Annotated in this window: 42 protein-coding genes and 1 rRNA gene (1 of these 43 running past the window's edge); 41 read left to right on the top strand and 2 right to left on the bottom strand. The window is 40.9% G+C overall.

Annotated elements, in window-relative coordinates; translation table 11 throughout:
- The 9 genes from G613_RS0101755 to G613_RS0101715 all read left to right on the top strand — a co-directional run.
- Positions 1–285: the final stretch of a hypothetical protein gene (locus tag G613_RS0101755; protein ID WP_029231011.1), read on the top strand. It extends 3,678 nt beyond the left edge of the window; the window shows 285 of its 3,963 coding nt (coding positions 3,679–3,963); its start codon lies beyond the left edge, outside the window; it ends in the stop codon at positions 283–285.
- Between the two features lie 158 nt (positions 286–443).
- Positions 444–1,892: an aminotransferase class I/II-fold pyridoxal phosphate-dependent enzyme gene (locus G613_RS0101750; RefSeq protein WP_029231010.1), complete on the top strand. Its 1,449-nt coding sequence runs from the start codon at positions 444–446 to the stop codon at positions 1,890–1,892.
- Positions 1,893–1,986: 94 nt separating this feature from the next.
- On the top strand, positions 1,987–3,255 hold the full coding sequence (locus tag G613_RS0101745) for a hypothetical protein (protein ID WP_029231009.1): 1,269 nt from the start codon (positions 1,987–1,989) through the stop codon (positions 3,253–3,255).
- Positions 3,256–3,329: 74 nt separating this feature from the next.
- Positions 3,330–4,193 carry a polyamine aminopropyltransferase gene (gene speE, locus G613_RS0101740; RefSeq protein ID WP_029231008.1) on the top strand — a complete coding sequence of 288 codons (864 nt, stop codon included), beginning with the start codon at positions 3,330–3,332 and terminating at the stop codon, positions 4,191–4,193.
- Between the two features lie 182 nt (positions 4,194–4,375).
- A complete protein-coding gene (locus G613_RS0101735) occupies positions 4,376–5,638 on the top strand; it encodes a saccharopine dehydrogenase family protein (protein WP_029231007.1) in 1,263 nt (420 codons plus the stop codon).
- 167 nt (positions 5,639–5,805) lie between these two features.
- The gene (locus G613_RS19620) at positions 5,806–7,200 is read left to right on the top strand and encodes a carboxynorspermidine decarboxylase (protein ID WP_029231006.1); all 1,395 of its coding nucleotides are present in this window, start codon (positions 5,806–5,808) and stop codon (positions 7,198–7,200) included.
- 28 nt (positions 7,201–7,228) lie between these two features.
- The gene (aguA, locus tag G613_RS0101725; protein ID WP_029231005.1) at positions 7,229–8,497 is read left to right on the top strand and encodes an agmatine deiminase; all 1,269 of its coding nucleotides are present in this window, start codon (positions 7,229–7,231) and stop codon (positions 8,495–8,497) included.
- 31 nt (positions 8,498–8,528) lie between these two features.
- Positions 8,529–9,428, top strand: coding sequence for an N-carbamoylputrescine amidase (aguB, locus tag G613_RS0101720; protein WP_029231004.1), 900 nt, complete (start codon positions 8,529–8,531; stop codon positions 9,426–9,428).
- A gap of 47 nt (positions 9,429–9,475) precedes the next feature.
- A complete protein-coding gene (locus tag G613_RS0101715) occupies positions 9,476–10,306 on the top strand; it encodes a hypothetical protein (RefSeq protein ID WP_155828012.1) in 831 nt (276 codons plus the stop codon).
- A 56-nt stretch (positions 10,307–10,362) separates the two neighbouring features.
- Here G613_RS0101715 and hslO read toward each other — a convergent pair whose 3' ends face one another.
- Positions 10,363–11,250, bottom strand: a complete 888-nt coding sequence (gene hslO, locus G613_RS0101710) for an Hsp33 family molecular chaperone HslO (RefSeq protein WP_029231002.1) — start codon at positions 11,248–11,250, stop codon at positions 10,363–10,365.
- Positions 11,251–11,622: 372 nt separating this feature from the next.
- On the opposite strand from hslO, the gene G613_RS18320 reads away from it, so the two are divergent.
- From G613_RS18320 to G613_RS0101680, 6 genes are all read left to right on the top strand, one after another.
- Positions 11,623–19,668 carry a rhamnogalacturonan lyase family protein gene (locus G613_RS18320; RefSeq protein WP_029231001.1) on the top strand — a complete coding sequence of 2,682 codons (8,046 nt, stop codon included), beginning with the start codon at positions 11,623–11,625 and terminating at the stop codon, positions 19,666–19,668.
- Between the two features lie 271 nt (positions 19,669–19,939).
- Positions 19,940–20,575 carry a redox-sensing transcriptional repressor Rex gene (locus tag G613_RS0101700; RefSeq protein ID WP_029231000.1) on the top strand — a complete coding sequence of 212 codons (636 nt, stop codon included), beginning with the start codon at positions 19,940–19,942 and terminating at the stop codon, positions 20,573–20,575.
- A gap of 23 nt (positions 20,576–20,598) precedes the next feature.
- A complete protein-coding gene (locus tag G613_RS0101695) occupies positions 20,599–21,258 on the top strand; it encodes a hypothetical protein (protein ID WP_029230999.1) in 660 nt (219 codons plus the stop codon).
- A 43-nt stretch (positions 21,259–21,301) separates the two neighbouring features.
- Positions 21,302–22,864 (top strand): bifunctional ADP-dependent NAD(P)H-hydrate dehydratase/NAD(P)H-hydrate epimerase, encoded by a 1,563-nt coding sequence (locus G613_RS0101690; protein ID WP_029230998.1) that lies wholly within the window; start codon positions 21,302–21,304, stop codon positions 22,862–22,864.
- Positions 22,865–22,881: 17 nt separating this feature from the next.
- A complete protein-coding gene (gene alr / locus G613_RS0101685; RefSeq protein ID WP_029230997.1) occupies positions 22,882–24,045 on the top strand; it encodes an alanine racemase in 1,164 nt (387 codons plus the stop codon).
- Positions 24,046–24,071: 26 nt separating this feature from the next.
- A complete protein-coding gene (locus G613_RS0101680; protein WP_029230996.1) occupies positions 24,072–25,802 on the top strand; it encodes an ABC transporter ATP-binding protein in 1,731 nt (576 codons plus the stop codon).
- Between the two features lie 49 nt (positions 25,803–25,851).
- Here the strand turns inward: G613_RS0101680 and G613_RS18315 are convergent, their stop codons facing one another.
- Positions 25,852–26,847 (bottom strand): hypothetical protein, encoded by a 996-nt coding sequence (locus tag G613_RS18315; protein WP_029230995.1) that lies wholly within the window; start codon positions 26,845–26,847, stop codon positions 25,852–25,854.
- A gap of 160 nt (positions 26,848–27,007) precedes the next feature.
- Between G613_RS18315 and G613_RS18310 the strand changes: the two genes are divergently transcribed.
- From G613_RS18310 to G613_RS0101545, 26 genes are all read left to right on the top strand, one after another.
- Positions 27,008–28,480: a RyR domain-containing protein gene (locus G613_RS18310; RefSeq protein ID WP_029230994.1), complete on the top strand. Its 1,473-nt coding sequence runs from the start codon at positions 27,008–27,010 to the stop codon at positions 28,478–28,480.
- A 75-nt stretch (positions 28,481–28,555) separates the two neighbouring features.
- Positions 28,556–29,923 (top strand): hemolysin family protein, encoded by a 1,368-nt coding sequence (locus G613_RS0101665; RefSeq protein ID WP_029230993.1) that lies wholly within the window; start codon positions 28,556–28,558, stop codon positions 29,921–29,923.
- A gap of 28 nt (positions 29,924–29,951) precedes the next feature.
- Positions 29,952–30,689, top strand: coding sequence for a YebC/PmpR family DNA-binding transcriptional regulator (locus G613_RS0101660; protein WP_029230992.1), 738 nt, complete (start codon positions 29,952–29,954; stop codon positions 30,687–30,689).
- Between the two features lie 97 nt (positions 30,690–30,786).
- On the top strand, positions 30,787–32,460 hold the full coding sequence (locus tag G613_RS0101655) for a hypothetical protein (RefSeq protein ID WP_029230991.1): 1,674 nt from the start codon (positions 30,787–30,789) through the stop codon (positions 32,458–32,460).
- Positions 32,461–32,505: 45 nt separating this feature from the next.
- On the top strand, positions 32,506–35,436 hold the full coding sequence (locus G613_RS0101650; protein ID WP_029230990.1) for an insulinase family protein: 2,931 nt from the start codon (positions 32,506–32,508) through the stop codon (positions 35,434–35,436).
- 26 nt (positions 35,437–35,462) lie between these two features.
- Positions 35,463–36,383, top strand: coding sequence for a DUF4349 domain-containing protein (locus G613_RS0101645; protein ID WP_029230989.1), 921 nt, complete (start codon positions 35,463–35,465; stop codon positions 36,381–36,383).
- 1 nt (position 36,384) lies between these two features.
- Complete coding sequence (gene era / locus G613_RS19770; RefSeq protein WP_029230988.1) at positions 36,385–37,476, top strand: GTPase Era; 1,092 nt, start codon at positions 36,385–36,387, stop codon at positions 37,474–37,476.
- A 42-nt stretch (positions 37,477–37,518) separates the two neighbouring features.
- Positions 37,519–38,172 (top strand): DNA repair protein RecO, encoded by a 654-nt coding sequence (gene recO, locus G613_RS0101635; protein WP_029230987.1) that lies wholly within the window; start codon positions 37,519–37,521, stop codon positions 38,170–38,172.
- A 65-nt stretch (positions 38,173–38,237) separates the two neighbouring features.
- Positions 38,238–38,867: a hypothetical protein gene (locus tag G613_RS0101630; RefSeq protein WP_029230986.1), complete on the top strand. Its 630-nt coding sequence runs from the start codon at positions 38,238–38,240 to the stop codon at positions 38,865–38,867.
- A 51-nt stretch (positions 38,868–38,918) separates the two neighbouring features.
- Entirely contained in the window at positions 38,919–40,328 is a 1,410-nt protein-coding gene (locus tag G613_RS0101625; RefSeq protein ID WP_029230985.1) for a glycine--tRNA ligase, read from the top strand.
- 71 nt (positions 40,329–40,399) lie between these two features.
- The gene (gene alaS / locus G613_RS0101620; protein WP_029230984.1) at positions 40,400–43,054 is read left to right on the top strand and encodes an alanine--tRNA ligase; all 2,655 of its coding nucleotides are present in this window, start codon (positions 40,400–40,402) and stop codon (positions 43,052–43,054) included.
- 146 nt (positions 43,055–43,200) lie between these two features.
- Positions 43,201–43,377: a 30S ribosomal protein S21 gene (gene rpsU, locus G613_RS0101615; protein ID WP_013280615.1), complete on the top strand. Its 177-nt coding sequence runs from the start codon at positions 43,201–43,203 to the stop codon at positions 43,375–43,377.
- Between the two features lie 126 nt (positions 43,378–43,503).
- Positions 43,504–44,352, top strand: a complete 849-nt coding sequence (locus G613_RS0101610; RefSeq protein ID WP_196805024.1) for a metallophosphoesterase — start codon at positions 43,504–43,506, stop codon at positions 44,350–44,352.
- Between the two features lie 16 nt (positions 44,353–44,368).
- Entirely contained in the window at positions 44,369–45,118 is a 750-nt protein-coding gene (locus tag G613_RS0101605) for a segregation and condensation protein A (RefSeq protein WP_029230982.1), read from the top strand.
- 1 nt (position 45,119) lies between these two features.
- A complete protein-coding gene (gene scpB / locus G613_RS0101600; RefSeq protein WP_029230981.1) occupies positions 45,120–45,689 on the top strand; it encodes an SMC-Scp complex subunit ScpB in 570 nt (189 codons plus the stop codon).
- Between the two features lie 236 nt (positions 45,690–45,925).
- On the top strand, positions 45,926–47,356 hold the full coding sequence (locus G613_RS0101595) for an acyl-CoA carboxylase subunit beta (RefSeq protein WP_029230980.1): 1,431 nt from the start codon (positions 45,926–45,928) through the stop codon (positions 47,354–47,356).
- 17 nt (positions 47,357–47,373) lie between these two features.
- Positions 47,374–48,201, top strand: coding sequence for an OadG family transporter subunit (locus G613_RS18305; RefSeq protein ID WP_196805023.1), 828 nt, complete (start codon positions 47,374–47,376; stop codon positions 48,199–48,201).
- A 50-nt stretch (positions 48,202–48,251) separates the two neighbouring features.
- Positions 48,252–48,611, top strand: a complete 360-nt coding sequence (locus G613_RS0101585; protein ID WP_029230978.1) for a biotin/lipoyl-containing protein — start codon at positions 48,252–48,254, stop codon at positions 48,609–48,611.
- A gap of 50 nt (positions 48,612–48,661) precedes the next feature.
- On the top strand, positions 48,662–49,804 hold the full coding sequence (locus tag G613_RS0101580; protein WP_029230977.1) for a sodium ion-translocating decarboxylase subunit beta: 1,143 nt from the start codon (positions 48,662–48,664) through the stop codon (positions 49,802–49,804).
- A gap of 36 nt (positions 49,805–49,840) precedes the next feature.
- Positions 49,841–51,253, top strand: coding sequence for an oxaloacetate decarboxylase subunit alpha (locus G613_RS0101575; protein ID WP_029230976.1), 1,413 nt, complete (start codon positions 49,841–49,843; stop codon positions 51,251–51,253).
- 82 nt (positions 51,254–51,335) lie between these two features.
- Positions 51,336–53,513 carry a glycogen debranching protein GlgX gene (gene glgX, locus G613_RS0101570; protein ID WP_029230975.1) on the top strand — a complete coding sequence of 726 codons (2,178 nt, stop codon included), beginning with the start codon at positions 51,336–51,338 and terminating at the stop codon, positions 53,511–53,513.
- A 76-nt stretch (positions 53,514–53,589) separates the two neighbouring features.
- Positions 53,590–54,129 (top strand): hypothetical protein, encoded by a 540-nt coding sequence (locus G613_RS0101565; protein WP_155828011.1) that lies wholly within the window; start codon positions 53,590–53,592, stop codon positions 54,127–54,129.
- 4 nt (positions 54,130–54,133) lie between these two features.
- The gene (locus G613_RS0101560; RefSeq protein ID WP_029230973.1) at positions 54,134–54,811 is read left to right on the top strand and encodes a response regulator transcription factor; all 678 of its coding nucleotides are present in this window, start codon (positions 54,134–54,136) and stop codon (positions 54,809–54,811) included.
- Between the two features lie 26 nt (positions 54,812–54,837).
- The gene (locus tag G613_RS0101555; RefSeq protein ID WP_029230972.1) at positions 54,838–56,346 is read left to right on the top strand and encodes a sensor histidine kinase; all 1,509 of its coding nucleotides are present in this window, start codon (positions 54,838–54,840) and stop codon (positions 56,344–56,346) included.
- Positions 56,347–56,366: 20 nt separating this feature from the next.
- Positions 56,367–57,278, top strand: coding sequence for a hypothetical protein (locus G613_RS0101550; protein ID WP_029230971.1), 912 nt, complete (start codon positions 56,367–56,369; stop codon positions 57,276–57,278).
- Positions 57,279–57,589: 311 nt separating this feature from the next.
- A 16S ribosomal RNA gene (locus G613_RS0101545) occupies positions 57,590–57,671 on the top strand; the annotation flags it as partial.

The following is a 57,671-nucleotide window of genomic DNA, read 5'->3' as shown; positions in this document are numbered from 1 at the left end:
GGAGGACTTCTTCCTAAATTGATCAATAAGCTGGCCAAGAATGTCTCCAAGAAAATCGAGGACAAGGAACAGCTCTTCTATGATGATAGTCAGGAGGATAAGACTCTGTTCAGGAAGGACAAGGATAATGCTTCTGAATCAGAAATATCAGAAAATGAAGTTCAGGCAAGCAGCGATACAGAACCTGACGCAGAAGTAAAAACAGAAACAGAAGCAGAACCGAAGGAGCCGAAAAGCACTAATAAGGCTTCAAGAAAAAAGAACAGAAAGAAAGCAAAAAAGTAAGAAAAAATACTAATTTTTTTGCTTTAATATTCTGTGATTATATAGTATGATTACCTTACTGTGTAATTAGATAATAAAAGGGGTAGCGTGTGATGAACACGCCACCTCTTTCCTTTGTGTTTATGAACAAACACGTTTATATTATGGAGGATAGGTAGTTGGATCTTACTAGGCAAAAGAAAGCCCCTGTTTATGAGGCTTTAGAGAGATTTAGAAAGCAGAGAGTAGTTCCTTTTGATGTCCCCGGACATAAGAGAGGAAGAGGAAACCCAGAGCTGGTGAGCTTTTTGGGAGACAGATGCGTAGGAATTGATGTTAATTCCATGAAGCCTCTTGATAATTTGTGCCATCCTGTTTCTGTAATCAAGGAAGCAGAGGAACTTATGGCGGATGCTTTTGGTGCGGCTCATGCATTTATGATGGTTAACGGCACAACAAGTGCAGTCCAGGCTATGGTTTTATCCCACGTCAAAATGGGAGAGAAGATCATTATGCCAAGGAACGTCCACAAGAGTGCCATCAACGCTCTGATTTTGTGCGGTGCCATTCCTGTTTATATTGATCCCAAGGTAGATACCAATCTTGGAATTCCGCTTGGAATGGAACTTGCCGATGTAAAAAGAGCTATAGAAGAGAATCCGGAAGCTAAGGCTATTCTTATTAACAATCCTTCTTACTACGGTATCTGTTCAAATCTTAAGGCTATTGTTGATCTGGCTCACGAGAATGGTATGAAGGCCCTTGTTGATGAGGCCCATGGTACACACCTTTATTTCGGACCTAATCTTCCACTTAATGCTATGGCTGCAGGTGCAGATATGGCAGCTATCAGTATGCATAAGTCCGGAGGAAGTCTTACACAGAGTTCAATTCTTTTGTGCGGACCGGATGCAAACATTGGTTATATCAGCAGAATTGTGAACCTTACTCAGACTACCAGCGCAAGCTACCTTCTTCTTGGAAGTCTTGATATTTCAAGGCGTAACCTTGCACTTAACGGAGCTGCCAGCTTTGAAAAGGTTACCAAGATGGCTCAGTATGCAAGAGAAGAAATCAATGATATCGGCGGCTACTATGCTTACGGTAATGAGCTTAAAAATGGCGGCAGCATCTACGATTTCGATGAGACCAAGCTTGTTGTAAACACAAGGAAGATTGGTCTTACCGGTATTGAGGTTTATGACCTTCTTAGAGACGAATACGACATTCAGATGGAGTTTGGAGATCTCTCTAATGTTATGGCATATATTTCAATTGGTGACAGACTTCAGGATATTGAGAGACTTGCAGGAGCTCTTGCTGATATCAGAAGACTCTATGCTAAGCCTGAGCAGAGCTTTTTCTCAGCTGAGTATGTGACACCTATTGTAAAGGCAACTCCTCAGGAAGCGTTCTATGCAGAAAAAGAATCTCTTCCTATTGACGAGACTGTAGGCAGAATCAGTGCTGAGTCAGTTATGTGCTATCCTCCGGGAATACCGATTTTGTCTCCGGGAGAGGTTATTACTGAAGAAATCCTTGATTATATTAAGACAGCAATGGCTAAGGGTTGCTCAATGCAGGGACCTGAGAGTGAGGATATTTCCGAACTGTTTGTTATCAAGTGATAGATATTTTTTTGAATATAATTCTTTGCAACTATAGGATGGAAGGATATGTCTTATAGGTGTAAAGAATAATATATTTTTTTGGGAGGTTATTATGAAAAGATCTTTTGTTAAAGGTGCAGCCTTTTTATGCGTAGGTGTACTGATGCTTACAGGGTGCGGCGCAAAGGAAACAAGTGATGCTCAGGTAGAAGCAGGAGAAGAGGTTGCTGCGCAGGCGTCTTCATCTGAGCCGGCAAGCCCTATCGATGAGGTCCCGTTTGACTACCTTGCAATGGATATTTATGAGTGCAGCTATGGCGATGAATTTGAAATGAGTAAGAACCTTCGCCAGGCTCTTTCTGATTATATTTTCATCAAGAATTTATGTAGCCCTTCTGAGTATACAGGAGAAGGATGGAAGAGTACTTTTTTACAGTGGTTTATTTCTAATGAGTGCGACGTAACCCTTTATGAGAGTAAGCTTATCAGCAAGGACGGATACAATTTTACCAAGGATCAGATTGAGTATATTCAGCATTCACTCACTGGTAAATATGTTTCTTTTGATGAGTATTTCGCAGATTCAGATACTTTGGACTGCTCTTATGTGCAGCCAATGGCGCCAACTTACACATTGGATATCACATCACAGGTTGATGATGGTGATGCTATTAACCTTGAGCTTAATGCTGTAAACAAATCTGGCAAAGAAATTCCTGTAATTGCCAAGCTCTACAAGAATCCTTACAGCTGCTACGACGGATATAGTATTGTTGAGCTTAGTATTAAGGGAGATATGGAATTTTCTGAAGAAGAAAAGACTATGGAGAATAACGGAAATACAGTTATTTATCCTGCATATAGTGTTCCTTCAGATTATCCTCAGCTTCAGGCTGCTTTTGACGAAGTGAATGGTGAGCTTGAGAAGATTGCAGGAGAAATCCTTGCTTCCGGAAACAGTCAGACCCTTAGTGGAATCGAATTCAGAAGGGATGAACTGGCTTTTGGTATTGAATTTGACTATGATTTAAACGGCAAATATACCATAAGTAAATTTAATATCGACACTCAGGAAGGTAAGCTCCTTACTCCATCTGATATTTTTGTGATGGATGATGCGTTTTATGATAAGGTCTTAGAAAAGGTTCTATCAGCTGCAGATGAATATGGCAAGGAGCTTAGCTATTCAGGAGACGAGCTAAGGAGTAAAATAAAAGAGTATCTTGAGTCGGATCCACGAGATTATGTTATGCTAATGAATGATAATGCAGACATTTTCTTTTATAATGGTGTTATTACAGATGAGAAAAATAACGTAACTATAAAGTTTGATTTTGACGAAGATGCAGACTCTTTCAAAAAGGACTTTAAGGTCAGATAATTGAGTTGTGTGTGATTGGAAGTTTAAGCCCATGCGACGGGGCGGCTTCTGATAAGGAGAATGATATGGCAGAGATGGATTATTGGTTTAGTGACATGCATACCGGAAACGTCAAGATAAGTATCAGACTTTCCAAACAACTCTTTTCCGGTACCAGTGAATTTCAGAGAATTGATGTGTTTGATTCTCCTGAGTTTGGCAAGTTTCTTGCTTCAGACGGTAATATCATCTTTTCCGAGAAAGACGAGTTTACCTATGATGAGATGATTGTTCATGTGCCTATGGCAGTTCATCCCAAGGTTCAAAGAGTCCTGGTTCTTGGTGGCGGTGATGGCGGTGTAGCAAGAGAGCTTTGCCACTACGATGAGATCAAGGTAATTGATGTGGTAGAACCTGACAATATGTTTGTGGATGTATGTAAACAATATTTCCCAGACAACGCTGTTGGACTTGAGGATGACAGAGTTCATATTTATTATCAGGACGGTCTTAAATATCTTCGTAAGTGCGAGGATATGTACGACCTTATCATCAATGATGCTACAGAACCTCTTGGACATGAGGCAGGTCTTTTTACCAAGGAGTTCTATGGAAGCTGTTACAAGGCTCTTCATGATGATGGAATCATGGTTTATCAGCATGGAAGCCCATTCTATGATGAGGATGAAGAGAGCTGCAGAGCTATGCACAGGAAGGCTTACAGAGTTTTCCCTGTGAACAGAGTTTACCAGGCTCACATTCCTACATGTCCTGCGGGATACTGGCTCTTTGGATTTGCCAGCAAGAAGTATCATCCCCTCAAGGATTTCAATCCTGACAGATGGGATGAGAGAGGAATCAAGACCTGGTACTATACAACACATCTTCACAAGGGCGCCTTCATGCTGCCTAAGTATGTTGAAGATTTGCTTCAGGAAGAAGAAGATATGTCTAGATAACATGGTCATAAGTGATTGCCAATGCAAGCTTGCTTGCGAATTGGCATATTACTTCATGACCTGAACAAGCATGAGGAAAAAGTGGGGTAGGGGCCCCATGATTTCCGAATGATTGTAGGATTGTGAGAGTGCGAAGCACGGAACAATCCGATGTTATATATAGTGAAGAAAAGGAGAAAAATATGGGAAGACTTTTAGTTATAGGTTGTGGCGGCGTTGCTCAGGTAGCTATTCAGAAATGTGCTCAGAACAGCGGCGTTTTCACAGAGATGTGCCTTGCATCAAGAACTGTATCTAAGTGTGATGCACTCAAGGATAAGCTTGAGAAGAACGGCACACCGGTTAAGATTACAACAGCAACAGTTAATGCTGATGATGTTAATGATGTGGTTAAGCTTATCAAGGAGTACCAGCCTGATGCAGTGCTGAATGTAGCACTTCCTTATCAGGATCTTACAATTATGGACGCTTGCCTTGAGTGCAAGGTTGACTATATTGACACTGCTAACTACGAGCCTGAGGATACAGATGAGCCTGTATGGCGTGCAGCATATGAGAAGAGATGCAAGGAGAAAGGCTTTACAGCTTATTTCGATTACAGCTATCAGTGGGCATACATGGATAAGTTCAAGGAGGCAGGAATCACAGGTCTTCTAGGAACCGGATTTGACCCCGGTGTAACTAGCGTATTTGTAGCTTACGCTAAGAAACACTATTTTGATGAAATCCATTCAGTCGACATTCTTGACTGTAACGGTGGTGATCATGGCTATGCTTTTGCAACAAACTTCAACCCTGAGATCAATCTTCGCGAAGTTAGTGCAAACGGCAGCTACTGGGAGGATGGCCACTGGATTGAGACCAAGCCTATGGAGATTAAGAGAGAGTATAATTTCCCTCAGGTAGGCCAGAAGGATATGTACCTTCTTCACCACGAGGAGATTGAGGCACTTGGCCGCAACTTCCCTGAGATTAAGAGAATACGTTTCTTCATGACCTTCGGTCAGAGCTATCTTGATCATATGAGATGTCTTGAAGATGTTGGAATGCTTTCAACAACTCCAATCAAGTTTGAAGGCCAGGATATTGTTCCTATTCAGTTCCTGAAGGCACTTCTTCCGGATCCTGCAAGCCTTGGCCCTAGAACAGTTGGAAAGACAAATATTGGATGTATCTTCCGTGGTATTAAGGATGGCAAGGAGAAGACTCTTTACATCTACAATGTATGTGACCACCAGGAATGCTACAAGGAACTTGGTAGCCAGGCTATCAGCTATACAACTGGTGTTCCAGCCATGATCGGTACAGCTCTTGTAATGAGCGGCAAGTGGAAGAAACCGGGCGTATTCACAACTGATGAGTTTGATCCGGATCCATACATGGAAATGCTTAATGAGTTTGGTCTTCCATGGGTTGTTGATGAGAATCCTGTTTTGGTAGACTAAAGAAAAATTCTAATATATATGATTTTTAAAGTTGTTACCCTTGCTACGGGTAACAACTTTTTTGTGGTCGTATATCATAATATCCTTACTAAAGAAAATATGTCGGTATTTATGGTAAAATGCAATAGTAGGGTTTTATAACATAAACTGTTTATGGAGGGAACCTGATGAATTTGAACGATATTAAAACTCCCGCATATGTTATAGATGAAAAGAAGCTTAGAGAGAACCTGGAGATTCTGGACAGAGTGCAGAAAGAATCCGGGGCTAAGATTCTTCTTGCGCAGAAGGCATATTCTGTATATCAGACATATCCTCTTATCGCAAAGTATCTTACCGGAGCTACAGCTTCCGGGCTCTATGAAGCAAGACTTGCTCATGAGGAAATGAAGCTTGAAAATCACGTATATGAGCCGGCTTTTGAGGATGAAGAGATGGGAGAATTATGCAATATTTGTGACCACATTGTCTTTAATTCTCTTAATCAGTTAGAGCATCACAGGCCTACCTGGGAACAGGCGGCAAAAGAGGGAAAGATATCCGTTGGACTTAGAATAAATCCTGAATATAGTACCCAGGAGGAACACGAGATATATGATCCTTGTGCAGATGGCTCAAGACTTGGAATCAAGCTTGCAAACATGCCGGATGATTTGCCTGAGGGCGTTGAAGGACTTCATTTCCATACTCTTTGCGAGCAGGGATTTGAGCCGCTGTTAGATACATTTTTATTTGTTGAAGATAAATTCTCTGGATATTTTCCGAATCCTGTCAGCGAAGTTAATATTGGTGACTACGGTTATGCCATGATGCATAGAGCCGGTTTCGACAGAATACGTGAGAATATTAGTTCTAACGTGAGCGCAAGTATTGGCGGCGCCATTAATACGGACGATTATAAGAGTATTAATGAGAATATATATAAGACCGGTGAGGTTTCTTTAGAGCATACTACTAATACGGATACTGCTTCCATGGAACCTAACGCTAATGCAGATGAGGAAAACAAATCCAGAACCAGAATCAAATGGATAAACCTTGGAGGTGGACATCATATCACAAGAGAAGATTATGATGTAAAGGGACTTATTGGTCTGGTGAAATATATTAAGGATAAGTATGGCATTGATGTATATCTTGAGCCGGGAGAAGCTATAGCTCTGGATGCCGGTTACCTTGTTACTACTGTTATGGATATTGTTCCAACTCAGAGAATGCCGGTACTGATTCTTGATACTTCTGCGGCTTGTCATATGCCGGATGTTCTTGAAATGCCTTACAGGCCACCGCTTCGTGATTCCGAGGAACCGGGAGAGCTTCCTTATAATTACAGACTTTCTTCAAGGACCTGTCTTGCCGGTGATATCATAGGCGATTATAGTTTTGAACATGAAATTTTTATCGGAGACAGGCTGTTTTTCGAAGATATGGCAATTTACAGTATAGTCAAAAACAATACCTTCAATGGCATGCCACTTCCTGATATAGATATTCTTCATGAGAATGGAGAAGTGGAAGTGATCAGGAAATTTGGGTACGAAGATTTTAAGATGAGACTGTAAAAGTAATTCTATACTAAGGAGATGTGAATTGGCTGATATTACAAATTCAGTACCAAGAGAAGATAATTTTTACATGCCTGCTGAATTCTCAAGGCATGACGGAACTATAATGATATATCCTGTAAGACCCGGAAGCTGGGGAAAAGACAGGACCGGTGCGCTTCATTCTTTTGCTAATGTATTTATAGAGATTATGAAAAGAGAGAATCTCTATCTTTTAGCAGAGAAGGATCATTGGAAGGAAGCAAAGGATTTCTGTGATGAGATAATAACTGACTATGTACATGGAACAGGTAAACTGGTAACTCCCTGTACCAAGGAGGAAGAAAATCGAATCATAGCAGAAGGAGAAGACCTCTATAAGGAAGCAGATTGTCTTTATACAGTATCTGATGTTCTGGAGAACAGATGCCTGATTCTTCCTATAGAATCTGATGATGCCTGGGCAAGAGATGTGGGGCCAACATTTGTAACTAATGGTAATAAAGAAATCCGCGGCATTGACTGGAAATTTAATGCCTGGGGCGGAGAAGTGGACGGACTGTACGCTTCCTGGGATAAGGATGATGCAGTAGCAGAAAGATTCTGCGATATGATAGAGATTCCTGTGTATGATGCTGGTGATTTTGTGCTAGAGGGCGGATCCATTCACTGTGATGGTGAAGGTACGGCCATGGTTACTGAGACCTGTCTTTTAAGTGCAGGAAGAAATCCTGATCTTACCAAGGAGCAGATTGACTATAAGTTAAAAGAATATCTGAATGTGGAGAAGGTTTTATGGCTTCCGTTTGGTATTTATAATGATGAGACCAATGAGCATGTAGACAATGTGTGTGCATTTACTGCTCCGGGAGAAGTGGTCCTGGCCTGGACTGATGATGAGAGTGACCCGCAATATGCTATGTCTTTAGCTGATCTTGAATATCTGGAAAAAGAAACAGATGCAAAGGGTAGAAAAATAAAGGTTCATAAGCTTCCAATCCCTGAAAAGCCTATACTGATTACTGAAAAAGACCTTTCAAATTATGAGTTTGAGGAAGGTGAGGATTTCAGAGAGGTTGGAGAAAGACTGGCTGCCAGCTATGTGAACTTTTACTTTGTAAATGGTGCTGCTCTGGTTCCACAGTTTGGCGCAGATAATACAGAAAGCGACAAAAAAGCTCTGGAAATTTTAGGAGAGGTTTGTCCTGACAAGGAAATTGTGGGTATACCTGCAAGAGATATACTTCTTGGAGGCGGCAATATTCATTGTATTACCCAGCAGATTCCGGAGAATAACCTTGGCGAAACAGAATAATAGATTAAATTAGTTAGGATGATTAAGTGACATGAGTGACAAGATAAAGGTTGCCTGCGTGCAGTTTGCCTGTGGTGAAGTTGCAGATTCTGACGCGCAGCAGGTGCAAAGAAATATAGAGACTGCAGATAGACTTACAAGAGAAGCTGCGAAAAGTGGTGCAAAGATAATTCTTTTATCTGAGCTATTTGAAAGAAAATATTTCTGCCAGGAAAGAAGATATGATTACTATGAACTGGCACTTCCGCTTGAGGAGAATCCTGCTATAGAGTATTTCAAAAAGCTTTGTGCAGAGCTGCATGTTGTAATGCCTATTTGTGTATTTGAGAAGGACGGTAATGTTTTCTATAATTCGGTTGTTATGATCGATGCAGATGGAAAAGATTTAGGAGTGTATCGCAAAACTCACATTCCCGATGACCATTATTATCAGGAAAAGTTTTATTTCACTCCCGGAAACACCGGATTCAAGGTATTTGATACATCCTATGGAAGGGTTGGAGTGGGGATTTGCTGGGATCAGTGGTTCCCTGAGACTGCCAGATGCCTGGCTGTCGGAGGCGCTGATATTATCCTGTATCCTACAGCTATTGGTTCAGAACCTATCCTGGATGTGGATAGTTCAGGACATTGGATGAGAACCATGCAGGGGCATTCTGCTGCCAATATTATTCCTGTTGCAGCAGCCAATCGAATCGGAAGAGAAGACGTAGAGCCTTCTGAAGAAAACGGTGGTCAGAAATCCAGCCTTACTTTCTACGGAAACAGCTTCCTTACAAATGAAACAGGTGAAGTGATTTCAAGAGCTTCAAGGGATAAGGAAGAAATTATATATGCTGAGTATGATTTTACGGAAATCGGCAAGATGAGATCTTCCTGGGGATTGTTCCGTGACAGAAGACCTGAGTGCTATAATGCTTTGACTAATTGAGGGGGAGAAAGGACAGTACTTAGAAAGCTAGGACTGCCATTTAGATTATGTCTTTAGAAGCTTATTTAAATCCGGATTTTACGTTTGGCAAGAAAATCATATTTTTGATTCTTACATTTGCCCTTCTTGGGGCGTGCATGGGTATTCTTTTCCTGTTCGGAAAAATATATGGCAAAAGATATGACTTAAGATGCAGAGAAGACTACATAAAAGAGGACTTTGAAGTACGTCTGCAGAAATTATTTGAGATGATTATTTCAGGGACCTGCGTAATGTCTTTTTCTACAGCCTACGTGGTAATAAATCACGTATATGAACTGGTGGAAACAGGCAAGGCGGTGAACCTTACACAGCTTGAACAGTTTTTGGTTTCGACCTGGACTGATGGTAAGGACTTTGTTTTGTTGTTTCTGATTTGCTTTTCCTGCGTTCTTAATTCGGTTTTGGATAGCTTCATTATTCCGCTTAAGATTTTGAAAGCGGAAGAGAAGGCTACTATGCGAATGCTGGGAATGTTCTTTGCGATAGTGACTCTGATGTATCTGAATATGATAGGAGATGAGAGTCAGTATGGACCGGTTATGATTTACTACTTTGGACTTATGATCGGTAGATTTGTTTACTTTGATGCTTCCTTCAAGGATTTCATTGCTAATATGAAGAAGGTCGCGCAAAACTCACCAATTTTTCTCATGTATATTATTTTTACATTTATTTTGGTGGTTGTGGGATTTAAGGTAGAGTTCTTTCTTGAGAGAAACTATTATATTGTAGGAATCTTTCACACTCAGCTTTTCATGATTCTTGCTATATTTGTTGTGTATTGGATTGGAAGAATATGTAGTAAGAAACAGATAAAAAATTATTCTTTAGAATAACTAAAAACTCCTAAGAGTTCAGGCTTGAGATTCCTGATTCTCTTAGGAGTTTATTATTACTTTGCTTTTTCTTTAATTGCTTTTAGTTCATCAACTGAGAATTTGTATGCTTTATTACAGAAGTGGCATTTAATCTCGATTTCTTTTCCATCATCTATCATGTCCTGAATATCTTTTTTGCCAACCAGCATTAGAGCTCTTTCAACTCTGTCTTTGTCACAGTTGCAGTAGAAGTTAAGGTCTACTTTATCAGTGAATTCGATATCAAATCCATCAAGAACGATCTTTAGCATATCCTCAGGTGTTTTGCCTGCCTTGAGAATGTCTGTCACAGAAGAAAACTTTCCCAGGTTGAATTCCAAATGTGTGATTGTCTGTTCGTCAGCGAAGGGCATGAGCTGAACAATGAAACCGCCGGCAGCTACAACTGAGAGATTTTCTCTTTCTACAAGAACTCCAAGTCCTACAGAAGAAGGAGTTTGCTCTGATTTGGTGAAATAGTATGTAAAGTCTTCGGCAACTTCTCCGGAGTATAATGGTACCTGGCCAATATATGGCTCTTTTAAGCCCATATCTCTTATAACGGTAAGGGTTCCCTCGCCGATTCCGCCGCCGACATTAAGATGACCTTCTGCGTTGGGTTCCATTATTACATATGGATTGTTTACGTAGCCTTTAACGTTTCCTTTATTATCCGCTGTGGCAAGAACACCCTTAAGAGGACCGTCACCATCCATCTTGACGGTGAGCATGTCACTGTCATTGTCCATCATTTGTCCCATCATAACAGTACCGGTCATGAGTCTTCCCAGAGCAGCTGTAGCAATAGGAGACAAGCCGTGAGCTCTTCTTCCATAGTCTGCAAGATCCTTGGTTGTTGCTGCGAATGCTCTTATCTGTGCGTTGCCTGCAGTGGCACGCACCATGTAATCCTTGTATGCCATAGATTCCTCTTTTCAAAAAAAAAATTCTTAGTTAAAAATGCACGAATGCATAAATTATTTTTCTAACCCATCAATATTATACGAAAAATCCTTATATGTAAACAATTGCCTGAAAGCCGCATGATAACTGGTCTAAAAAGATGATTAAATGAACGGAAAATACCGAAATTTGCAGCTAAAATCTGACTATTTCAAATGGTCAAAATTGCAAAGTATTGCCTCGAAATTGCAATGCTAAATTAGAGCAAATTGCATAAAATATTTTACTAGATACTAAATTATTTGTTACATTTTTAAAGTCTGCGATCTTGAGGGGGATTGCTTTTACTGAAATGTTAACAAAAAAGGGGAAAGAAAAAGGAGGTTGTTGGGATGTACAAAGGTAGTAATGGACGTTCCAAAGTGTTTGGACGTAGTCTGGCACTTGGAATGAGCGCTATGATGGCAGCTTCAACTATTGCTACAGCCACAAACAGCATCACGGCTTTTGCACAGGAGGGCGATAATTTGCTTAACTCTTCTGACGTGGTGTTCTTTGAAGACGAGAGCGGGGCTGAGAGCAGTAATGATACTGACAGTAGTGCTTCTACTGAGAAATCTGACAGGGCATCAGAAGACTCATCTGAGGTGGTTTTGGATGAAGAAACTGATCAGTCTTTAGAAGAGGGTTCTGAGGACGAGGCCTTATTTGAGGATTCTCTTGATGATGCTTTAGAAGAACTTAGTTTTGAGGATGCTTCTGAAGAGACAATTGATGAAACTTCAGATGAAAAAGCAGCTCTTTTACTTGAAAGCAAGGCATTATTAACCGGTTCTTCCGATGGTGTTATTGCTGATCAGGGTGAGGATGGTTACGAGAATTTCACAGAAGATACTGTGGTAGCAAATATTAAATTTGGTACTAATGGCAACGTGTCTTCTGAGAGTGTTTACAGCCAGGAGAATGGCTATGGATTTAGCGATGTTGACTATAGCCAGGCAGCAACAGGCTGGTCTAATAATGTTTATTATCCAAGAGTCCCTGCGGTATCTGCGGGAGCAGGAAATGTAGTAGATGCTGAAAACTATGTTGCCATTGCCAGCAAAATATGGACAGAGACAGAGTCTACAGGCTATGGTGTATATACATATGAGAGCACTTCTACATTTGATGTAGATCTTTATAATGCTGATTACAAGGTGGCGGTTACATTTGTTAACCCTACAGACAGCGATTATACTGCAGCTCTGGAAGCTGAGGATATCACCAAGGTTTCCGGCATTAATGTCCCTGCAGGAGCCACTGTTACTCAGGAGTTTGAGGCAAACCTTGTAGACGGCAATCTTAATATCAAGTTCCTTGGCACAAGCGATGCCAAGTCTATGAATGATGCCAAGACTACAAAAGTGTATGTATCCGGCGTCAAGATCACAAGACTTGCTACACAGGAGAGGGGCGATAAGCCTACAATCTTCATAGCTTCTGACTCAACAGTTCAGACCTATGATGAATATTATTATCCTCAGACAGGATGGGGCCAGGTTCTTTCTACATACTTTGGCGATCTTGTTGAGGAAAGAGAATGTGACACTTGCGGTTACAGCCAGTCACAGACTTATGAAACTACTAATGCTATTGTAGAGAACCGCTCTATTGGTGGACGTTCATCCAAGTCCTTTATTGATGAGGGCAAGTTCGACGATATCCTTGAGGATATGAAACCGGGCGATTATCTCCTTGTTCAGTGGGGCCATAACGATGCTACTTATTCAAGACCAAACCGCTATGTATCAGCAGATGATTTTGAAAAGTGGATGATGGTTTATGTAAACGGTGCGTTGGAGAGAGGTGTTACACCGGTATTTGTTACTCCTGTAGCTCGTTACAGCTATACAACAAATTCTGATGGATCACTTAATTCTTTTGCCAGCAACTTTGAAGCTTACCGTCAGGTTATGCTTAGACTTGCAAGAGAGTACAATGTTCCTTACGTAGATCTTACACAGCGCTCAATTGAGGTATGTAACAACTTTGGAATCGAAGGCTCCAAGATGCTGTTCCTCAAACTTGCAGCAGGAGAGGTTTCAGGCGGCGCATATGCAGGCGGCGTTGACGATTCAACACATCTTCAGTACTACGGTGCACTTAAGTTTGCGCAGTGTGTAGCAGAGGGTATTGTTGATTATGCAAACGGTGATGTAGAGAATACTACAGATGCTCTTGATAGCCTTGCTTCTTTAGTAGAGGTTAAAAAAGCAACTCAGGCACCTGCTCAGGTAACAGGCCTTAAGACTACTTCCGTTGGTGCTACTAGCATTTCTCTTGAGTGGGAAGCTTCAGAAGGATCAGAGCTTTACTACATTTACAGAGCAGCTCTTTCTGATGGCCAGACAATTGATGATGTAGTTTTTGATAAAGCTGTAAAATACTCAGTTTCAGGCAAAACAAGCTATGTAGATAATAACTGCGCCGGTGGAGTGACTTATGTTTACGCTATCGGAGGCTTCAACAGCTACGGTGTTGGTGAGCTTTCTGAGAAAATAGCTGTATCAACCAAGACAGCAGGACTTCGTTTTGACTTTAACTACAACAATTCGCCTACTATGGAAGGCTGGACCGGTGTTAACCAGAACGAAATGTACGATGCAGCCAAGGGCTACGGATGGAAAACTGCTCCTAATAACGGTCGTTACAGAGGCGGCAACGGCAAGGCTGATTCATCAGCTATGGCAGATGACTTTAACCTTGGCGCAGGAGAGTTTGCAGTTGATCTTCCAAACGGAACCTATGAAGTAACCGTTTATGCAGGAGATCTTTTAGACGGAACAAGTACAATTAAGCCTGCATATTCAGCTGAAGGCATTTCTATCGGTTCAATAGCCTGCAAGCAGTCTCTTGGAAGCTGCACAGGAACTGTAAGTATTACCGATGGACAGCTCAATGTGACTGTTGAAGGTTCAAACCAGTACATCAATGGTTTGACAGTAACTTCACTTCTTCCGGCTCCCGGTAACCTTGCTATTACAGAGCTTTCTTTTGAAAGAACTACAGCAACATTCCTTCTTTCCTTTACAAAGGTAGAAGATGCTGTGAGCTACAGAGTATATCAGAAGGGCGAGTCAGATAAGGACTTCAATCTGGTTAAGAGCTACTCAGCACAGGAGCTTATTGATAATGAACTTGACTGTCGTGCTATGTCAGCTACTCTTGGCGAGACTTATTCATATTACATGACATGTCTTGTGGCAGATGGAACAGAGTCAGCTAAGAGTAATATTGTTTCTCAGTCAATGCTTGATCCTAATGTGGCTGTTCCTACTGCAGTAAAGGGCCTTAAGTGCACAAGTCCTGAGGATGGTCAGGAAGAACTTCAGAATACTATTTCACTTGCTTGGGATGAAAGCCCAGCTTCTGAGAATGTAATTAAGTATGTAATCTATCGTTCAGCAAAGGCTGAAAGTGATAAGGGCTTCAAGGAATTTGTTAAGGTTGGAGAATCCGATAACAATACCTATACAGATGAAGATTCTGAAATAGCTACAAATGTTCATTATTATTACAAAGTTGCAGCAATGAATGCAGGCGGAATTGGCGAACAGTCTGAGGCTATTGCTACTCCAATTGCTGGTTCACTTGTTGCAGGAGGACTTGAGACTTACGCTTCCCGTGCGCTTGTTGCAATCAATCTTGCAGGAGATGCAGGTGCGGAGACTAAGATTTCAGCTACAGATGCGGAAGGTAATCCTATTACTTCAGGTGTATACCTTTCATGGAGAAGTTTCCCTAAGGACTTTAGCGGAAAAGAACTTACAACAACATTCGACGTTTTCAGAAATGGTGAACAGATTGCCAGCGGACTTAAGGTTACAAACCTTGTAGATGAGGCAGGAAGCGCTTCTGATACATATAGAGTAGTTGGTTCAAACGATTCATCTCTTGGCCTTAATAGCGTAGATACTTCTGTATGGGCTAATCAGTACATGGAGTTTGCTCTTAATAAGCCTGAAGATGAGACAATGCCTGATGGTTCTACCTGCACATATACAGCAAATGATATGTCAGTTGGAGACCTTGACGGAGACGGAGAGCTTGAGCTTATCGTTAAGTGGTATCCAAGTAATGCCAAGGATAACTCAGGTTCAGGTTACACAGGTAAGACTTTCCTTGACGGATATGATGTAAACTTCTCAACAGGCGCAGTAAAGCAGCTTTGGAGAATTGACCTTGGAGTAAATATCCGTTCAGGTGCACATTATACACAGTTCCAGGTTTGGGATTTTGATGCTGACGGAATTGCAGAAATCGCTGTCAAGACAGCTGATGGTACCACAACATACACAAATATGGATGGTGAATTAGTTGAGACCGGATATGTTGGAGCATGCAACAGCGATGCACTTCCTACAGATACAATCAGTCCTAAGTATGACTACAGAAACAGCGGCGGATACGTTCTTGATGGACCTGAGTATTTCTCAATGTTCAAGGGAAATACAGGTGAGCTTATTGACACAGTTGATTATCTTCCGGCAAGAGGATCTGTTTCAGCTTGGGGAGATGGTTATGGTAACAGAGTAGACAGATTCCTTTCTGCTACAGCTTACCTCAATGGAACAACTCCTTTCGCAGTATTTGCAAGAGGATATTATACAAGAACAGCTCTTACAGCTTATTACCTCACAAAGACAACTGATGATGAAGGCAATGAAGTAGAGCAGATTGGTGTTTACTGGAAATTTGATACAGATAATATTGAAGGCGGCAGCGCTTACACTGCACAGGGTAACCATGGCCTTTCAGTTAACGATGTTGATGGCGATGGCAAGGATGAGATTATCTATGGATCTCTGACTCTTGACAATGATGGAACTGTTCTTTACAGCACAGGCTTAGGCCATGGCGATGCAATGCATGTAAGTGACTGGATTCCTTCAAGACCTGGCCTTGAGGTTATGGGTGTACATGAGCATGACAACGCGGCATATCATGTAGAAATTCATGACGCTGAGACAGGCGAAATCATCACAGGTTACTATACTGGTAAAGATACCGGACGTGGAATGGCTTCCGATATTGATCCTACAGCAGAAGGTGCAGAGTACTGGTCAATTGCAAATCCTAACTATATGGGCAATGATGAGCCTTCATGGGATTCAAGAAATGCAGACGTATTCGGTTCACTTTCAGGAAAAGTTGGCAAGTCAGACGGTGAGACAAGCTCTATGATTTCTCTTTCACATGGAGCAACTCCTGCAGTTAACTTCTCACTTTATTGGGATGGAGATCTCCTTGCAGAGACTCAGGATCACACCTTTAACAGTGCAGCTTACGCACCACTTACAACAACTATTGAGAAATGGGATTATGAGAACCAGACATCTATTAAACTGATGGAGTCAGATCAGGTTCTTACCAGCAACGGAACAAAGGGTAACCTTGGTCTTGTAGCAGATATCCTTGGCGACTGGAGAGATGAAATTATCGCGAGATGTTCTGCAGATAACAGCAAGATCAGAATTTACTCAACAACAATTCAGACAGATTATGTAATTCCTTGCTCACTTACAGACCTTGCCTACAGAGAGGGTGTTGCTTGGCAGAACGTTGGTTACAACCAGCCTGCACATACAAGTTATCTGATTTCTGAAGGACTTATCACAGCACAGCTTTCAGAAGAAAAGATGGATTCAAACAGTGCAACTCTTAATTTTACACCTGCTAACGACGGTGTATATGGCCACAAGGTAGAAGGCTATGTTGTTAAAAGAGCTGATGTAACTGTTGATGAAAACGGCAATCAGACAGTAGGCGATTACGAAACAGTAGCTGAGCTTGACGCAAATGGTCTTAGTTCTAAGGAAGCATCCGGTGGAGCAAAAGAGCAGGTTATCGTAGGCTATACAGATGGCGCAGCTATCAAGAATTTTGATATGGGATACAAGTCAGGCAATGCGAATGGCTTTGTAAGAGTTCTTGCGGATGATTATTCTGATGTTAATGGTTATGGCTGGGCAACAGGCACAGGCTCTGCAGTTAACTGGAACAGAGTTGGTGTGGGTATTGAAAACGCAGGAGATACCCAGACAGATGTTGAGAAGGCATGCTGTGATCTTGTAAGAGCTGACAATGAGCTTAAGTTCCTCATTGATGTTCCTGCAGGAGCTTACAAGGTTGATGTATATGCCGGAGCTGCTTATAACAACAACGCATATAACGGAACAAAGATATATGTAAACGGCGAAGATCTTGGCGTAGTGTCACAGTCAGCAAAAGTGGCGGATATCGTTAAGACTACTTATGTGGTATTTGACAGTTCTTCCCAGATTGAAGTTATTTCTTCAAATGCAGGAAACCTCGCAATTCTTAATGCGATTGTAGTATCTGCTGCTACACCTATTTATGGCGAGGCGCAGGAAGAGGAAACAGAGCCTTCATCAGTTTACAGCTTTACAGATACAGAACTTAAGGGTGGAAGCTTCTACTCTTATAAGATTGCTTCTGTAGTAGATGGCAAAGAGAGCTTTGCATCAGCACCACTTACAGTTCAGACAACTGTAGCTATTGATAAGCTCAATGAAGAACTTACAGATATGGAACTTGTTCAGGACACACCACTTGCTGATGGCCAGTCTGTAGCTGATCTTCTTGCAGCTAAGAAACAGTTCATTTCAGTAACTGACTCAGAAGGTGTAGAGCAGATAGTAGTTATTACATGGGATGCTAGTGAAGTTGATCTTCATACACCTGGAGAATATACAGCACACGCTTATATTCGCGGATATTCATCTAATCCTGTGGATGTAACTGTTAAGGTAGTTGCAAATGTTCCTACAGGATACGCAGAGATTAAGGATATCAGAGTTATCCTTGGCAATGAAGTTAAGCTTCCTTCAGTTGTACAGGCTACATTCCTTAACGGAACAACCAAGGATGTAGCAGTAACATGGAATACTGATAAGCTTGATGTTAACAAGATTGGTGATTACACACTTAAGGGATCTGTCGATGGTACAGAGGACACAGTAGAAATCACAGTTCATATTGTAGGCGACTACGTGGTTTCAGCTGCTGATTCTTATGCAGAGATAGAGTATCTTAACAAGAACTTTGAACTTCCTTCAAAGGTAACAGTTACATATGCAAGCGGTGCTACCGCAGCAGCAGATGTAACCTGGAATACATCAGATATTGATGTGGCAAGCCTTGGCACAACTTATAATGTTGAAGGTACAGTTGCTGACTTTGACGGCGTAGTAAACCTTAAAGCTACAGTTAAGTATCCTTCTCTTTACAAGTTTGACTTTGGTATCAGCGATAGCCGTATTGCAGAAGGCTGGACCGGAGTAACAGTAAACCCTAAGAAGGGTAACAAGGAGATAAAGGATCTTGGTAGTGCTTATTCTAAAGATAAGGGCTATGGTTTTGAAAATCCTGAGTCTAAGATGGAAGGCCGTACAGAAGAGTTCACTTTTGATGGCGAACTTCCATGGCTTGTATACACAGACTTTGCTCTTCCTGGAAATGAAACCTTCCTTGTAGATGTTGAAAATGGCAAGTATCAGGTAGAAATTCTCAGTAACTCAGTATATAAGAGTGATGTTTCCGGAACTGTAGAGGGCGTAAACTTCAAGGTTGGTAATGCAGCAAATACATACACTCTTGCAGCAGTTGAATGTGAAGTTACAGATGGACAGCTGACAGTAAGCTTTGGCAACGGAACCTACAGAATGGGAGCTTTGGTTGTACGTAAGGCTATTACAGATGCTTCTTATTATGGCCCTGTAGAGCCGGATGAACCTGAAGTTCCTGTCGGAGAATTTGTTACAAAGTGGGGAACAACCTACTATGTTCTTGAGGACAGTACTAAGTACACAGGAATGCTTACAGTAGATGGCTATACCTATTACTTCAAGTCAAATGGTGCTATGGTCAAGCAGGATTATGTGACAACTGAGGATGGTAAGTACTACTTTGATGCAAATGGTCACATGGTAACAGGCTTCATGACAAAGTGGGGCGCAGTATACTATTTCGATTCAGAAGGTAAGATGGTTACTGACTCTATAATTGCTTTGGAGGATGGCTACAAGTACTATGTAAATGCAAAGGGACAGCTTGTTAAGCAGAATTATGTGACAATAGATGGAAACACATACTACTTTGATGCAAATGGTTACATGGCAACAGGCTTCGTGACAAAGTGGGGTACAACGTACTACTTTGATGAGAACGGCGTTCAGCTCTTTGATACAGTAGTTGAAGTAGATGGCTATAAATACTACTTAAATGCCAAGGGCGCAGTTGTTAAGAGTAACTTTGTAGACTTTGAGGATGGAAGACACTACTTTGATAGTGAAGGTCATATGGTAATTGGCAGAACCATTACAAAGTGGACTCATAAGTATACCTTTGATGAGAACGGAGTTCTTGTGAACTAATAAGTATTTAATCAAAATTTAATAAAAATAAGAGTTCCCGGGCAGAAATGTCCGGGAACTTTTTGCGTATGTCACTAAATTAGTAGTTTTGGAGAATTTTATTCACTAGAAATAACATATAATTATGCGCTGAAAATGGCGTGGTTATGGGATTTATTTCAATTGACATTTATTTAACGGATAGCTATAATTATAATTGAGAATTTATTAACAATTTTATATATACATTTGAATATAAAAGCGTATTTATTGCGCAGGATTGGAGAAGGTAATGGCAGATAAAGAGATTTCTCAGGCGGTGATAGCAAGACTTCCCCGCTATTTTAGATATCTAGGGGATCTTAAAGAGAAGGGGGTTGAGAGAATTTCCTCCCAGGAACTTTCAGATATTATGAAGGTTACAGCATCTCAGATAAGACAGGATTTCAATAATTTTGGTGGTTTTGGCCAGCAGGGTTACGGATACAATGTTAATTATCTGTATGACGAGATCAGTAAGATCCTTGGAATCGACAAACAGCACAGTCTTGTGATAATTGGTGCAGGTCATCTTGGTAAGGCTATTGCAGGTTACACTAATTTTACAAGAAGAGGATTTGTCTTTAAGGGAGCTTTTGACTGCAATCCTGAGCTCTATGGAACCAAGATTCGCGATGTTGAGGTTCGCCCGGTAGATGAAATGGAAGATTTCGTCAGAAAGAACCAGATTGAGATAGCTGTTCTTACCATTCCCAAGGAGCAGGCTGTGCCAATGGCCCATAAGCTTGCTGAGTGCGGAATCAAGGCTATATGGAACTTTGCCCATGTTGACCTGGAAGTTCCTAACAATATTCAGGTAGAAAATGTACATTTATCTGACAGTTTGATGAAATTATCGTATAATATAAACAGGTACGAAAACACATAAACTGATGATTGTGAGATAATCTGATGGCAAAAAACGATGAAGTTTATATGTCTGCGCTGCAAGGGAAGAGCATTCCTATTTTGACGCTGGATAATAAATGGCATCAATTGTTTACGCAGACAGACATGACACCTGAAATAGAACAGCTGGCAGATGAGCTTAACGCCCTTGTGGAGAAGGATGGCAAGCTTAGGAGTCAGACCAAGGACATCAAGAAGCTCAAGAAAAAGCTTCTTGGTGAGATTGTGCCACTAAGGGATAAGGCCAATAAACTTGGCAATGCTCCTGATATCGAAAAAGAGATATCTGAACGTACCAGACTGATCAATGAGTGTAATGACAAAATAGACAGCCATCAGGATGAACTTCTTGATCTTTCCAAACAGATTTACGATGTTGATTATAAGCTGATGATAGAAACCATGAAGGTTTGTTATGAGAGACTTCATGATAACACTGCGGATATAAACGCTCTTGATGAGTGGATTAAGAGAGCAAGGATAGAACTTAAAAAGAACGTTATAAGGCTTCAGGAAGCTGAAATGGAGAATTATAATCTCTATTCCTATATGCATCAGATTTTCGGACCTGAAGTTGTTGATCTTTTTGATATGAAGTATGACCCGGACAGAAGGCATCCTATAAGACGCCCAATGTCCACTGACGGTGAATATGTAGAATGATTTACGGGCTGCCTTAACAGGCAGCCTGTTTTTGGAGGAAGCTATGAGGTATGCGGTAAATAGCCAGGAAATGAAAATATATGATAGAAATACCTCTGAAATCTTTGGGGTAGAATCATGCGTTCTAATGGAAAGAGCTTCTCTTAAAGTAGTCGAAAACATTGAGAGATGGATTGCTTCCAGAAACATAGAAAGAAAAGTCCGTGCCCTGGTTATAGCCGGAGTTGGAAATAATGGTGGTGACGGAGCCTGCATAGCAAGACTTCTTAAACAAAAGGGGATAATTGTTAGCATCTGTATAATCGGAGATTTCACCAAATGTACGGATTTACTTCTAGGACAGCTTAAAATCCTTGAAAAATATGGTGTTGCTCCTGACACTTTTTCCAATATAAGAGACAACAAAAGCCCTGCAGAGTGGGATATCATAGTAGATGCCATGTTTGGTATAGGCCTTTCGAGACCTGTAACAGGAGATTTTGCTGAGGCTGTCAGATATATAAATGACTGCAAGGAAGAAAGAAAATCAGATATTCTGGTTACTTCTGTGGATATGCCTTCTGGAATTAATGCAGATAACGGCAAGTTGTGTGAAGTGGCTGTAAAGGCTGATATGACAATTACCTTTAATCAGGTTAAACTGGGGCATATTTTGTATCCTGGGTGTGAATATACAGGAAGACTCATAGTGGAGGACGCCGGAATAACGGAGGATAGTTTCTTATCCAAAGAACCTCATGCCTTTTTCTATGATGAGGATATAAAAGCTCTTTTACCGGAGCGCATATTAGATGCAAACAAGGGAACTAACGGTAAAGTTCTGATTATTGCCGGGTCTAAGGATGTAAGCGGAGCGTGTATACTTGCTGCAAATGCCTGCTTAAAAGCAGGAGCAGGAATGGTAAAAATCTTTACTGCTTCGGAAAATGCTGAGGTTATCAAGGCACTTATGCCTGAGGCAATGCTTGTTACATACCAGGATTTTGAAGCCTTTAATGAGAAGCTTAAGCTATGCTTTGATTGGGCAAGCACGGTTGTGTTAGGCCCCGGAATCGGCACAGCCCAGAGCGGATTTGAACTTGTCAAACAGACCCTGGAAGAGTACACGGGGAATCTGGTTGTTGATGCTGATGCGCTTACTCTTGTTTCCAGGGATCATGAGCTTAGAAATCTTTTATCAAACTATGCAAGAAGTGGCAGAAAACTTGTACTTACTCCTCATTTGGGAGAGTTTGCCAGACTGTTTGACCGGGATATCAGGGACTGCAAGGAGCATATTCTGGAGTATCCGACGGAACTTGCCCGGAACCTGCATTGTACAGTCATCTGCAAGGACGCAAGGACAGTTATTGCTGACAGTAAAGAGAAAAAGATATATATTAATATGAGCGGTAATGATGGAATGGCTACTGCAGGAAGCGGTGATGTTCTTGCCGGCATAATAGGTGCCTTTATGGCCTTTGGCAAGACTTCTTTTGAAATCGCCTGCTTAAGCGTATATCTTCATGGACTTGCAGGAGATAAGGCTGCATCTGAGAAGGGTAAACACTCCATGGTTGCTACGGATATTATACAGGGGATGGAAGAAATCCTTAGTAAGATTTGAATTAGGATGGTTTGAAAATGCTTGAAGAATACTCAAGAGTTTACGCCAGGATAGATCTTGACGCGATTAAATACAATTTGGAATCTATGAGAAAAAATATACCTGATGGAACCAGGATCATGGCTGTCATTAAGACAGATGCTTATGGTCACGGCGCTGTCAGAATTGCGCAGATGCTAGAAGATGTTGATTATATCTGGGGCTATGCAACAGCTACTGCAGAGGAAGCTTTTGAGCTTAGGGACGCAGGAGCTAAAAAACCTATTTTGGTTTTGGGCTATACTTTCCCATATTCTCACAGACGAATGCTTCTTGAGGGCATAAGACCAACTGTTTTCAGATTGGATATGGCCAAAGAACTGTCTGAGGTGGGCAAGGAACTGATGGATAGTGGTGAGCTTACAGAGCTTCCACAGATTCATATTGCTGTAGACACCGGAATGAGCAGAATAGGTATTACTCCTGATGACAACGGCGTTTCTTTTGTTCAGGAAGTTATGTACATGCCGGGAATTCATGTGGAGGGCATTTTTACTCACTTCGCAAGGGCAGATGAAGCAGATCTTTCAAATGCCAGAGAAAGAGAAAAAGTATTCGCGGATTTCATTTCCGCTGTAGAGGAGAGAACAGGAAGACGTATTCCTTTAAGACACTGCGCTAACTCAGCCAGCATTATATCCGTTCCGGAATCTTCAATGGATATGGTAAGAGCCGGAGTTACCATGTACGGTATGTGGCCTTCTGATGAAGTCTCAAGAGATATAGTGGAGCTTAAGCCTACAATGGAGCTTATCAGTCATATTGTTATGGTAAAAGATGTTCCTGCCGGAACACCTGTCAGCTACGGCGGAACCTTTGTGACAGATAAAGAGACCAAGATTGCTACGATCCCTGTTGGCTACGGAGATGGATATCCAAGGAGCCTATCCAATAAGGGATACGTTCTTATAAACGGACATCACGCCAATATTCTTGGAAGAGTATGCATGGATCAGTTCATGGTAGATGTTACGGATATTCCTTATGTCAAAGAAGGGGATGAGGTTGTTCTTTTGGGTAAGGATAAGACCACCGGAGAAGAGATCACCGCAGAAGCTTTGGGGGATATGAGCGGCAGATTTAACTATGAACTTACCTGTGACATTAATAAGAGGGTTCCAAGAGTGTTCACAGAGGCGTAATTATCCACTATCCTGGAGGAAAAGGTATGAAATTGTTGTGGAGACTTAGCCGCGAGGCAATCAGGTATAGATACCTGTACGTTATTGCTATATTTTCAACACTAATGCTTACAGCAATAAATCTTACTGCCCCTAAGGTGCTGTCAAGGATGACGGGAATTGTCAGTAGCGGTGTTAAAGAATCGGATTTAAATACCATTTGGCTTCTTACAGCATCTTTGGTTGCGCTGTATCTTTTTCGTGTTCTTTTTAGATTCTTAAGTAACTATCTTGCGCACAAGGCTGCATGGTATCTGGTGGGAGATCTTCGCACCAGAACCTATGACAAGCTTGAACATATGCATATCGGCTATTTTCATGACAAGCAGACCGGCGATCTTATGAGCAGGATTGTCAATGATACCAGGGATTTTGAGCTTTTATATGCTCATATGATTCCTGAGACTATTACTAATGTGGTGACTTTCCTCGGAGTTCTTATAGTTCTTCTTACTATAAATTGGAAACTGGCGCTTATAACATGTGCACCGATTCCGTTTATTTTTATTTCCGGAGTTATTTTTTCAAAAAAGGTCAGACCTTTCTTTAAGATTTCCCAAAAGAAAATGGGTGATCTGAACGGAAAATTACAGGACAACCTGTCCGGAATCAATGAGATTCAGTCCTTTGGAAGGGAAGAATATGAGACGGAGCAGGTTAATAAGAGTAATTTCGAGCATATAAAAGCTATGCTTACAGCACTTAAACTAAGCGGAATTTTCCATCCTTCAGTTGAGTTTATTTCCTCACTGGGAACAATTCTTGTTGTGGCTTTTGGAGGATATCTTGCCTACAAGGAAAGTGTTGGAGTAGAGGATATCGTGGCATTCCTGTTATATTTGGGGCTTTTTTATGCTCCTGTTACGGGACTTGCAAATCTACTTGAAAATATGCAGCAGTCCATGGCCGGAGCAGAGCGTGTAATGGCAGTTTTGGATGCTCCCTGCGAAATAACCGATAAGCCGGATGCAGTTTCACTTAAAGATGTAAAAGGAGATATTGTATTCGAAAATGTCAGCTTTTCCTATAATTCGGATGGAAATATAGAAGTATTAAAAGATGTTTCTTTTAGGTGTGAACCGGGCAAAATGCTTGCGATTGTAGGACCTACCGGAGTAGGAAAGACAACGCTGACAAAGCTTATTTCAAGATTTTATGAACCCACAAGTGGTAAGATTTATCTTGATGGGCATGACATAAATGAAGTGACTATCGAGAGTCTTAGGCAGAATATTTCACCTGTCTTGCAGGATACATTTCTTTTTAATGGGACAATAGCAGAAAACATCGGTTATGCCGTGCCTGAAGCTTCCAGATCTGAGATTATTGAAGCTGCCAAGGCTGCCAATATTCACGGGGATATTATGTGCATGCCGGATGGCTACGACACTGTTGTGGGAGAAAGAGGACTTAGGTTATCCGGAGGACAGAAACAGAGGGTGGCCATAGCCAGAGCGATACTCAGAAAGTCGCCTGTCATAATTTTAGATGAGGCAACGGCTTCGGTTGATGTTGAGACTGAAAAGCAGATACAGAAGGCAATTAATGGTATTACCGGATCCAGAACAATAATTGCTATTGCTCACAGACTTTCTACTATCAGAAATGCAGACCAGATACTTGTTATTGAGGATGGCCGTATTAAAGAAAAGGGCACGCATGATGAGCTTGTGGCTCTTGGCGGAAGTTATGCCAGAATGAGCAAAATACAGGAATAATAAAAAGATTAGGAAACTTTCGACTTTGGAGTTTTCCTAATCTTTCTTTTTATCCGAATTTCTTTTTGGCTTCTGAATATTGAACGTTGATTTCTGCAAGAGCAGCAGTGTCGCCGTCCATGTTGTCGGGGTGATAGAGCTTTACTAGTGACTTGTACTTACGGTCTACACTTTCTCTGGAACTGCAGCCTGCAAAGAAGTTAAAGGCTGCAGAAGGTCCGGAGTCGTTCATGTCCTCATCCTCGTCATCCTCATAGTACTCCGCTTCGTAATCGTCCTCGTCATAGTCTTCGTCATCATCATATTCTTCATCTTCGTAGTAGTCATCTTCGTATCTGTCTGGATAGCTTTCGTCCTCGTAGTCATCATATTCGTAGTCATCGTCATACTCGTCATCTTCATAGAAATCTCGTTCGCTGCGTCTTAGATAATCTCGGCTATCATCATCTTCAAATTCTTCATGATGCCTTCTGAGCCATTTTTCGTAATTTTTTTCGTAATGTCTTTTACCGGAATTTGGGAAAAGACGATAGTATCTGTCCTGAAACTGGGCGGCAAATGATTTCTGAAATATGGCTCTTATAAGGTATATAACGATATCAGCACAGGCCGCGTAGAACAGAAATTGTCCAAAGGACATGAAGACGCCTATGGAAAGAACAGCAAATAGTACCGGAACAGCCATAACAAGGGCCAGGATAATTAGCAAAATGAAGGTAATGCTGCCTCTGGTTGGATAGATATTAAGAACAAGCCAAATGCGAAGATCTCTAAAAAGTTTGACCGAAACAGCCGCATCTTTTTCCAAAAGCTCTTCGTACTCCGTAAAAGCTTCGATCTCCGGTATACCCTTGAAAACAAGGATGATATTCAAAATAAAGAAAAGAAGAAATGCTATGGAGGTTAGAGGGAGAACACAAAAGAAAAGCTTAAGGATCTTGAATAAGCTCTTACAAAACCAGGCCAGCATGGAGAAAAAGGCCTTGAGAATATATAGAAAAAAGCTGATTACAGCATTTATCATAGTTGAAATAAGTGAAACCATAAATATCCCCCAAATGAACTTTCACACTGTATTTTACTATGAAAAGTGCTCCATATAAAGATTTATTGCTTGAAACACCGAAAAATGATAAGGTTGTAGAGGGTTCGCAATTTCTGATCTGCTAAATAATTGCGAACATAAGCTTGGTGGGGGATTGAACATGAAAATATTTAGTTACATAAAAGAAAAATGTCCTTGGATTTCTTATGCCTTTGGTCTTATCCCGTTTATTGTCGCCTGTATAGGTTATGGCTATTATGGAAAACTGCCTGTCTGGGAGACAGTATACGCATCTGTTGCTTTGTATTTTGTTAATCCGGTTGTGGATTTTGAAAATTCACTTATTGTCTTTGCTGAGATTACTGCTGTAATCGTTACAGCCGGCATCATTTTGAGCGTCGTTAGATATGCCTACGCCAAGGTTGATCACTTTTTTACCAGATTAAGCGGAGATGCTACGGTAGTCTATACCGACAATGATTTTGGTCAGGAACTGGGCCAGAACCTTTCTCATGGCTACACAATCTTCAATAACCCTGATGATGACAGGGATAACCTTAAGAAGTTTAAGGTTGAAAAGGTCAAAAATCATATACTCATGTTTGAAAATGACATGGATAATGTCAGCTTTTATACAGAAAATGAGAAAAAGCTTGCCGGAAGCAATGTCTTTATGATGCTTAGAGATATTGATCCGTCCCTTCTTGACACTGCGGATAAAGGGGCTTCTTGCCTTCATTTCTTCAATATTTACGATGTTATGGCCAGGGATTATTGGAGAAAATACAATTTATATGAGAAGAGAAAAGACAGGATAAAGATAGCTATCATCGGCTTTGGCAGGGTTGGAACAGCAATATTTAAGTACGGATATCTTAACAATATTTACGGGCTTGATCAGGAGATTGAATATCATATCTGGGGCTGTTCTACTTCAGCGGCTGAATTTGTCGGCAGCCTTAATACCATGAATAAAGACAAAATCGTTATTCATGAAGAAAGCTGGGAAGAGGGTATCGACTGCCTTGCGCAGATGACAAGGGTAATTTATACACTTCAGAATCACAGCATTGAGCTGGTTCAGAAGGTGTTATATGTCAATCCTGACGCTGAGATTCATTGCTACTGTGAGAATCCTGCAGGACTTGCGCAGCTTTATATCTCAAATAAGATTGTTGCCTTTGGCGATATGACTGATATTTTAACGGAAGACAATATCAAAAAAGAAAAGCTCTATAGACAGGGAAAGCTTTTTAACTATGATTATCACCTTAGATACAGCGGCGAAAATGCAGGGGATGATTTCGAGGAAAAAGCTGAGAGTGAGTGGAAGAAGCTTAATGGCTTTTTCAAGAGCTCTAATATTGCAAGAGCTGATCACTATTGGATTGAGAAAAGACTTGTCTCAGACGGTGAGCTGGAAGAAAATTCGGAAGATGCATGGAAAATCGAGCACATCAGGTGGAGCAGATTCTATTTTGCAAATCACTGGACATATGACCCAAAGAGGGACAACCTTATGAGAAAGCATCCTCTTTTGGTACCTTATGAGGAGCTGTCCTATGAAGAAAAGTCCAAGGATGGTGTGTATAGCGAGGTAATAAGGGCAGAAATTGATAAACTTACCCTTTGATTTTGGGGCTACTAGTCTAGTTAATCAAAATATGTTATAGTGTAAGTTGACATTTTATGTATAGGAGGAACTACTATGGACGAAGGCTTGCCTTCTGTCAGTATTCTGATTTTTGTCATTATTCTTTTAATGGACATTCTTGTACATGGATTCGGTGTTGCTCTGGGCCATGTCAAGGAAGAGGAAATTGAAAAGAAAGCTCTGGAAAACAAGGAGCAGCTGAGTGCCAAGATTCTTAAGGCCATCAAGGATGATGCTAATCTTATTAAATGCATTCAGTATTTTAATATTGTAGTAAATATGATTTTGGGCGGTATCGTCACCATTAGCATTGCAAAGGCTATTATAGGTTATGCCGGATTGGTGGCGGAAGACGCTGATTTTTCATGTCGGATTATTTATTTTTGTACCGCGCTTATCATAAGTCTCCTTATCATGTGCTTTGGCGTTCTTATTCCAAGAAAGCTTGCGGCAAGATATCCTGATAAATGGATATATGTTTGTTTTTATCCTGTAAGGATAATCCTTGGAGTGTGCTATCCGTTTGTTTTCATAGCCAATACTCTTTCTGCCGGTCTTTTATATCTATTTGGAATTCGAGGGGAAGCGGATGAGTCTGATGTAACAGAAGAGGAAATCAAGTCAATGGTTACTGAGGGACAGGAACAGGGTGTTCTTCAGGAAACAGAGGCTGACATGATCACCAATATCTTCGAGTTTTCAGACAAAGAGGCCAGAGATATTATGACAAATAGAAAGGCAATGGTGGCGATTGATGCCAACATGAGCCTTAAGGAAGCAGTTGGGTTCATGATGGACACCAACAATAGCAGATTCCCGGTATACCTTGATGATATTGATCATATCATTGGTATCATGCATATAAGAGATGCCATGAAGAAGTTGTCAGAGGAGACAGATGAGGAACTTCCTATTAGGAAGATCAAGGGTCTTCTTAGACAGCCCAAATTTGTTCCGGAGACGAGAAACATAGATTCTCTTTTCCACAGCATGCAGTCCACCAAGACTCAGATGGTTATCATTATTGATGAGTATGGCCAGACAGCAGGACTTGTTTCAATGGAAGATATTCTGGAAGAAATCGTTGGAAATATTATGGATGAGTATGATGAAGATGAAAACTTTGTCAAACCTACCAAGAATTCCGGCGAATATATAGTAGAGGGGAAAACTCCTCTTGAAGTTCTGGAGAAACGATTTAAAATATCTTTCGGCGAGACAGAATTTGAAACGCTAAACGGATATATGATATCTAAGCTTGACAGGATTCCTGAGGCTGATGATGAGTTTAGCACAACAGTAGACGGCTATAGTTTCAAGATTCTTTCTGTAGATAATCACATGATTCAGAGTGCATTGGTTAACAAGCTCCCTGATGAAGAGGTTTCCCAGGAAGAAAAAGAATTAGAAATAGCAAATTAGATTTATCTTTAAAGGAAGGAAGTTTTTTATGTCAGGACATTCAAAATTTGCAAACATCAAGCATAAGAAAGAAAAGAATGATGCTGCAAAGGGAAAAATTTTCACAATCATTGGTAAGGAAATTGCAGTTGCAGTTAAGGAGGGCGGTCCAAACCCAGCTAATAACTTTAAGCTTGCAACAGTAATTGCCAAAGCTAAGGCTAACAACATGCCTAACGATACTATTGAGCGTGGTATCAAGAAGGCATCAGGAGCTGATGGAGCAGTTGATTACAAGAGTATTACATACGAAGGATATGGCCCAGGTGGTACAGCTATCATCGTTGAGACTCTTACAGATAACCAGAACAGAACAGCAGCTAATGTTAAGAGCGCATTTACAAAAGGTAACGGTAACGTTGGTACTCCTGGCTGCGTATCTTATATGTTTGATAACAAAGGTCAGATCCTTATCGACAAGGAAGAGTGCAAGATGTCATCTGATGATCTTATGATGCTTGTTCTTGATGCCGGCGCTGATGACTTTAATGAAGAAGACGATAGCTACGAGATCCTTACAACTCCTGATAATTTCCAGGCTGTAGTTGAGGCTCTTAACGAGGCTAAAATTGAGACAGCTTCTGCAGAAGTTACAATGATTCCTCAGAACTATGTTTCTGTAACTGATCCGGAGACAGTTAAGTATCTGACAAGAATCCTTGATCTTCTTGACGAGGATGATGATGTTCAGGCAGTATATCACAACTGGGATGAGCCTGAAGAGTAATTGATTCACGATTTTTATGATTTATCTATGAAAAAAGTCTTGTTTTTTATTCAATAAAATCTATAAAACAAAATATGAGACGTGGGGGAGTCCTGAAATGAAACTAAAACGTATGTGGCCAGGTTTGTGCATCTTGATTGTGTTTATGATTTTTGATGTGATAATGGTAGCGAGTTCTAGTTTCTTTTCAGGACTTTTTCCGTCTAATGACATGACTTTGGCATATTCTATTATTCTGACAGTGCTGAGTGTGCTGATAATGAATGTGCTGACTTTTTTATTTGGAAGAATATGCGACCATATAGGAATATATGATATGGCAGAAACAAAGGGCATCAGAGTAATTTATGCTTTGATGCTTATTGCCGTTTTTGCGGGCGGTATTTTTTACAGATTGGATGTTCTTTCCAGAACCACGGTGGCGCCTACCGGAAAGCTTTCTTTATTTGAAAATGCCAAGGTGGGAGCAACTTCTGTGAGCACGGAATATGACCTTTTGTCTGTTGTATATTCTGACATTCTTAGGGTGGTCTTATACTTTACAGGCAACAAGATTATTACGGCATTCGGAGTACAGATTGCATTTTTTATGGTTTTTGTGATTCTCGGAACCATTACATGCAGGATGCTTCTTGGAAAGGCTGCTTCAGTTATTTTTGCTGCTTATGTTTCTTTTATGCCAATATTTGCTGAGAATTTGCAGAAGGCAATAATTGGAACAGACGAGCTGTTTATGGTTATGCTGGGTATAGAGCTCCTTATCATAAGCATGTACCTGAAAGATGCTTCAGATGGGGCATATACCTCTAAGTGGTTCATCTTTTGGTATGTTATTGTCGGTGTAGTTGTTGGCTTTATGGCCTATCTGGATGCGGGAACGCTTGTTTCAGTACTTCCACTGCTTCTTTCTGTCATGTTTATGGCAGGAGATGACAAACACACCGGAGCGTTTAGTTTCATTTTTGTAGTGCTTGCGGGGGCTATCACATTCTTTGCTATGATCATCCAGGAAGCAGGTCTGTTTAAGATGGGCGCCGTGCTTGCCAACTGGGCTTCATATTATTTCCATAACCTTAATACCTTTAGCACCTTTTGGACCTATACCAACTACAAGTTGGTTTATGTTATTACCTTTGTTGCCATGTCCGGAGTTTTGGTGGGATTTTTCAGAAATAAGAATTTCGGTAGAGTGTCACCATGGCTTTTGTCTACAATCCTTGTATTTATGGCAACTCCTTTCTTTGGCGCCACAAGAATGAATGACCAGAACATGGTTACTGTATTTTTTGCATTTGTGCTTGCCTGTGTTGTTTCTCTTATTACATTGACGCGCCATGAGACTGTGCATAAAGATTTGCCTGAAAAGACCAAAACCAATGAACAGCTTTCAGCAGAAGCTATGGTTACAGGAACTACTGTTGCAGAAAAAGAAAAAGAAACAGAAAAAGAATCAGAAGACGAGAAACCTCGTTTTGTACCGGAGGGCATGGTGCTTCCAACCGGAGCTGAGGATGAGATGGACATTGATAAGTCCAAGATGAGGATGCCTAAGTTTGAGGGAAAGATTTCTCTTGATAGAAAGCAGACCGAGAAGAAAGAAGAACCTGAGAAGCCGGACGTTTCTGAGCAGCCTCTGGAAGAGAAAAACGAAAGAAAAGTTGTCTTTAAGAAGAAATCTGATTACAAGACAGCTCATGTCCATGTAGAAAAAGAAAAAGAAAAAGATGAGTTTGATCTTCCGTTTAAGAGCGGGGACGATTTTGACATTTGATTTGTTTATTATATGTAAATACATTTGAAAGGCGATAAATAATAGATGAGATTAGAAGACTTAACAACCTACGAGATTATAGAGAGTCGCAGAATAGAAGATCTTAATTCTGACAGCTATATTCTCAGGCACAAAAAGACAGGAGCAAGGGTAACTCTTTTATCCAATGATGATGATAATAAGGTTTTTGCCATTGGATTTAGGACTCCACCTAAGGATTCTACCGGAGTTGCGCATATCATAGAACATACTGTTTTGTGCGGATCAAAGGAATTTCCTATAAAGGATCCATTTGTAGAGCTTGTTAAGGGTTCTCTCAATACATTTTTGAATGCAATGACATTCCCTGACAAGACGGTTTATCCGATTGCCAGCTGTAATGATGCAGACTTTCATAACCTGATGCATGTTTATCTTGATGCAGTTTTTTATCCTAATATTTATAAAACTGACAAGATTTTCAAGCAGGAAGGCTGGCACTATGAGATGGAAGATAAGGACAGCCCTCTTACCATCAATGGTGTTGTTTATAACGAGATGAAGGGAGCATTCTCTTCAGCTGATGACGTGCTTTCAAGAGAAATTCAGAACTCTCTTTATCCGGATATTACTTATGGAATTGAATCAGGCGGTGACCCTGATGTTATTCCGGAGCTTACCTATGAGGAGTATCTGGATTTCCATAGAAAATATTATCATCCATCAAACAGCTATATTTATCTGTACGGTGATATGGATATGGCTGAGAAGCTGGATTACATCGATAAAAACTATCTTTCAAGCTTTGATTATCTTGAGGTAGATTCAAAGATACAGAGACAGGAAGCTTTTGCAGCACCCAAGGAGATACACAAGTCATATTCAATAATGGAGAGCGAGCCTCTGGATCAGAATACGTATCTGTCCTACAACTGTAGCGTTGGCTCAACCCTCGACAGAAAGCTTTACATTGCTTTTGATATTCTTGATTATGCGCTTTGTTCTGCTCCGGGAGCACCTATCAAAAAAGCTCTTATTGATAAGGGAATTGGTCAGGATGCTTACAGTGAGTACGACAATGGCCTTCAGCAGCCTGTGTTTTCCATCATTTCCAAGAATGCAGATGCTTCCCAAAAGGATGAGTTTGTTGCAACCATCAGAGAAGTTTTAGAGCAGCAGGTAAGAGATGGAATTGACAAGAAATCTCTTTTGGCGGGACTTAATTTCGATGAATTCAAGTATAGAGAGGCAGATTTTGGCAGATTCCCTAAGGGACTTTTATATGGCCTTCAGATATTTGACAGCTGGCTTTATGACGATAACAGTCCATGGATAAATGTCGAAGCCAACGATACTTTTGCGCAGCTCAAGGAAGAAGCAAAGGGAAGATATTTTGAAGATCTTATTCAGAAGTATCTTTTGGACAACCCGCACAGAACAGTTCTTCTCTTGGAACCCCAGCAGGGACTTACAGAGAAAAAGGATGAGGAGCTCAAGGAAAAGCTTGCTTCCTATAAGGCTTCTCTTTCAGAAGAGGAAATCGATAGGATTGTACGAGAAACAAAGGAATTAAAAGAGTATCAGGAACAGCCCGATAATCCTGAGGATCTTAAGAAAATTCCGCTTCTTAAGCTTTCTGACCTCAAGAAGGAATCAGAAAAGTTCATATATGAGCTCAAGGAGCATGAGGGCGTAAAAATTCTTCATCACGACATCTTTACCAATGGAATTGACTATATTTCTTTTGTCTTTGATCTTAAGAATATTGATGCTAAGTACCTTCCATATGCATCTGTGCTTAAAAAGGTGCTTGGAATGCTGGATACAGCCAATTACTCCTATGGAGATCTTTATAACGAGATCAATATCTTCACAGGCGGCCTTTCAGGAGCAATCAGCACATACACTGATTCTGATGACGCAACAAGGTTTGAGACAGCCTTTGAAATAAGCGTCAAGGTGCTTCATGGTAATATCGATAAGGCTTTCGATCTTGTTCAGGAGATTATTACATCAACTAAGTTTGATGATGTTAAGAGACTTAAAGAGATATTTGGTGAGCAGTATGCAAGACTTCAGTCAGACCTTGCATCAGCAGGACATCAGACAGCTGCACTTCGTGCCATGAGTTATATCTCTCCGGCTGCGTATGTATCCGATTGTGTAAGCGGAATAGGTTACTTTAGACACCTTGAAAAGCTTAACAAGGAGATAAACACTGAGGCCGGTGCAAAAGAAATCATTGAAACCTTGAAAATGCTTAGCAAAGCAATCTTTAGGGCAGATAATCTTTTGGTTGATATTACAGGAACAGACAAGGAATATGTCGGAATTCCTGAAAACAGCAAGAAATTTGCAGATAGCCTTTACACAGAAGAGATTAACCTTGGAAAGCTTGATATTAAAACTACCAAGAAGAACGAGGCCTTCAAAACAGCAGGCCAGGTTCAGTATGTATGCAGAGCAGGTAACTTTGCAAGCAAGGGACTTAAGTATAATGGGGCCCTTCGTGTTCTTAAGGTGATGATGGGGTACGATTACCTTTGGAAGAACATCAGAGTTATTGGTGGCGCTTATGGATGTATGAGCAGCTACGCTAAGAATGGTGACAGTGCTTTTGTGACTTACCGAGATCCTAATCTTAAGAACAGTATTGATGTATTCGAAAAAGCTGCTGATTACCTTAGAAACTTCGATGATGATGACAGAACAATTCTTCAGTATATCATTGGAGCCATCTCTGATCTTGATACTCCTAAGACTCCTTCGGGGAAGGGAGCTTACGGCCTTACAGCATATCTTTGCAAGGCTAAAATGGAGAACATTCAGAAAAACCGTGATGAACTTCTTGGCACAACCAAGGAGACAATCAGAAGCCTTGCAGATTATGTTGATGCCTTTATGCAGGATGAATGCCTTTGCGTAATTGGTACTAATGACAAGATTGATGAGGAAAAAGAGCTGTTTGATGATATTCAGCAGCTTGTAAATAGGTAACTATTTTACATTGGGGAGGAAAAACTATGAAAAAGAGTGTTGGAGCAAAGTTATTAACAGGTGTTTTGGCAGCATCATTTCTTTTGACTGCCTGCGGAAGCAACAAAGACAGCTATTACGCAGAGTCGCCGGCTGCAACAGAAGCTGCTTATGACTCAAATGGTGTATATGAGTACAAAACAGCTGATTTTGCTACTGAAGAATCAGCAGAATTAACCGGTAATACTCAGGCAGAACAGGTTGTAGATACTTCAAGAAAGCTGATCACTACCATGAATATCTCTGCAGAAGCAGAGAACCTTGATGAAGTTCTTGGATCTGTTGATAGTAAGATCAAGGAACTTGGCGGCTATGTGGAATCAAGCAACATTTACAATGGTAGCAGATACTCAGGAAGAGTAATAACAAGAACAGCAGACCTTACAATCAGAATTCCTGCTGCTAAGCTTGACTTATTCCTTGAGACTGTAGAAGGCGTAACAAATATAACCAATAAGTCCAAGAACGTAGAGGATGTAACTCTTCAGTATGTTGATATTGAGAGCAAGAAAAAAGCGCTTAAAGCTGAGGAAACCAGACTTCTTGAGATTGTAGAATCTGCAGAGACAGTAGAAGACATCATTACAGTTGAAAGCAGGCTTTCTGACGTAAGGTATGAAATTGAGAGTATTGAATCACAGCTTCGCACCTACGACAATAAGGTAAACTACAGCACAGTATATCTTGATGTTACAGAGGTTACCAAATATACACCTGTAGAGGAAAAGAGTGCCGGAAAGAGAATGGTTGAGGGCTTCCTTGAAAGCTGCAGCGATGTACTTCATGCTATTGCCGAGCTTTTTATCTGGTTTGTGATTCACATTCCGCAGCTTGTGATCTTTGCGGCATTTGTGACCGTAATTGTTCTTATAATCAGGAAGATTAGTAAGAAAAAGAAGAAAGGATAAGATGAAGGATAATTTTAAAACAGGTTTTATTACACTGATAGGACGTCCAAATGTTGGAAAGTCCACACTGATGAACCATATGATCGGACAGAAGATTGCCATTACTTCCAACAAGCCTCAGACAACCAGAAATAAGATTATGACAGTTTATACTGATGATGACTGCCAGATGATATTCCTTGATACTCCCGGAATCCATGATTCCAAGAATAAGCTTGGAGAGTATATGACCAAGGTTGCCAAGAGTACACTTGATGAGGTGGATGTGGTTCTGTGGCTTGTTGAACCAAGTACCTTTATTGGTGCAGGTGAGAAGTCAATCATAGAAGAACTTAAAAAGTGTAAAAAGCCTGTGATTCTTGTCATTAACAAGATAGATACCGTTTCCAAAGATGACCTTGAAAAGTTTGAAAATGCCTATAAGGCTGAGATGGATTTTGATAAGGTTGTTCATACGGCAGCACTTAAGGGACAGAACATTAACGAGCTTATGGATGCCATTAAAGAACTTCTTCCTTTTGGACCTCCATTTTATGATGAGGAAACTCTTACAGACCAGCCTGAGAGGCAGATTGCGGCTGAGATTATCAGAGAAAAAGCACTTCGTCTTCTTCAGGATGAGGTTCCACATGGTATAGCGGTTACAATAGAAACTATGCGAATGAGGGAAAAAAAGGTAGAGGAGCCTAAGCCTAAGAAGAAAAAGAACAGACATCAGCATCCGCCAAAAAAGAGCAAACTTGAAGCTATGGAAAAAGAGGCAGCTCTCATGCAGGATGATATGGATGAAGACTTTGACGGACCTATGGTCCTTGATTTATCGGGACTTCAGCAACCTGAAGAAAGCTACGACCCTGATGGAATTATGGATATAGATGCTACTATCATCTGCGAGAGAGATTCTCATAAGGGTATTGTTATTGGAAAAGGTGGCGCAATGCTCAAAAAAATCGGCTCTGCTGCAAGAATAGATATAGAAGAACTGGTGGGCTGCAAGGTTAATCTTCAGTTGTGGGTAAAGGTAAGGCGTGACTGGAGAGATGACAAGACCCAGATGAAGAGCTTCGGCTATGATATCAGGGATTTGAAGTAATGTTGTTTTTGTGATGTTTTATCACAGGATCAGGATTTTAACATGGAAGATTTTGTAATCGTCCGCGGAATAGTACTTAAGCATGCTCCGGCAGGAGATTATGACTGGGTTGCAACGATTTTTACGGCAGAGAGGGGCAAGATAACTGCCTTTGCCAGAAGCGCCAGAAAACCATCAGCCAAGCTTTCTGGTATGGTGGAGCCTTTCTGCTTTGGCACATTTAAACTTTTTGCTGGTAAGAATTCTTATACTATTGTGGAAGCGGATATCGAAAATTATTTTGAAGGTTTCAGGACTAATTTGGAAGGTGCCTGCTATGGCACCTTTTTTCTTGAGCTTTGCAGCTTTTATACAAGAGAGAATAATGAAGATATTGAGCTTTTGAATCTGCTTTATCTTTCACTTAAAGCTCTATTAAAGGATAATATTTCCAATAAGCTGGTCAGATGCATTTTTGAGCTCAGAGCTCTTTTGATAGAGGGTGAATATCCCGGTATTCCTGACAGAAGTGGGCTTTTGGAATCTACTAAATATGCCATGGAGTATATAAGTTCAAGTCCGCTTGGCAGATTGTTTTCTTTTAATCTGTCGGAAGAAGTTCTTGCGCAACTTGATCAGATAACTGTGGAATATAGGAAAAAATATATAGACAGGCCCCTAAAGAGCCTTGAAATGCTAGAAACCTTTGAGTATTGAAAAAGAAAAACTATTTGGCTATAATAACTTTGTTTGTATTTTTTTAGCTAAATCGAGGGGAAATAGTGAAAATACATAGTGTTAAAGAGAGTAATGACATATCCAGACCTGCTTTATATTTAATTGCCGGATTAGCGTTTACATGCGCTGTTGCTCTTACAGGATGCGGCAAGGACAATAATGTGGATACCAGCCTTAGTATTAGCAAGGATGGTAAAATCACCAATACTATTTATGAGGATTTTGGGCAGGACTACTATGATATTTCTGAATTGTCCAATATGGCAACTGAGGAAATATCTTATTATAATTCCGAGTATGATCTGCCGAGGATATCCTTGAACTCAGCTGAGATTCTGGAGGATGAAGCTATTGCCAAACTCGTTATGACATTTGAAAGTTCTTCTGATTTTTCGCATTATAATCAGACCAAGCTTTTTTATGGAACTGTGCAGGAAGCAATGGAGCTGGGATATGAACTTTCAAGTTCGCTTGTGGACAAAAATGGCGACAAGATTGACCTTGGAAGTAATGATTTTATGGATAGACATATTGTAATTACCGGTGAAAAGACTGTAATATATACACCATACAATATTGAGTATATAACAAGTGGTGTGACTATCAGAGATAAAAAGGAAGCCGATCTTACTAATGTAACAACCGACATGGTACAGATACTTCTTTCAAAATAAAAAAAGTTTTAAAAACGTCTGCAGCAACTTGCAGTCGCAGAATGGAGGATTATGGAAGCAAGCGCAAAAACAATGGACAAAATTGTAGCCCTGGCTAAGGCAAGAGGATTTGTATATCCCGGATCAGAGATTTATGGTGGTCTGGCCAATACTTGGGACTATGGTAATTTGGGCGTTGAGTTCAAGAATAATGTCAAGAAGGCATGGTGGCAGAAGTTCGTTCAGGAGAACCCTTACAATGTAGGTGTTGACTGTGCGATTCTTATGAACCCACAGACATGGATTGCCTCAGGACATCTTGGCGGCTTCTCTGATCCACTTATGGATTGTAAGGAGTGTCACGAGAGATTTAGAGCTGACAAGATCATTGAGGATTTTGCTGCTGAGAACAATATTACTCTTGAGACTTCTGTAGATGGTTGGTCTCATGAGGAAATGGAGAACTTTATCAAGGAGCATTCTGTTCCTTGTCCATCATGCGGCAAGCATAACTTTACAGGTATCAGAGAGTTCAACCTGATGTTCAAGACATTCCAGGGCGTAACTGAGGATGCCAAGGATACTGTATATCTTCGTCCTGAGACAGCACAGGGTATATTTGTAAACTTCAAGAATGTACAGCGTACATCTCGTAAGAAGGTTCCATTTGGTATCTGCCAGATCGGTAAGAGCTTCCGTAACGAGATCACACCTGGTAACTTTACATTCCGTACAAGAGAGTTCGAGCAGATGGAGCTTGAGTTCTTCTGTAAGCCTGGAACACAGACTGAGTGGTTCGAATATTGGAGAAAGACCTGCTATGAGTGGCTTCTTTCCCTTGGTATTGATAAAGAACACCTTCGTCTTCGTGACCATGATCCAGAGGAGCTTTCATTCTACTCAGATCATACAACCGATATCGAATATGCATTCCCATTCACAGATTGGGGCGAGCTTTGGGGTATTGCTTCCAGAACTGACTATGACCTTACAAGACATCAGGAGACATCTGGTCAGCCTATGGATTACTTCGATGATGAAACTAACGAAAAGTACATCCCTTATGTTGTTGAGCCATCACTTGGTGCAGATCGTGTAACTCTTGCATTCCTCTGCGAAGCTTACGACGAGGAGAATATTGGAACAGAAGAGAAGCCTGATATGCGTACAGTTCTTCACTTCCATCCAGCACTTGCACCTGTTAAGATTGGTATCCTTCCACTTTCCAAGAAGCTTAATGAAGGCGCAGAGAAGATATACGCTAAGCTTTCCAAGAAGTATAACTGCGAGTTTGATGATCGTGGAAACATTGGTAAGAGATATCGCCGTCAGGATGAAATCGGAACACCATTCTGCATTACATATGACTTTGAATCAGAAAACGATAACATGGTTACTGTAAGATTCAGAGACAGCATGGAGCAGGAGAGGGTTGCTATCGATGAACTTGAGGCATTCTTCTCAGATAAGTTTGACTTCTAATAATGACAAAATATTTGGCCGGGAGCCTATAAAGGCTCCTTGGCTATTTCACGTATATGGAGGAAATTTTAATGAAACAGTTTACTGCTGATGAGCTTAGAAAAGCTTGGAAACAGTTCTACATTGACAGGGGCCACGTAGATTGCGGCGCTGTATCACTTGTATCAGACGGATCTACAGGTGTTATGTTCAACGTTGCCGGAATGCAGCCTCTTATGCCATATCTTCTTGGCAAGAAGCATCCTATGGGAACACGCCTTTGCAATGTTCAGGGATGCGTACGTACAAATGATATTGATTCAGTAGGTGATAAGAGCCATGGCACTTTCTTTGAAATGATGGGTAGCTGGTCTCTTGGCGATTATTTCAAAAAAGAGCGTTGCCAGTGGAGCTTTGAGCTTCTTACTCAGCTTTTTGGCTTTGATGCTGATCATCTTGCTGCTACTGTGTTTGCAGGTGATGAGAACGCTCCTAGAGATGAAGAGGGTGCCAAGTATCGTATTGAGTCTGGATTTAAGCCTGAGAATATTTATTATCTTCCTGCAGAGGATAACTGGTGGGGACTTGAATACGGCCCTTGCGGTCCTGACAGTGAGATGTTCTATGTTAAGGATATGCCTGATTGTGGTCCTGACTGCGGCCCTGGATGCCACTGTGGTAAGTATACAGAAATTGGTAATGACGTATTTATGCAGTACGAGAAGCATCATGATGGTCATTTAACTCCTCTTTCTCAGAAGAATGTAGATACAGGTTGGGGACTTGAGAGAATTCTTGCTTTCCTTAACGGTGTTGATGATGTTTACAAGATCGATCTTCACGCTCCTGTAATTGCTTATATAGAAAAAGAGAGTGGAATTAAGTACGAGTCAGATGAGAAGACCACAAAGTCTATGAGAATTCTTGCTGACCATACACGTACATCAGTAATGCTTATCGGAGATGAGGCTAAGCTTCTTCCTTCTAACACAGGAGCCGGCTACATCCTTAGAAGACTTATCCGTCGTGCTGTAAGACATGCCAGAACTCTTGGCCTTAACAAGGCACAGATTCTTGGTGTTGCACAGATCTACATCGATGAGTACAAGGATAGCTACGAGCACCTTAATAAGAACCAGAAGTTTGTTCTTACCGAGCTTGAGAGAGAAATCACACGTTTCGAGTCTACTCTTGAAAACGGTATGAAAGAGTTTAAGAAGATTCTTGATAAGACAAATGCTGCAGGTAAGAAGGAAATTGAAGGAAAGGATGCATTCTTCCTTTATGATACATTTGGATTCCCTGTAGAGCTTACTCTTGAGCTTGCTCAGGAAGAAGGCTTTAGCGTTGATGAGAAGGGCTTTGCTGCTTCTATGGAAGAGCAGAAGCAGAAGGCAAGAGAAAATCAGAACTTCTCAGCAAATCTTTCTACAGGTGCAGGCGTATTTGACGGACTTGATGAGTCAGTTAAATCTGAATTTGTTGGCTATGATGCCCTTGTATGTGATGGAACAGTAGTTGCTATGGCTGGCGGTGATGCTCTTACAGATGAGCTTACAGAAGACGCCCAGGGTACAATTATTACTGATAAGACAACATTCTATGGCACAATGGGTGGTCAGGTTGGCGACATAGGAGAGATTCTTGGAACTAATGGCGCTAAGTTTGAGGTTCTTGAGACTATCCATGTAGCAGGCGGCAGAACTGCTCATGTTGGTAAGGTTGTAACAGGTACATTTAAGACTTCTGATAAGGTATCTCTTAATGTAGATGCTGCAAATAGAGCTAAGACTTGTCGTAACCATTCTGCAACACACCTTCTTCAGAAAGCACTTCAGGAGGTTCTTGGTGATGGAGTAGAGCAGGCTGGTTCTTATCAGGATCCTGATAAAACAAGATTTGACTTTAGCTATCATCAGGCAATGACAGCTGATGAAATTCAGAAGGTTGAGACAATTGTTAATGAGAAGATTCTTGAGGCGCTCCCTGTTGTGACCAAGGAGATGTCAATAGAAGAAGCCAAGAAGACAGGCGCAATGGCTCTGTTTGGTGAGAAATATGGCGATACTGTAAGAGTAGTAAACATGGGTGATTTCTCCATTGAGCTTTGTGGTGGTACACATGTTTCCAATACAAGCCATATCGGTCTTTTCAAGATTGTTTCCGAGTCTGGTGTTGCTGCAGGTGTTCGTCGTATTGAGGCTCTTACAGGCGATAATGCAAGAGCATATTACAAGAATGTAGAGACAAGCCTTCATGAGGCTGCTAAGGCTCTTAAGACTACACCGGCCGATATTTCAGTTCAGATCAAGAAGCTTCAGGAAGAGCTTAAGGCACTTAAGAGTGAGAACGAGTCACTTAAGAGTAAAGAAGCTCAGGCTGCTCTTGGTGATGTAATGGATCAGGTAGTCGACGTTAAGGGAGTGAAGCTCCTTGCTACAGCAGTTAAGGGTGTAGACATGAATGGACTTCGTGATCTTGGCGATCAGCTTAAGACCAAGCTTGGAGAAGGCGTTGTAGTTCTTATTTCAGAAGCAGATGGTAAAGTTAACCTTGTTACTATGGCAACTGACGGAGCACAGGCTAAGGGCGCTCATGCTGGTAACCTTGTAAAAGCTATTGCACCTAAGGTTGGAGGAGGCGGCGGTGGCCGTCCTAACATGGCTCAGGCCGGTGGTAAGAATCCTGCCGGTATTCAGGATGCCATTGCTGAAGCTAAGGCTGTTCTTGAAGGTCAGATTAATTAAACAAAAAATAAAAAAAATATGCTTGACATAAATGTGATATGTGCTAAAATATTCATGTTATGTGAGCTAATGGGCTCAGTATAAGCATAATAAATAACCCAATCAGTCATGTACTTGAAGGGACTGAAGGGAGGGTAAGAGTAGAGATGTCAACAGTAGTAGTAAAAGAAAACGAGACTTTGGATAGCGCACTGCGTCGTTTTAAGAGAAGTTGCGCAAAGGCTGGTATCCAGCAGGAAATCCGTAAGAGAGAGCACTACGAGAAGCCTAGCGTAAGACGCAAGAAGAAGTCTGAAGCAGCAAGAAAGCGCAAATATAACTAAATCAAATTTTTGAAAAGTCCTTGGATTTTATCCAGGGACTTTTTTCTTTGTAATATCAAAACTCTGTGATAAAATAAATTTTGTTACGTTTAGAGCTAAGTGAGTATATTTATGTGGATATATTTTTTGATAGCCATTTTAATATTAGCTATTCTGTCAGCTGCTGTTATTTATCACGATACACACAGCTTCGTTGTCAGGAAGTATGACGTGAATTCTGATAAGATTTCAAGAAACTATAATTTTGTTCTTTTATCAGATCTTCATGGTTATGTTTTTGGCGACAATAACGATAAGTTGATTGCAGCTATAGAAGAGATCAATCCGGACGCCATTTTGTGCGCCGGTGATATGTTTACTGCTCATCGGATTAAGGGTGAAATTCAATATCAGGCTGGTCTTCATGTTCTTACACAGCTTTCTGCCAAATATCCTGTTTATATGGGGAATGGTAATCACGAGCATAAGATCAAAACCTTTACAGGCGAATTCGGAAATCTTTTTGACAGATACAGAAGTGCGCTTAAAAGGGCCGGAGTGGTTACACTTGAGAATGACAGTATAGATGTAGATGGCACCAATATAAGGATTACAGGCCTTGACCTTGACCATGATTATTTTCGAAAAGTTGTCAAGCTCAAGATGGAAAAGGGCCATGTGGAGAAAATGGTGGGGCGCAGTAACAAGAATGCTTTCCAGGTGCTGATTGCCCATAATCCTCAGTACTTTGAGGAATATTCCGACTGGGGTGCGGATCTTATTGTATCAGGTCATGTACATGGCGGTATAATAAGACTTCCTTTGCTTGGGGGTGTTATTTCGCCGGCCATAGCTCTTTTCCCTAAGTATGACGGTGGCAAGTTTGTAAGAAACGGCAAGACCATGATACTGAGCAGGGGGATTGGTACCCACAGTATACATGTTAGAATGTTTAACCCTGGAGAAGTTGATGTGATCAGGGTTCACAAGATTTGAGTTTATGAGGTAGGAAATGTCACTAGAAGTTAAACTGCAGGTGTTTGAAGGTCCTCTGGATCTTTTGCTTCACCTGATTGATAAGAACCAGATAGATATATATGATATTCCAATTGCGACCATTACCGATCAGTATCTTGCATATATTGAGGCTATGCAGAGCGATGACATGGATGTTACAAGTGAATTCCTGGTAATGGCGGCAACTCTTATTGATATCAAGTGTAAAATGCTTCTTCCTAAGGAAGTTAATGAAGAGGGAGAAGAGGAAGACCCAAGAGCAGAGCTTGTTGAGAAGCTTTTGGAGTACAAGATGTACAAGTATATGGCTTTTGAACTTAAGGATAGGCAGATGGAAGCGGGACTTTCCTGGTTCAGAGACAAGAATATTCCCAAGGAAGTCAAGGAATATGAGATGCCTGTTGATTTGTCAGGCCTTATAGGAGATGCAACCTTATCAAAGCTCAATGAGATATTCCAGGATCTTTTAAAGAGACAGGAAGATAAGGTGGACCCTATTCGTAGTAAATTCGGAAATATCGAAAAAGAAGAGATAGATATGGATGCCAAGACTTTATATATCAAGGCATACATAAGAGAACATTCCAGATTTAGTTTCAGACAGCTTTTGGAAAAACAGCATAGCAAAACGGAGATTATAGTTACGTTCCTTGTAATGCTTGAAGAAATGAAGCTTGGCGAGATTGAAATAGAACAGGAAACTACATTTGGGGATATTATAATTACGTCCAGGAAGGCAAGTTGATATGACAAGAGAAGAGGGAGCGGCCGTAGTCGAGGCTATTCTTTTTACTATGGGAGATTCCGTGGAGATCAGTGCGTTGGCTAAGGCTATGGAAACTGATGCCAAGGAAATAAAAAGCTTTATAGGTTATCTGAAAGAGAAATACGACAAGGAAGACAGTGGAATTGGTATTATTGAACTGGAAAAAGCGGTTCAGCTTTGTACCAAAAAAGAAATGTATGAATATTTAGTCAAAATTGCAAAGGCGCCAAAAAAGGCGGTTTTGACTGATTCACTTATGGAAACGCTGTCTATAATTGCATATAAGCAGCCGATTACAAGACTAGAGGTAGAAAAAATAAGAGGCGTAAATAGTGATCATGCTGTAAACAGACTTGTTGAGTTTGGACTGGTACAGGAACTGGGACGTTTAGATGCTCCCGGAAGACCACTTTTATTTGGAACAACAGAGGAGTTTCTTAGAAGTTTCGGAGTAAGATCCCTGGATGAGCTGCCAGCTATAGGAACTGTGCAGGTTGAGGAGTTTAAAGCTCAGGCTGAGCAAGAGATAAATGTAAAACTTGACATTTAATTAACAAACAAAATTCTATCAATTTACAGTTAACGGTTTTCGGCCAAACAATTATTTATATACAATTCATAAAATATAGGAAAAATGCGCAATTTTTTATGCATTTTTCCTTTTTTTTGCCATTTTTTATGATACAATATATTCTGACTTATGTTGTGAAAATAGCAGAATTTTTGCATTTTTACAATTCATTTGTGCATATATTATTCATTATAAAAAATTTCGGAGGTAAACAAATGAGTAGTTCTTCACAAGCGAGACAAAGAATTAATGCTTTGCTCGACGAAAACAGTTTCGTTGAAATTGGTGCTCTTGTGACAGCCAGAAACACAGATTTCAATCTGAAACAGGAAGAAACACCATCAGACGGTGTTGTTACCGGATATGGTGTTATTGACGGTAATCTGGTTTATGTTTACAGCCAGGATGCGTCAGTTCTTGGCGGATCTATCGGTGAGATGCATGCCAAGAAAATCGTTCGCCTGTATGAACTGGCAATCAAGACAGGATCTCCTGTAATCGGTCTTATCGATTCAACAGGACTTCGTCTTCAGGAGGCCACAGATGCCCTTAACGGCTTTGGCGAAATCTATCTTAAGCAGGTGGAGGCTTCTGGTGTTGTTCCTCAGATCACAGCCATTTTTGGTGCCTGTGGTGGTGGACTTGCAATTATTCCTTCTATCACAGACTTTACTTTTATGGAATCTGAGAAGGCTAAGCTGTTTGTTAATTCACCAAATGCTCTTGAAGGAAACTACAAGGAGAAGTGTGATACATCAGCTGCTAAGTGGCAGGCTGCAGAGACTGCTAATGTGGATGTTGTTGCTGATGAAGCATCTCTCTACGCTCAGGTTAGAGAGCTGGTTTCGATTCTTCCTTCCAACAACGAGGATGGAGATTCTTATCAGGAATGCTCAGATGATCTGAACAGAGCATGTGAGAACCTTGATGGTGCGACAGCTGACCCTTCACTTATTGCAAGACAGATTTCCGACAACGGTGTATTCTTCGAGACTAAGAGAGAGTATGCTAAGGAGATGGTAACAGGATTTATCAGACTGAACGGTGCTACAGTTGGACTTGTTGGTAACCGTACAGCTGTATTCGATGAGAATGGTAAGGAAGCTGAGAAGTTTGCTGATAAGTTAACTGCTCACGGATGTGAGAAGGCTGCAGAGTTCATCAATTTCTGTGATGCTTTTGATCTTCCTGTACTTACACTTACAAATGCAACTGGCTTTGGAACATCAAGATGTGATGAGAAGCACGTTGCTAAGGCTGCCGGCAAGCTTGTATTTGCACTTGCAAATGCTACAGTACCTAAGGTTAATCTTATTACAGGTAAGGCATTTGGTAGCGCTTATGTAATCATGAACTCCAAGGCAATTGGTGCTGATGTAACAATTAGCTGGCCTGATGCTCAGGTTGGTACAATGGATGCTAATCTTGCAGCCAAGATCATGTGCGACGGTAAGGATGCTGAGACAGTATCTAAGGCTGCTGCTGAATATGCTGCACTTCAGAACAATGTTAAGAGTGCTGCAGCAAGAGGATATGTAGATGAAATCGTTGAGCCTGCTGATACAAGAAAGTATGTTGTGGGCGCATTCGAAATGCTTTTTACAAAAAGGGATGAGCGTCCTGCCAAGAAACACGGCACAGTTTAATGAAGGGAGCACTCAAAATGAAACAAAAAATGTTGGTTTTGGGCGTAATGCTTAGCTGCCTTATTGGACTGACAGCTTGCGGTGAGGATGTTAAATCCAACTCCGTAGAAGGAAGCAGGTATTCGTCTGATATATTTACTCAGGAAAGCTTAAAGGGCTTTGCGGAAGCTATCGAGGACAATAATTTCGAAATGTGGTATTTACAGGGAATTACTCCTGATAATTTCGAGCAAATGTTGTACTTTGACATAGCACTTAGCTCTTCCGATGAGCGTTATGAAGTTCTTGCCAGTGGCTATGACAGCTGGTACAAGGCTCTTAACGATCTTGGATATAACTCAGAAGCAACTTTAGCTAGCGACCTTTTTGTCAAGGAAGTTAGCTACGAAGTTAATAAGGACGGAGTATTGGTAGTTGATGCCGTAGTCCAGGGAACCAAACACGCAGCTGATATGGAGATTTACCTTTCTAACAGAGGTGAGCCTACTGATATCGGTGTAACTGTTCAAAAGACTACAAGCGAGAAGCTTGAGAATGCCGGACTTAATACTCTCCTTGGAATGGGAATGGCATTTGCAATCCTTATTCTCATTTCACTTATCATTTCTCTTTTCCCATTACTCTTTGGTGGTGGCAAGAAAAAGAAAGAGAGTGATAAGGAAATTGCTCAGAAGGCAATGGACAACACAATCAGTCAGATTGCCGAGCAAGAAGACCTTTCCAGTGATGCTGAGCTTGTTGCAGTTATTGCTGCTGCAATTGCCGCATACGAGGGAAGCGCCGGTACAGATGGATTCCGTGTAAGATCTATCAGAAAAGTAAACAATAACTGGAAAAAACACTAAATGTAAGGATCGAGCACGGTGATGTCCATGCTCATCGAAAGGAGATATAAATGAAGAACTATACAATAACCGTTAACGGAAACGTATATGATGTAACTGTAGAAGAAGGTGCTGGATCAGGAGTAGCTCCTGCAGCTGCAGCTCCAGTAGTTAAGGCTCCAGCAGCTCCTGCTAAGAAGGCAAGCGCTGGCGCAGGCTCAATCAAGGTTGAGGCTGGTGCAGCTGGTAAGGTCCTCAAGATCAATGCAAGCGTAGGACAGGCTGTCAAGAAGGGCGACACTGTTGTTACTATCGAGTCAATGAAGATGGAGATTCCTATGGTAGCTCCTTCAGACGGAACAGTAGCAAGCATTGACGTTGCTGCTGGTGATTCAGTAGAAGCTGGAACATGCCTTGCAACTCTTAACTAATAAAAGTCAGAGAAATCTTAGTTTTCAATAAACAGAAATGAGGATAAAAAATGGATTACATCGTTAATACATTATCTAATCTCTGGCAACAAACTGCATTTACTACTATGACACCTGGTAACTATGTAATGGTTGTAGTTGCGCTTGTGTTTATGTACCTTGCTATTGCCAAGGGATTTGAACCACTTCTTTTGGTACCAATTTCGTTTGGTATGCTTCTTGTAAACATTTATCCTGAGATTATGGCTGAGCCGGTTGGAGATTCTGCCGGTGGTCTTCTCCATTATTTCTATATTTTGGATGAATGGGCTATTTTACCATCACTTATTTTCCTTGGTGTTGGTGCCATGACAGACTTTGGTCCGCTTATTGCGAATCCTATCAGTTTCCTTATGGGAGCTGGTGCTCAGTTTGGTATTTTTTCAGCATACTTTATGGCTATTGCATTTGGATTTAACGATCAGCAGGCTGCTGCTGTATCAATCATCGGAGGAGCTGATGGCCCTACATCTATCTTCCTTGCATCCAAATTGCATCAGACATCAATTCTTGGACCTATAGCGGTAGCTGCTTATTCATACATGGCTTTGGTGCCTATGATTCAGCCACCAATTATGAAGCTTCTTACAACAGACAAAGAGAGAAAGATCAGAATGCAGCAGCTTAGAGAAGTATCCAAGCTGGAGAAGATTCTTTTCCCAATCATTGTTACTATCGTTGTAAGTTTGATTCTTCCTACAACAGCTCCTCTTATAGGTATGCTTATGCTTGGTAACCTCTTTAGAGAGTCTGGAGTAGTTCGTCAGCTTCAGGAGACAGCTTCTAACGCACTTATGTACATCGTTGTTATCCTTCTTGGAACATCTGTTGGTGCTACAACTAGTGCTGAGGCTTTCCTTAACACAAAAACAATTATCATCGTTATACTTGGACTTATTGCATTTGCATTTGGTACAGCCGCTGGATGTCTTCTTGGTAAGCTCCTGTGCCTTATCACAGGTGGCAAGATCAATCCTCTTATTGGTTCAGCAGGTGTATCTGCCGTACCTATGGCTGCCCGTGTATCCCAGAAGGTTGGTGCAGAGTATGATCCTTCAAACTTCCTTCTCATGCATGCTATGGGACCTAACGTTGCCGGAGTTATCGGTACTGCCGTAGTTGCCGGAACATTTATGGCGGTCTTCGGGGTTTAATTTAGAATTTAAATAAGAGAAAGGATAATAATAGATATGGCAGATTTACAGAAAAAACCAGTTCGTATCAATGAGACTGTACTTCGTGATGCGCATCAGTCACTGATTGCCACAAGAATGCCTACAGAGGTTATGCTTCCTATCATTGAGACAATGGATCAGGTTGGATATAACGCAGTAGAATGCTGGGGTGGTGCTACTTTCGACTCCTGCATGAGATTCCTTAAGGAAGATCCATGGGAGAGACTGCGTAAGCTCCGTGCCGGATTTAAGAACACAAAGCTTCAGATGCTTCTTCGTGGACAGAATATTCTTGGATACAAGCACTATCCTGATGATGTAGTTGAGTATTTTGTTCAGAAATCTATAGCTAATGGTATTGATATCATCAGAATTTTCGACTGCTTGAATGACCTGAGAAACCTTGAGGCTTCAGTTAAGGCTTGTAAGAAAGAGGGCGGACATGCTCAAATCGCTCTTGCTTATACACTTGGTGATGCTTATACAGAAGAATACTGGATGAGCATTGCAAAAGATATCGAGAACATGGGAGCAGATTCTATCTGTATCAAGGATATGGCCGGACTTCTTCTTCCTTATGAAGCTGAGAAGCTTGTTAAGGCTCTTAAGAGCGCAACAAGTCTTCCAATCGATCTTCATACACACTACACATCAGGTGTTGCCAGCATGACATACATGAAGGCAGCTGAGGCTGGCGTAGATATTATTGACTGTGCTATTTCTCCATTTGCTCTTGGTACATCACAGCCAGCTACTGAGGTTATGGTAGAAGCCTTCAAGGGACAGCCTTTTGAGACAGGTCTTGATCAGAAGCTTCTTGCTAAGATTGCTGATCACTTCAGACCATATAGAGAAGAGTGCCTTGCCAGTGGACTTATGGATCCTAAGGTTCTTGGTGTTAACATCAAGACTCTTATGTATCAGGTTCCTGGTGGAATGCTTTCTAACATGGTTAGCCAGCTTAAAGAGCAGAATGCTAGCGATAAGTATGATACAGTTCTTGAGGAAATCCCACAGGTTCGTAAGGACTTCGGTGAGCCACCTCTTGTAACACCTTCATCACAGATCGTTGGTACACAGGCAGTTATGAACGTACTTATGGGCGAGAGATACAAGGTTGCTACAGATCAGACCAAGGATCTTCTTGCAGGTGAGTATGGTAAGACAATTAAGCCATTTAACCCAGAGGTTCAGAAGAAGATTATCGGCGATAGAGAGGTTATCACATGCAGACCTGCTGATAAGCTTGAGCCCGGACTTAATAAGTTTGAGAAGGAAGTTGCTCAGTGGAAGCAGCAGGATGAGGATGTTCTTTCATATGCATTGTTCCCACAGGTTGCTACAGACTTCTTCAAATATCGTATGGCACAGCAGACATCTGTTGATGTATCTGCAGCTGATACTAAGAATGGCGCATACCCAGTTTAATATGTGGATTTTGACAGCGAGGCATTGCCTCGCTGTTTTTTATTTCACAGAAATTTTATCAATAATGTGTTAATATATTAATATGAACGAGTTTAGAAGACATAGGCAGGGCGGAAAACCTATAGAGATTGGAGAGCGTCATGGCAGGGAACTGAGAAAGAGTGACCTGGGTAGACAGCTTCTTGCTATCGACGAGATATCAGGCTTCAGAGTGAGGCCTGGTTTTTATGGAATAAATGGCGCCACAATGATGACTGACGGAGTGAACTTCACTGTTTACTCAAATGGCGGTACTTCTATCACTTTGCTCTTATATCATAGAGGAGAAGATAAGCCCTTTGCGCAGATTCCTTTTCCTGAGAGCTATAGAATCGGAAAAGTATATTCCATGATCGTATTTGGTTTGGATATCGAAAATCTTGAGTATTGCTATAGCGTAGACGGACCTTGGAATCCGGAGAAAGGTCTTTTGTTTAATAAGAATAATGTGCTGCTTGACCCATATGCAAAGGCGGTATCAGGACAAAGAATCTGGGGCCAAAGACTTAATAAAAATGGCCAGTACAGAGCCAGAGTAGTTAGAGATAATTTTGAATGGAACGCTACATCTCATCTTGGTACTCCTATGTGCGACTCAGTAATATATGAGATGCATGTTCGCGGCTTTACTATGGATCCATCCTCCGGAATTAAGTGTAGGGGAACATTCCAAGGGATAAGAGAAAAAGTTGATTATCTAAAGAGACTTGGTGTTACAGCTGTAGAGCTTATGCCAATCTTTGAATTTGATGAAACGAGAGATAAGCGAGAGGTCAATGGTAAAACTCTCCTTGATTATTGGGGATATAACACCATTAGCTTTTTTGCCCCAAATACAAGCTATGCCTACCAAAGTGAATACAATAAGGAAGGCGTTGAGCTTAAACATATGATAAAAGAGCTTAAGGATAACGGAATTGAGGTTATCCTTGATGTTGTGTTCAATCATACTGCTGAAGGAAATGAAAACGGGCCGTTTATTTCATTTAAGGGATTTGATAACAACATTTATTATCTGCTTACTCCAATGGGCCAATACTACAACTTCAGTGGATGTGGAAATACTATGAACTGCAACCATCCTATGGTTCAGGAGCTTATCGTTGAGTGTTTGCGTTACTGGGTTGAACAGTATAGAGTCGATGGATTCAGATTTGATCTTGCCAGTATTTTGGGAAGAGATCAGGATGGATCTCCTATGGAAAGACCTCCTCTTATCCAGCGTCTTGCTTATGATCCGATCCTTGGTAACGTAAAGCTTATTGCTGAGGCCTGGGATGCCGGCGGAATGTACCAGGTTGGTAATTTCCCGGCTTGGAAACGATGGGCAGAGTGGAACGGTAAATATCGTGACGACATAAGATCTTTTTTGAAAGGTGATATATGGGCAGCCCCTGAAGCAGTTAAAAGAATCACCGGTTCTATGGATCTATACGGCGGTGCTTATCTTGGCTATGAGTCTTCAGTAAACTTCATTACCTGTCATGACGGTTTTACCTTGTATGACCTTTATGCTTACAACAGTAAACACAACGAAGATAATGGCTGGAATAATACTGACGGAGCCAACGATAATAGAAGCTGGAATTGCGGAGCAGAAGGAGAAACAGCGGATCCGGCTATCAATGATCTTAGGTTCAGAATGATGCGTAATGCCATAACTGTTCTCATGTGCAGCAGGGGAACGCCTATGATATATGCCGGCGATGAATTTGGCAACACGCAATTTGGTAATAACAATGCCTACTGCCAGGATAACGAGATATCCTGGCTGAATTGGAACTTACTTGAGAAGAACAAAGACTTTTTTGACTTCTATAGGAGAGTTATCCAGTTTAGAAGAAAACATCCCTGCATAAGAAAAGACCTTCATCCCGCAGCATGCGGTTATCCTAACATTTCTCTTCATACGGAGAATCCTGATAACGGGAACATAACCGGAGATTCAAAGGTTGTTTGCGTAAGATATGCAGGCTTTACAAATAAAAAAGGCCATGACGATATAGTTTATCTGGCAATCAATGTATATTGGGAAGATGTTCAGATCATGCTTCCTAATCCGCCGGAGGGCTATTACTGGGCTTTATGCATCGATACAGGTGACGACGAAGGCAAATACTTTTTTAACAGACCAAAACCTCTTACCTGGAGGAACAAAACTCTTAAGGCTAGAAGCGTAAGTGTATTCATTGCAGCTAATGGAGCAGAATATGGCGGCTGATGACAAAAGTAGTGCTGACAATTTCATAGTAGAAGGCTATCAGTTTACTTCTGAGGCCGATACCCAGAAGGCTACGATGGATGCGTCAAAAATAAAGCTTTTGCAGTCCAGGGTAAAAGCCAGTAAACCAACTGATATTAAAGCAGTTTATGAGAAAGCCATTGAAAATAAGATTTTCAAAACGCCGATTGGGTGGGGCTATCTTACAGGACTTCGAAAAAAACTGCTGGAAAGTGGATATGGAGAGGCCGATATCATCCCAATCCCTGTTGAAATCTCTTTTTCTAGGCATTCTGCCCTTGAAAACCTTTCGGTAAAACAGAGGATAAAGCCAAGTCCTGCTGAGAAAAAAGTGGATTTTTTCAAGTTTTTTTCTATAATTCTGAACGTTGTACTTGCTATTCTTGTTATAATAATGTTTGTTGTCGCGGCTACGGCTGAGAATGACAACATAATAAACTATAAGAGTAATGTCACTAATAGATTTGCTTCCTGGGAACAGGACCTTAAAGAGAGGGAGAAAAAAGTACGGGAGGCCGAAAAAAGGCTTGGCATTAGCGATACTTCAAGTTATTATGAGGGTACAGAAATAAAAGACGACAATCAGGAGGATTGACATAATGGAAGATCTTAAGATACTAGTAGTTGATGACGAGAGCAGAATGCGTAAACTCGTTAAAGACTTTTTGGTGAAAGATGGATATCTTGTAGTGGAAGCTGAAGATGGTCAGCAGGCCCTTGATATCTTTTACGAAGATAAAGACATATCACTTATCATCCTTGATGTTATGATGCCTAAGAGGGATGGATGGGAAGTTTGTAGGGAAATCAGAACAAATTCTAAGGTTCCCATCATCATGCTTACAGCTAAGGCTGAGGAAAGAGATGAGCTGCTTGGCTTCGAACTTGGTGTAGATGAGTATATTTCCAAACCATTTAGCCCCAAGATACTTGCTGCAAGAGTATCAGCAATCCTGCGTAGAACTAATCAGGCTGCTAATAATCAGATTATGGAGATTGGCGGTATAGTTCTTAATAAAGTTGCTCACAGCGTCCTTGTTGATGGAAAAGAGATTGATCTTAGTTATAAGGAGTTTGAGCTTCTTACTTTCTTCTTTGAGAATAAGGGAGTAGCTCTTTCAAGAGAAAAGATACTTAATAATGTATGGAACTATGACTATTTTGGTGATGCCAGAACTATAGATACACATGTTAAAAAGCTGCGTGGAAAGCTTGGTAAGAAAGGCGACATGATCAAAACTATCTGGGGCATGGGCTACAAGCTCGAAGCAGAATAATTTAAGGGAATAGGTTTATAAGCAATATGGGAAAAGATAAAAAGTTTAATAAAACCCATTCCATAAGATTCGAGATTAGTATTGCCTTCATTGCCACAATGATTGGAACCTTTACCTTTTGTCTTGTCATAAATCTTCTGTTTATGGAGAGCTTTTATGTTCAAAACAAAAGAGAAGCTATCATTGAAGCATACAGAAGTATAGACAGAGCCGTTACTACCGGTGATATCACCTCTCCGGAATTTGACTTGGAAATAAGACATATCTGTGAACGTTATAACATTGAAATGATAGTTTTGGACGGAGACTCTAAGACGGTTAAGTCATCTACCAGTAATGCAGAGCTTCTCGCAAAAATCCTTTGGGAGAACATGATAAACCCCTTGGGCGGCGATTTTGAAATAGAGAACAGAGTAGTTCTGGATGTTGGAGACAGTTACACATTACAGAGAGACGAAGATAAATCCGGAAGACAATATTTGGAAATGTGGGGAGTTGTTGGGAATGGGAATCTAGTTCTTGTACGATCTACGATGGAGAGTATCAAGGATAGCGTAGCTATTTCCAACACTTTTATGGTTTATGTGGCTATAGTAGCTATAGTGGCAGGTTCCCTGGTAATTATGTACATCTCCAAAAAGGTTACAGATCCTATTAAGCGATTGTATTTCATTTCCGATGATATGAAGAAGCTTAATTTTGAGGCCAAGTACGAATCTACCGGAGATTATCATAGTGAGATTGATGCTCTTGGATCTAACATGAATGAACTGTCAGAGACCCTTGAGTCTACAATCAAAGAGCTCAAAAATGCGAATATAGCTCTCAAGCATGATATTGCCAAGAAAGAGGAGATTGATGAGATGCGAAAGGAATTCCTTTCAAATGTATCTCATGAACTTAAGACTCCTATTGCTCTGATTCAAGGATATGCAGAAGGTTTAAAAGAGGGCATAAACGACGATGAGGAAAGCAGGAACTTTTACTGTGAAGTAATCATGGATGAAGCTAATAAGATGAACATCATGGTAAAAAAACTACTTACTCTGAATCAGCTTGAATTTGGCAATGAAAATGCAAACATGGAGAGATTCGATATAGTTGATATGATATCCAACTATATTAAGTCGGCAGATCTTTTGGCAAGACAAAAAGGTGTTACTATCAAGTTTGATGAGTATGAGCCGATATTTGTATGGGGTGACGAATTCAAAATCGAGGAAGTGCTGCAGAATTATTACAGTAATGCCTTGAACCATATAGATGGGGACAAAATAATCGAAATCAAACTTACCAAGAGAGATAGCCATGTTCGGGTATCTGTATTTAACACTGGTAAACCGATTCCGGATGACAGTATTGGCCATATTTGGGAGAAATTCTACAAAGTCGATAAGGCCAGAACCAGAGAATATGGTGGAAGTGGTGTTGGACTATCTATTGTTAAGGCTATTATGGAAGGCATGCATCAGGAGTATGGCGTCAAGAACTACGATAACGGAGTAGAGTTCTATTTTGAGTTGGAAACCAAATAAATCCTAAGAGGGGATATCTTATGAGGGCAAAAAAGTATTTGGGTTTACTGACAGCTATATGTATGACTTTATGCTTGGCTGGGTGTGGCGAGGCTTTTCCTGAACTTACTGAGGATGAGTATAACCAGACTGTAGAGTTTGCCGTGGGCCTTTTGATGAAATATTCAAATAACGGACAGGCTAAACTTACTTATGTGGACGCCAAGGAAGTTGCTAAACAGAGGGAAAAAGAGGCTGCTCTGGCTGAAAAGAACAAGGCTGAGGAAGAAAAGACTCAGACACAGACACAGACTCCTGCACCTGCTCCGAAAAAAGAGTCGGAGCCTGTTAAGGAAGAAACGCCTCAGGCAGATGTGGCTCTTACTGATGTGTCCATTACACCGGAGGATAACGGTGGTGGTCAGGCGCCTGATAGCAGCAATGAGCAGGCCAGTCAGGAAGGCAAAAATGATGCTAGCGATAACTCTGAGAATCAGGGAGAAAATACAATCACTGAAGATCCCGACGCTGTAGTGTTATCTTCAGATGAGACTCAGGAGATTGTCGATGACATTTTCCTTGCTTATGAAGGTTATTCAGTATCAAGCTCTTATCCTGAGAGTTCCAAGAGTTATGTTATAAATGCAGAAAAAGGTAAAAAGCTCCTTGTACTCAGGTTTGATCTGTACAATGGTTCCGATGGCGCCAAGAAGGTTAATATCCTAGAGAAGAACATTAAGTTCCAGGTTATACTTAATGGAAAGAATCTTGGGTACACTCCGGTAACATTTCTTCCTAATGATCTGTCCTCTTATGTTGGTACTATTGATTCAAGAACGCATGAGAGCCTTGTGGTACTTACAGAGATAGATAAGGAAGCGTCTACGCAGATTCAAACTCTGGGAATGATAGTAAGTATTGATGGTACAGAACAGAAAGTAACATTGAAATAAGAAGAGTTTAGAAAATATTTATAGATTGAAAAGCTGGCAAATACAGGGTTTGCCAGCTTTTTTATAAAAAAATTGAAAATTATTGAAATTAGTTGTTGACATGAATATTACCTAGTGATATATTTATATTCGTTGCTGATGCGGACAGATACATCGCAAATGCAGCATTGGAGCGGATTCTAGCTCCTGTACCTTGACAAATAAACAGTAATGCAACCCTGAAAAATTCCAAGAGAATTATTCAGAACAAAAATTAGTAAATAACGGACAGAACAAAAGCCAAGCTTGAGTTCTGGCCAGATCAAACTTTTAAACGTGAGAGTTCGATCCTGGCTCAGGATGAACGCTGGCGGCGTGCCTAACACATGCAAGTCGAACGGAGATTTGACGCTG

The organism is Butyrivibrio sp. VCB2006 (genome assembly GCF_000420945.1).
In the GTDB taxonomy this organism is placed as follows: Bacteria; Bacillota; Clostridia; order Lachnospirales; family Lachnospiraceae; genus Butyrivibrio.
This window is presented reverse-complemented; position numbering and strand designations above follow the sequence as displayed.

What these genes read in the sequence shown, in the direction of transcription:
- G613_RS0101560 (WP_029230973.1), top strand. Translation starts at nt 54,134, where the DNA reads ATGGAAGATCTTAAGATACTAGTAGTTGATGACGAGAGCAGAATGCGT.
- G613_RS0101550 (WP_029230971.1), top strand. Translation starts at nt 56,367, where the DNA reads ATGAGGGCAAAAAAGTATTTGGGTTTACTGACAGCTATATGTATGACT.
- hslO (WP_029231002.1), bottom strand. Translation starts at nt 11,250, where the DNA reads ATGGCATACAAGGATTACATGGTGCGTGCCACTGCAGGCAACGCACAG.
- G613_RS0101555 (WP_029230972.1), top strand. Translation starts at nt 54,838, where the DNA reads ATGGGAAAAGATAAAAAGTTTAATAAAACCCATTCCATAAGATTCGAG.
- G613_RS0101645 (WP_029230989.1), top strand. Translation starts at nt 35,463, where the DNA reads ATGAAAAAGAGTGTTGGAGCAAAGTTATTAACAGGTGTTTTGGCAGCA.
- rpsU (WP_013280615.1), top strand. Translation starts at nt 43,201, where the DNA reads ATGTCAACAGTAGTAGTAAAAGAAAACGAGACTTTGGATAGCGCACTG.
- G613_RS0101700 (WP_029231000.1), top strand. Translation starts at nt 19,940, where the DNA reads ATGGCAGATAAAGAGATTTCTCAGGCGGTGATAGCAAGACTTCCCCGC.
- G613_RS0101625 (WP_029230985.1), top strand. Translation starts at nt 38,919, where the DNA reads ATGGAAGCAAGCGCAAAAACAATGGACAAAATTGTAGCCCTGGCTAAG.
- G613_RS0101565 (WP_155828011.1), top strand. Translation starts at nt 53,590, where the DNA reads ATGGATGCGTCAAAAATAAAGCTTTTGCAGTCCAGGGTAAAAGCCAGT.
- G613_RS0101595 (WP_029230980.1), top strand. Translation starts at nt 45,926, where the DNA reads ATGAGTAGTTCTTCACAAGCGAGACAAAGAATTAATGCTTTGCTCGAC.
- G613_RS18320 (WP_029231001.1), top strand. Translation starts at nt 11,623, where the DNA reads ATGTACAAAGGTAGTAATGGACGTTCCAAAGTGTTTGGACGTAGTCTG.
- G613_RS18310 (WP_029230994.1), top strand. Translation starts at nt 27,008, where the DNA reads ATGAAAATATTTAGTTACATAAAAGAAAAATGTCCTTGGATTTCTTAT.
- G613_RS0101580 (WP_029230977.1), top strand. Translation starts at nt 48,662, where the DNA reads ATGGATTACATCGTTAATACATTATCTAATCTCTGGCAACAAACTGCA.
- G613_RS0101650 (WP_029230990.1), top strand. Translation starts at nt 32,506, where the DNA reads ATGAGATTAGAAGACTTAACAACCTACGAGATTATAGAGAGTCGCAGA.
- aguB (WP_029231004.1), top strand. Translation starts at nt 8,529, where the DNA reads ATGAGTGACAAGATAAAGGTTGCCTGCGTGCAGTTTGCCTGTGGTGAA.
- G613_RS0101655 (WP_029230991.1), top strand. Translation starts at nt 30,787, where the DNA reads ATGAAACTAAAACGTATGTGGCCAGGTTTGTGCATCTTGATTGTGTTT.
- G613_RS0101715 (WP_155828012.1), top strand. Translation starts at nt 9,476, where the DNA reads ATGTCTTTAGAAGCTTATTTAAATCCGGATTTTACGTTTGGCAAGAAA.
- alaS (WP_029230984.1), top strand. Translation starts at nt 40,400, where the DNA reads ATGAAACAGTTTACTGCTGATGAGCTTAGAAAAGCTTGGAAACAGTTC.
- G613_RS0101735 (WP_029231007.1), top strand. Translation starts at nt 4,376, where the DNA reads ATGGGAAGACTTTTAGTTATAGGTTGTGGCGGCGTTGCTCAGGTAGCT.
- G613_RS0101690 (WP_029230998.1), top strand. Translation starts at nt 21,302, where the DNA reads ATGAGGTATGCGGTAAATAGCCAGGAAATGAAAATATATGATAGAAAT.
- G613_RS0101680 (WP_029230996.1), top strand. Translation starts at nt 24,072, where the DNA reads ATGAAATTGTTGTGGAGACTTAGCCGCGAGGCAATCAGGTATAGATAC.
- G613_RS18305 (WP_196805023.1), top strand. Translation starts at nt 47,374, where the DNA reads ATGAAACAAAAAATGTTGGTTTTGGGCGTAATGCTTAGCTGCCTTATT.
- G613_RS0101660 (WP_029230992.1), top strand. Translation starts at nt 29,952, where the DNA reads ATGTCAGGACATTCAAAATTTGCAAACATCAAGCATAAGAAAGAAAAG.
- recO (WP_029230987.1), top strand. Translation starts at nt 37,519, where the DNA reads ATGGAAGATTTTGTAATCGTCCGCGGAATAGTACTTAAGCATGCTCCG.
- scpB (WP_029230981.1), top strand. Translation starts at nt 45,120, where the DNA reads ATGACAAGAGAAGAGGGAGCGGCCGTAGTCGAGGCTATTCTTTTTACT.
- era (WP_029230988.1), top strand. Translation starts at nt 36,385, where the DNA reads ATGAAGGATAATTTTAAAACAGGTTTTATTACACTGATAGGACGTCCA.
- G613_RS0101695 (WP_029230999.1), top strand. Translation starts at nt 20,599, where the DNA reads ATGGCAAAAAACGATGAAGTTTATATGTCTGCGCTGCAAGGGAAGAGC.
- G613_RS0101585 (WP_029230978.1), top strand. Translation starts at nt 48,252, where the DNA reads ATGAAGAACTATACAATAACCGTTAACGGAAACGTATATGATGTAACT.
- glgX (WP_029230975.1), top strand. Translation starts at nt 51,336, where the DNA reads ATGAACGAGTTTAGAAGACATAGGCAGGGCGGAAAACCTATAGAGATT.
- G613_RS0101605 (WP_029230982.1), top strand. Translation starts at nt 44,369, where the DNA reads ATGTCACTAGAAGTTAAACTGCAGGTGTTTGAAGGTCCTCTGGATCTT.
- G613_RS19620 (WP_029231006.1), top strand. Translation starts at nt 5,806, where the DNA reads ATGAATTTGAACGATATTAAAACTCCCGCATATGTTATAGATGAAAAG.
- G613_RS0101665 (WP_029230993.1), top strand. Translation starts at nt 28,556, where the DNA reads ATGGACGAAGGCTTGCCTTCTGTCAGTATTCTGATTTTTGTCATTATT.
- G613_RS0101575 (WP_029230976.1), top strand. Translation starts at nt 49,841, where the DNA reads ATGGCAGATTTACAGAAAAAACCAGTTCGTATCAATGAGACTGTACTT.
- G613_RS18315 (WP_029230995.1), bottom strand. Translation starts at nt 26,847, where the DNA reads ATGGTTTCACTTATTTCAACTATGATAAATGCTGTAATCAGCTTTTTT.
- speE (WP_029231008.1), top strand. Translation starts at nt 3,330, where the DNA reads ATGGATTATTGGTTTAGTGACATGCATACCGGAAACGTCAAGATAAGT.
- G613_RS0101745 (WP_029231009.1), top strand. Translation starts at nt 1,987, where the DNA reads ATGAAAAGATCTTTTGTTAAAGGTGCAGCCTTTTTATGCGTAGGTGTA.
- alr (WP_029230997.1), top strand. Translation starts at nt 22,882, where the DNA reads ATGCTTGAAGAATACTCAAGAGTTTACGCCAGGATAGATCTTGACGCG.